Annotated in this window: 44 protein-coding genes (2 of these 44 cut by a window edge); 22 read left to right on the top strand and 22 right to left on the bottom strand. The window is 45.9% G+C overall.

Going from position 1 to position 57,671, the window contains the following annotated elements; all coding sequences use genetic code 11:
- The 8 genes from VIA_RS01650 to VIA_RS01615 all read left to right on the top strand — a co-directional run.
- Positions 1-948 carry the 3' portion of an ABC transporter permease gene (locus VIA_RS01650; RefSeq protein WP_004410112.1) on the top strand. 78 nt of this gene lie to the left of the window's left edge, so only the last 948 of its 1,026 coding nucleotides appear in the window; its start codon lies beyond the left edge, outside the window; it ends in the stop codon at positions 946-948.
- A 2-nt stretch (positions 949-950) separates the two neighbouring features.
- Complete coding sequence (locus tag VIA_RS01645) at positions 951-1,934, top strand: ABC transporter ATP-binding protein (RefSeq protein WP_004410110.1); 984 nt, start codon at positions 951-953, stop codon at positions 1,932-1,934.
- A 42-nt stretch (positions 1,935-1,976) separates the two neighbouring features.
- On the top strand, positions 1,977-2,972 hold the full coding sequence (locus tag VIA_RS01640; protein WP_004410109.1) for an ABC transporter ATP-binding protein: 996 nt from the start codon (positions 1,977-1,979) through the stop codon (positions 2,970-2,972).
- A gap of 71 nt (positions 2,973-3,043) precedes the next feature.
- On the top strand, positions 3,044-4,768 hold the full coding sequence (locus tag VIA_RS01635) for a glycoside hydrolase family 9 protein (RefSeq protein ID WP_004410108.1): 1,725 nt from the start codon (positions 3,044-3,046) through the stop codon (positions 4,766-4,768).
- Positions 4,765-5,640, top strand: a complete 876-nt coding sequence (locus VIA_RS01630; protein WP_004410106.1) for a glucosamine kinase nucleotide-binding domain-containing protein — start codon at positions 4,765-4,767, stop codon at positions 5,638-5,640. The genes VIA_RS01635 and VIA_RS01630 overlap by 4 nt, the downstream gene beginning before the upstream one ends.
- 11 nt (positions 5,641-5,651) lie before the next feature.
- Positions 5,652-7,562: a beta-N-acetylhexosaminidase gene (locus VIA_RS01625; RefSeq protein WP_004410104.1), complete on the top strand. Its 1,911-nt coding sequence runs from the start codon at positions 5,652-5,654 to the stop codon at positions 7,560-7,562.
- 87 nt (positions 7,563-7,649) lie between these two features.
- The gene (locus tag VIA_RS01620; protein WP_004410103.1) at positions 7,650-10,058 is read left to right on the top strand and encodes a glycoside hydrolase family 94 protein; all 2,409 of its coding nucleotides are present in this window, start codon (positions 7,650-7,652) and stop codon (positions 10,056-10,058) included.
- 53 nt (positions 10,059-10,111) lie between these two features.
- Positions 10,112-11,524: a phosphoglucomutase/phosphomannomutase family protein gene (locus VIA_RS01615; RefSeq protein WP_004410102.1), complete on the top strand. Its 1,413-nt coding sequence runs from the start codon at positions 10,112-10,114 to the stop codon at positions 11,522-11,524.
- 57 nt (positions 11,525-11,581) lie between these two features.
- Here VIA_RS01615 and VIA_RS01610 read toward each other — a convergent pair whose 3' ends face one another.
- From VIA_RS01610 to hrpB, 10 genes are all read right to left on the bottom strand, one after another.
- Entirely contained in the window at positions 11,582-12,613 is a 1,032-nt protein-coding gene (locus VIA_RS01610; protein WP_004410101.1) for an ABC transporter ATP-binding protein, read from the bottom strand.
- Positions 12,613-14,238, bottom strand: coding sequence for an ABC transporter permease (locus VIA_RS01605; RefSeq protein WP_004410100.1), 1,626 nt, complete (start codon positions 14,236-14,238; stop codon positions 12,613-12,615). The genes VIA_RS01610 and VIA_RS01605 overlap by 1 nt, the downstream gene beginning before the upstream one ends.
- Positions 14,239-14,468: 230 nt before the next feature.
- Entirely contained in the window at positions 14,469-15,485 is a 1,017-nt protein-coding gene (locus VIA_RS01600; RefSeq protein ID WP_004410099.1) for a Fe(3+) ABC transporter substrate-binding protein, read from the bottom strand.
- Between the two features lie 145 nt (positions 15,486-15,630).
- The gene (locus tag VIA_RS01595) at positions 15,631-16,860 is read right to left on the bottom strand and encodes an ammonium transporter (protein WP_004417567.1); all 1,230 of its coding nucleotides are present in this window, start codon (positions 16,858-16,860) and stop codon (positions 15,631-15,633) included.
- 26 nt (positions 16,861-16,886) lie between these two features.
- Positions 16,887-17,225 (bottom strand): P-II family nitrogen regulator, encoded by a 339-nt coding sequence (locus tag VIA_RS01590; protein WP_004410096.1) that lies wholly within the window; start codon positions 17,223-17,225, stop codon positions 16,887-16,889.
- 188 nt (positions 17,226-17,413) lie between these two features.
- Positions 17,414-17,785 (bottom strand): YacL family protein, encoded by a 372-nt coding sequence (locus tag VIA_RS01585; protein ID WP_004410094.1) that lies wholly within the window; start codon positions 17,783-17,785, stop codon positions 17,414-17,416.
- Between the two features lie 307 nt (positions 17,786-18,092).
- The gene (acnB, locus tag VIA_RS01580; protein WP_004410092.1) at positions 18,093-20,681 is read right to left on the bottom strand and encodes a bifunctional aconitate hydratase 2/2-methylisocitrate dehydratase; all 2,589 of its coding nucleotides are present in this window, start codon (positions 20,679-20,681) and stop codon (positions 18,093-18,095) included.
- Between the two features lie 298 nt (positions 20,682-20,979).
- Complete coding sequence (locus tag VIA_RS01575; protein ID WP_004410089.1) at positions 20,980-23,229, bottom strand: patatin-like phospholipase family protein; 2,250 nt, start codon at positions 23,227-23,229, stop codon at positions 20,980-20,982.
- Between the two features lie 135 nt (positions 23,230-23,364).
- Positions 23,365-25,740, bottom strand: a complete 2,376-nt coding sequence (gene mrcB, locus VIA_RS01570) for a penicillin-binding protein 1B (RefSeq protein WP_004410088.1) — start codon at positions 25,738-25,740, stop codon at positions 23,365-23,367.
- Complete coding sequence (gene hrpB, locus VIA_RS01565; RefSeq protein WP_004410087.1) at positions 25,737-28,190, bottom strand: ATP-dependent helicase HrpB; 2,454 nt, start codon at positions 28,188-28,190, stop codon at positions 25,737-25,739. Before hrpB ends, mrcB begins: the two co-directional genes overlap by 4 nt.
- Positions 28,191-28,252: 62 nt before the next feature.
- On the opposite strand from hrpB, the gene sfsA reads away from it, so the two are divergent.
- From sfsA to panC, 7 genes are all read left to right on the top strand, one after another.
- A complete protein-coding gene (gene sfsA / locus VIA_RS01560; protein ID WP_004417564.1) occupies positions 28,253-28,966 on the top strand; it encodes a DNA/RNA nuclease SfsA in 714 nt (237 codons plus the stop codon).
- A 138-nt stretch (positions 28,967-29,104) separates the two neighbouring features.
- Positions 29,105-29,551, top strand: a complete 447-nt coding sequence (dksA, locus tag VIA_RS01555; RefSeq protein ID WP_004410083.1) for an RNA polymerase-binding protein DksA — start codon at positions 29,105-29,107, stop codon at positions 29,549-29,551.
- Positions 29,552-29,621: 70 nt separating this feature from the next.
- Complete coding sequence (gene gluQRS, locus VIA_RS01550) at positions 29,622-30,512, top strand: tRNA glutamyl-Q(34) synthetase GluQRS (RefSeq protein WP_004410077.1); 891 nt, start codon at positions 29,622-29,624, stop codon at positions 30,510-30,512.
- Between the two features lie 81 nt (positions 30,513-30,593).
- Positions 30,594-31,961 (top strand): polynucleotide adenylyltransferase PcnB, encoded by a 1,368-nt coding sequence (gene pcnB / locus VIA_RS01545; RefSeq protein ID WP_004417562.1) that lies wholly within the window; start codon positions 30,594-30,596, stop codon positions 31,959-31,961.
- Complete coding sequence (gene folK / locus VIA_RS01540; RefSeq protein ID WP_004410075.1) at positions 31,958-32,443, top strand: 2-amino-4-hydroxy-6-hydroxymethyldihydropteridine diphosphokinase; 486 nt, start codon at positions 31,958-31,960, stop codon at positions 32,441-32,443. The genes pcnB and folK overlap by 4 nt, the downstream gene beginning before the upstream one ends.
- A 22-nt stretch (positions 32,444-32,465) precedes the next feature.
- The gene (gene panB, locus VIA_RS01535; RefSeq protein ID WP_004410074.1) at positions 32,466-33,260 is read left to right on the top strand and encodes a 3-methyl-2-oxobutanoate hydroxymethyltransferase; all 795 of its coding nucleotides are present in this window, start codon (positions 32,466-32,468) and stop codon (positions 33,258-33,260) included.
- 10 nt (positions 33,261-33,270) lie between these two features.
- Positions 33,271-34,173: a pantoate--beta-alanine ligase gene (gene panC, locus VIA_RS01530; RefSeq protein WP_004410073.1), complete on the top strand. Its 903-nt coding sequence runs from the start codon at positions 33,271-33,273 to the stop codon at positions 34,171-34,173.
- Positions 34,174-34,475: 302 nt separating this feature from the next.
- On the opposite strand, the gene VIA_RS01525 is transcribed toward panC, so the two are convergent.
- The 3 genes from VIA_RS01525 to VIA_RS01515 all read right to left on the bottom strand — a co-directional run bounded on the left by VIA_RS01525 (position 34,476) and on the right by VIA_RS01515 (position 38,006).
- Positions 34,476-35,246: an ABC transporter permease gene (locus VIA_RS01525; protein ID WP_004410069.1), complete on the bottom strand. Its 771-nt coding sequence runs from the start codon at positions 35,244-35,246 to the stop codon at positions 34,476-34,478.
- Position 35,247: 1 nt separating this feature from the next.
- Complete coding sequence (locus tag VIA_RS01520; protein WP_004410068.1) at positions 35,248-36,165, bottom strand: ABC transporter ATP-binding protein; 918 nt, start codon at positions 36,163-36,165, stop codon at positions 35,248-35,250.
- Between the two features lie 170 nt (positions 36,166-36,335).
- The gene (locus VIA_RS01515; RefSeq protein WP_004410067.1) at positions 36,336-38,006 is read right to left on the bottom strand and encodes a SulP family inorganic anion transporter; all 1,671 of its coding nucleotides are present in this window, start codon (positions 38,004-38,006) and stop codon (positions 36,336-36,338) included.
- A 414-nt stretch (positions 38,007-38,420) separates the two neighbouring features.
- Here VIA_RS01515 and can point away from each other — a divergent pair, with 414 nt between their 5' ends.
- A complete protein-coding gene (gene can, locus VIA_RS01510) occupies positions 38,421-39,089 on the top strand; it encodes a carbonate dehydratase (protein ID WP_004410066.1) in 669 nt (222 codons plus the stop codon).
- 78 nt (positions 39,090-39,167) lie between these two features.
- On the opposite strand, the gene hpt is transcribed toward can, so the two are convergent.
- Positions 39,168-39,698: a hypoxanthine phosphoribosyltransferase gene (gene hpt, locus VIA_RS01505; protein WP_004410065.1), complete on the bottom strand. Its 531-nt coding sequence runs from the start codon at positions 39,696-39,698 to the stop codon at positions 39,168-39,170.
- A 317-nt stretch (positions 39,699-40,015) separates the two neighbouring features.
- On the opposite strand from hpt, the gene VIA_RS01500 reads away from it, so the two are divergent.
- Positions 40,016-40,630: a LuxR/HapR/OpaR family quorum-sensing transcriptional regulator gene (locus VIA_RS01500; RefSeq protein WP_004410064.1), complete on the top strand. Its 615-nt coding sequence runs from the start codon at positions 40,016-40,018 to the stop codon at positions 40,628-40,630.
- 171 nt (positions 40,631-40,801) lie between these two features.
- On the opposite strand, the gene lpdA is transcribed toward VIA_RS01500, so the two are convergent.
- The 7 genes from lpdA to xerD all read right to left on the bottom strand — a co-directional run bounded on the left by lpdA (position 40,802) and on the right by xerD (position 52,558).
- Positions 40,802-42,232: a dihydrolipoyl dehydrogenase gene (gene lpdA / locus VIA_RS01495; RefSeq protein ID WP_004410063.1), complete on the bottom strand. Its 1,431-nt coding sequence runs from the start codon at positions 42,230-42,232 to the stop codon at positions 40,802-40,804.
- A 242-nt stretch (positions 42,233-42,474) separates the two neighbouring features.
- The gene (gene aceF, locus VIA_RS01490) at positions 42,475-44,379 is read right to left on the bottom strand and encodes a pyruvate dehydrogenase complex dihydrolipoyllysine-residue acetyltransferase (RefSeq protein WP_004410062.1); all 1,905 of its coding nucleotides are present in this window, start codon (positions 44,377-44,379) and stop codon (positions 42,475-42,477) included.
- A 30-nt stretch (positions 44,380-44,409) separates the two neighbouring features.
- Positions 44,410-47,073 (bottom strand): pyruvate dehydrogenase (acetyl-transferring), homodimeric type, encoded by a 2,664-nt coding sequence (gene aceE, locus VIA_RS01485; RefSeq protein ID WP_004410061.1) that lies wholly within the window; start codon positions 47,071-47,073, stop codon positions 44,410-44,412.
- A 50-nt stretch (positions 47,074-47,123) separates the two neighbouring features.
- The gene (pdhR, locus tag VIA_RS01480) at positions 47,124-47,891 is read right to left on the bottom strand and encodes a pyruvate dehydrogenase complex transcriptional repressor PdhR (RefSeq protein ID WP_004410059.1); all 768 of its coding nucleotides are present in this window, start codon (positions 47,889-47,891) and stop codon (positions 47,124-47,126) included.
- Positions 47,892-49,103: 1,212 nt separating this feature from the next.
- Positions 49,104-50,837 carry a single-stranded-DNA-specific exonuclease RecJ gene (recJ, locus tag VIA_RS01475; protein ID WP_004410057.1) on the bottom strand — a complete coding sequence of 578 codons (1,734 nt, stop codon included), beginning with the start codon at positions 50,835-50,837 and terminating at the stop codon, positions 49,104-49,106.
- Between the two features lie 37 nt (positions 50,838-50,874).
- Complete coding sequence (locus tag VIA_RS01470) at positions 50,875-51,621, bottom strand: thioredoxin fold domain-containing protein (protein WP_004410055.1); 747 nt, start codon at positions 51,619-51,621, stop codon at positions 50,875-50,877.
- A gap of 40 nt (positions 51,622-51,661) precedes the next feature.
- Positions 51,662-52,558, bottom strand: a complete 897-nt coding sequence (xerD, locus tag VIA_RS01465) for a site-specific tyrosine recombinase XerD (RefSeq protein WP_004416737.1) — start codon at positions 52,556-52,558, stop codon at positions 51,662-51,664.
- Positions 52,559-52,722: 164 nt separating this feature from the next.
- Between xerD and fldB the strand changes: the two genes are divergently transcribed.
- Complete coding sequence (gene fldB / locus VIA_RS01460) at positions 52,723-53,244, top strand: flavodoxin FldB (protein WP_004410052.1); 522 nt, start codon at positions 52,723-52,725, stop codon at positions 53,242-53,244.
- 231 nt (positions 53,245-53,475) lie between these two features.
- On the opposite strand, the gene ampD is transcribed toward fldB, so the two are convergent.
- Positions 53,476-54,021 carry a 1,6-anhydro-N-acetylmuramyl-L-alanine amidase AmpD gene (ampD, locus tag VIA_RS01455; RefSeq protein WP_004410051.1) on the bottom strand — a complete coding sequence of 182 codons (546 nt, stop codon included), beginning with the start codon at positions 54,019-54,021 and terminating at the stop codon, positions 53,476-53,478.
- A 132-nt stretch (positions 54,022-54,153) separates the two neighbouring features.
- Between ampD and nadC the strand changes: the two genes are divergently transcribed.
- The 4 genes from nadC to VIA_RS01435 form a co-directional block, all read left to right on the top strand.
- On the top strand, positions 54,154-55,041 hold the full coding sequence (nadC, locus tag VIA_RS01450; RefSeq protein WP_004410050.1) for a carboxylating nicotinate-nucleotide diphosphorylase: 888 nt from the start codon (positions 54,154-54,156) through the stop codon (positions 55,039-55,041).
- Between the two features lie 249 nt (positions 55,042-55,290).
- Entirely contained in the window at positions 55,291-55,716 is a 426-nt protein-coding gene (locus VIA_RS01445; protein WP_004410049.1) for a pilin, read from the top strand.
- 10 nt (positions 55,717-55,726) lie between these two features.
- Complete coding sequence (gene pilB, locus VIA_RS01440; RefSeq protein ID WP_004410047.1) at positions 55,727-57,418, top strand: type IV-A pilus assembly ATPase PilB; 1,692 nt, start codon at positions 55,727-55,729, stop codon at positions 57,416-57,418.
- 12 nt (positions 57,419-57,430) lie between these two features.
- A protein-coding gene (locus VIA_RS01435) for a type II secretion system F family protein (RefSeq protein ID WP_004410045.1) crosses the window boundary here: on the top strand, positions 57,431-57,671 show its beginning. It continues 986 nt past the right edge of the window; only the first 241 of its 1,227 coding nucleotides appear in the window; its start codon is at positions 57,431-57,433; the stop codon falls past the right edge of the window.

The raw sequence follows: 57,671 nt of genomic DNA, 5'->3' as shown, positions 1-57,671 counted from the left end.
ATGGCTGTGGCTGCGCCGCTTATCACTAAGCACGCTCCAGATAAACGTACGGGTAACCCACATGAATACCCAAGCTATATCGTAAAATCAGCGCAAGCTAACCCTGATGGTTGGATCGCTGAAAACCTAGCAACTGACCGCCGCACTATGATCATGTCTAAGAAAGCGGACCACGTTTTAGGTACAAGCCGTATGGGCCGCGATATTTGGTCTCAGCTAGTACACGGTGCGCGTATCTCTCTAGGTGTCGGCTTTGGTGCAGGTCTAACAGTATGTTTCCTAGCAACCATCATCGGTATCTCTGCGGGTTACTTTGGCGGTCGTGTCGATGACGTGCTCACTGCTGCGATGAACATCATGTTGGTAATTCCTCAATACCCACTGCTGTTTGTTCTTGCCGCCTTCATTGGTGAAGCAGGCCCACTAACCATTGCCATCATCATTGGCTGTACCTCCTGGGCTTGGGGTGCGAGGGTAATACGCTCTCAGACTCTAGCGTTACGTGAGAAAGAGTTCGTGAAAGCCGCTGAAGTATTAGGCGAGTCTTCATTCCGAATCATCTTTGTTGAGATTCTACCGAACCTAATCCCAATCGTAGGCGCAAGCTTCATCGGTTCAGTAATGTACGCAATTGGTATGGAGTCGATTATTTCATTCCTAGGCCTAGGTGACCCAAGCACTATCAGTTGGGGCATCATGCTGTACAACGTACAAACATCATCCGCAATGCTGATTGGCGCATGGTGGGAAGTTGTTGCACCTTGTATCGCACTGACAATTCTAGTAACGGGCCTAGCTCTCCTTAACTTCGCAGTCGATGAAATTGCTAACCCTCAACTTCGTTCACACAAAGGGATGAAGCGTTGGAAAAAGCTAGCAGCACAAGACCAAAAAGAGCGTGAGCCAGAACTACCACCTCAAAATGCACTTTGGAGCGGAGATAAATAATCATGACAGCACCACTCATTTCTATCCGCAACTTATGCGTTGACTATATTACAGAAGCGGGCGATGTCCGTGCCTGTAACAATGTGAGCTTTGATATTGCCCCAGGTGAAGTTTTCGGCCTAGCAGGCGAATCAGGCTGTGGTAAATCAACCGTCGCATTCTCGCTAATGCGTCTTCACAAGCCGCCAGCATTTATTACTGGTGGCGAGGTAATCTTCAATGGCGAAGATATCCTTAAATACAGTGATGAACGTATGCAATCATTCCGTTGGAGTGAGATGTCTATGGTGTTCCAAAGTGCGATGAACGCACTGAACCCAGTACTGACAATGGAAGATCAATTCTGCGACGTGATCATGCGCCACACCAATATGACTCGTGAACAAGCACGGAAGCGCGCTGAAGGGCTATTGGAAATCGTTGATATTCACCCTAGCCGTCTTAATGACTACCCTCACCAGTTCTCTGGCGGTATGCGTCAGCGCCTAGTTATTGCAATTGCACTCGCGCTTAACCCGAAAATGATCATCATGGATGAGCCAACAACTGCACTAGATGTGGTTGTACAGCGTGAAATCTTACAGAAGATTTATGCGCTTAAAGAAGAGTTTGGCTTCTCTATCCTATTCATTACTCACGATCTTTCATTGATGGTCGAATTCTCAGACCGCATCGGCATTATGTACTCCGGTGAACTGATTGAAGTTGCTCCATCAAAAGAGATCTTGGAAAGTCCTTTCCACCCATACACGAAAGGTTTGGGTAGTTCTTTCCCTCCATTAACAGGCCCTAAAACTAAGCTAACGGGTATTCCTGGTAACCCTCTAAACCTTTTAGAGATACCTCAAGGCTGTCGTTTCCAAGCTCGCTGTGACCGCGTTCATGAAGCTTGTACTCGCATCCCTACCCAGCTAAGACAAATTGAGCCAAATCGTTTCTCAAACTGCCACCTATATGGTGAGCCAATCGCTCAGGCGAAGCTCTAGAAAGCGATTGAGAAATAATAAGAAAGATTACTGGAGACAATCATGAGCAAAGAATTTGGTGAACTACTAGTCGAAGGGAAAAACCTAATTAAGGATTTCCCGATCAATAGTAATTCCTTACAACAACCTATGATGCGTGCAATCAATGACGTGTCATTCAAAATGTATAAAAGTCGTGGCTTGGCTGTGGTCGGTGAGTCAGGTTCAGGTAAATCAACCACTGCGAAGATGATCGCGAAAATGTACGCTCCGACATCAGGTACCATCGAATACAAAGGGCGTGATATTCAAAAAATCACTTCGCGTTCTGATGTTATGAACTACCGTGAAGGTGTACAGATGGTATGGCAGGACCCGTTTGGTTCGCTCAACCCAACTCATAACATCTTTCACCATATTTTACGTCCATTGCTGATCCACAAAAAAGTCGATCCACGCAATAAGAAAGAGCAAGAAGAGCGAGTTTACGACCTGCTTGAGCAAGTCGGTTTGATCCCACCAAAAGAGACTGCGCAAAAGTTCCCGCACCAGTTATCGGGCGGTCAACGTCAGCGTGTAAACCTAGCTCGTAACATTGCTGTTGGCGCAGAAGTGGTATTAGCGGATGAACCGACATCCATGCTTGATGTATCGATTCGTGCAGGTGTTTTAAACCTGATGGAAGAGATGAAGTTTGAAAAGCAGATGTCTCTACTTTACATCACTCACGATATTGCGACGGCACGTTACATCGCTGAAGATCTTTCAGTTATGTATGTGGGCCATATGGTGGAATGGGGTGACACAGATGAGATCATTCATAACCCTCAACACCCATACACCCAACTATTGGTTTCTGCGGTACCGGATCCAAGCAAATCGATTCATCAGAAGCTGAAAGGTAACAAAGGGGAGATCCCTCTTTGGACTCCTGCTTCTGCTGGCTGTCCATTTGCCGGCCGTTGCCAACATGCCTCAGACAAATGTCGTGAACAATTACCAGCAGTAACTCAACTGTCTGATAACCACTTTGTCCGTTGTTACCTATACGAAAATTAATGACCTACGCCAAGATCTTCGGTTCTTGGCGCTTTAACTAGACCTATAACATATTAATTTCGGAGATTTTGATGCTGCTACTTACTAACCATATTGGTTATGAAGCCCTTGGGCCTAAGCAGGCCGTTTTGATGACGCGTAAGCCACGACTTTCTTCTACCACTGCGCTGTTAGTCTGTGCTGACAGTCATCAAACTGTAGCGTCTTTTAGTATCAATAAGGGTACTAAGGTCGCCAACTGGCACCAAGGGAATTTTTTTCGCATCGAGTTCTCCCACTTTGAACAAGTTGGTCGTTACTACCTGAGAGTCGACAATTTACGTTCTGAAATCTTTCAGGTAGCTGAAGGCTTACTGCTAAAAAATACCTTTTCTGATGTTTTGCACTACTTTAAATCACAACGCTGTGGTGGCCGTTTTGATCAGCAAGATCACCACGCTCCGATCCTGGGCTCAGATAAAACTGCTGATGTCCATGGCGGTTGGTATGATGCCTCAGGTGACGTGAGTAAATACCTAAGCCACCTTTCTTACGCGAACCACCTTAACCCACAACAAATTCCAATGGTTGTGTGGAATATGTTTAAAGGTGCTGAGCTCATTAGCGATAATGACAATGTCCCGCTATTTTCTAAAGTTCGCCTGACCGAAGAAGCGCTATTTGGGGCTGATTTCTTAGTCCGAATGCAAGATGAAGCTGGCTTCTTCTATATGACAGTATTCGACAAGTGGTCGAAAGATATCAAACAGCGAGAAATCTGTGCCTACGCGACTCAAGAAGGTGTTAAGTCAGAAGATTATCAAGCGGCCTACCGACAAGGTGGTGGCATCGCAATCGCAGCGTTAGCGTTAGCGGCGCGCCAAGATGAGCACGGCGAATACCAATCATCTGATTACTTAGATGCTGCTACGCGCGGTTACTGGCACTTAAAAGAGCACAATCATCAATACCTAAACGATGGTGAAGAGAACATCATTGATGAGTATTGCGCCCTACTCGCGGCGATTGAACTGTTTAAGAGCAGCAACAACCCTGAATTTTTAACTGAATGTCGCCTGTGGAGTGAGAAACTACAGCAGCGTCAACGTTGTGATGAGCAGTTTAATCATTTTTGGTCAGCCAATAGTGATGGCAGCCGTCCATATTATCACGCGGCTGAAGCTGGCTTACCAGTCATCGCCCTATGTGAATACCTTGCGATTGAGTCTGATGAGACGCTTTCCGCAGCCGCTCTAAACACCGTCATTCAAGCGCTGAAATTTGAACTTACGATAACTTCCCATGTAGCTAACCCATTTGGCTATCCACGCCAATATGTCAAAGCGGTTGATAGTGACAAACGTGATGCCTTCTTCGTCGCACACAACAACGAAACTGGTTACTGGTGGCAAGGTGAAAATGCGCGCTTAGGCTCTCTGAGCAGCATGGTTTTCTTTGCCTTGCCATACCTTCAAGATCCTGCGCTGAAACAGCAACTGATGACTTTCTCCCAAGATTGCCTCAACTGGATCTTAGGCTTGAATCCATACGACATGTGCATGCTTGATGGTCACGGTCATAACAACCCAGACTACCTACCTGACCTTGGTTTTTTCAATGCAAAAGGCGGAGTTTGTAACGGCATTACTGGTGGATTTGAAGATGAAGAAGATATCGCCTTTAACCCACCGAAACAAAAAGATGACATGCTGCAGAACTGGCGTTGGGGTGAGCAATGGATCCCTCATGGGGCTTGGTATCTGCTAGCGATTCTTAACCACTCTACTTACTTCACTGCTCAAGGAGATAAGTCATGACGCTGTATTATGTCGGCATTGATGGCGGTGGCACTTCTTGTCGCGCACGTATTCGCACTGAAAATGGCGAGTTTATCGGTGAAGCTAAAAGTGGTAGCGCTAATATTTTATTAGGTGTCGATGTCGCCATGGCATCAATTATCGACGCCATTACTCAAGCGGCTAAGCAAGGCGACTTAAGCGAATCTGATTTTGGCTCCATGCATGTAGGCCTGGCTTTAGCAGGTGCAGAGCAAAAATCAGCTTGGCAGCAATTTATGGCTCTGGCGCACCCATTTGCCTCTATGGTTCTTAATACCGACGCTTACGGTGCATGTGTTGGCGCCCATAACGGTGACGATGGTGCAATCATGATTGCGGGTACTGGTTCGTGTGGTATTTACCTAGCAGGTGACACTCAACACGTTGTTGGTGGCCGAGAGTTCCCAATTTCTGATCAAGGTGGCGGCGCTGTCATGGGCCTTCATCTGATCCAGCAAGTTCTACTCGCACAAGACGATATCATTGAGAAAACACCTCTTTCTCAACATGTTATGGCTCATTTCAATCACGATGTCGATCAAATCGTAGCCTGGTCTAAAAGTGCTCTACCACGCGATTACGGTCAATTTTCGCCAGCGATTTTTCAACATGCCCATCAAGGCGATCCATTAGCGATCAAAATGCTGCAACAAACTGCTGCTGATATAGAGATGTTTCTTGTCGCACTGAACCGTAAAGGCGCAACGCGTATCTGTTTGATGGGCAGTATCGCTGAACGCATCAAAGCGTGGTTATCACCACCCGTACAAACTTGGATCGTAGATCCTCAATTTGATGCTATTGAAGGCGCACTTATGTTTGCAGGTAAGCCTGAACATAATTTGTATTAAGGACGACAACTATGAGCTACCGCGTTGAACTTGCAGTGCTATCCGAGCAAAAACAATTTTGCCGCTTCGGTTTGACTATTCATAACCTAAGTGACAAGGATTTAACGGATTGGCGCCTGCAATTCATTATTGATCGCTTTATTTTGCCTGACAGTTTTACTCATGGTGAAGTGGTACAAATTGGTAGCTTCTGCACCGTACAGCCTGACGTCAACTGCCTAGCCGCGAACCAACATTACTACTGTGAATTTAGCATTAATACTGCACCACTGCGTTTTTATACCGATGGCTTTAAAGATGCTCTGATCCTAGCTGACGGTGGTGCCAATAAATACCCTGTTACCCTAACACCGATTGCTCTAGCCTCACCTTTCCGTGAGCGCAGCGAAGTCGCACAGGTGAAACCAAGTGAGTTAGCCCTGATTCCAAAGCCGAATCATATCGAAGTTCAAGGTGGCTATTTCTCCCTTACTCACTCAAGCCAGATCACTCTAAAGGCATCGTTGGCTGAAAAAGCGGCGACTTGGCTGCAACAAGAGCTGACGCAACTTTATGGCTTTACAGCACCCGCGATTGGTCAAAGTGACATTGTTTATCGCAACAATCCAACACTCGATGAAGGGGAATACCAACTAACGGTCAATAGCTCAGGTGCTCGCCTAGAGTCAGGCTCTCGCTCAGGTTTTGTTCATGCAAGTGCAACGCTGATTCAGTTAATTCAAGTCGATGAGCACAACAATCTCTCGATTCCTTACTTAAAGATCGTTGATCGACCACGCTTTAAATATCGTGGCATGATGCTAGATTGCGCTCGTCACTTCCATTCACTAGAGATGGTTAAGCGACTGATCAACCAACTTGCTCACTACAAATTCAATACTTTTCATTGGCACCTCACTGATGATGAAGGTTGGCGCATTGAAATCAAATCACTGCCAGAGCTGACGTCTGTCGGTGCTTACCGTGGTACTCAAACAGCACTCGAACCACAATATAGCCATTTAGCGGATCTGTATGGTGGCTATTACAGCCAAGAAGAGATCAAAGAAGTGATCGCCTATGCGGAAGAGCGAGGCATTAACGTCATCCCTGAAATCGATATCCCCGGTCACTGCCGTGCAGCAATCAAATCATTACCTGAATTACTCGCGGATCCAGACGATCGTTCTCAATATCGCAGCATTCAACACTACAACGACAATGTGCTCTCTCCTGCATTGCCAGGCACATACCTGTTCTTAGATAAAGTACTCGAAGAAGTCGCTGAGTTATTCCCTTCAACTTGGGTTCATATCGGCGCAGATGAAGTGCCTGATGGCGTTTGGCTTGAAAGCCCTGCCTGCCAAGCCTTAATGAAACAAGAGGGCTACCAAAGTACCAAAGAACTTCAGGGTCACCTACTTCGCTATGCAGAGAAAAAGCTTCGCTCACTTGGCAAACGCATGGTCGGCTGGGAAGAAGCACAACATGGCGACAAGGTCAGTAAAGATACCGTGATTTATTCATGGCTTAGCGAAGAAGCGGCGCTTAACTGTGCCAAACAAGGATTCGATGTAATCTTGCAGCCGGGTCAGTCAACTTATCTAGATATGACTCAAGACTATAGTCCGGAAGAGCCTGGTGTCGATTGGGCCGCTGTTATTCCGTTAGAAAGTGCATATCGCTACGAACCGCTGGCTCAGGTTCCTGAACATGACCCAATTCGTAAACGAATTTTAGGCATTCAATGTGCCTTATGGAGTGAGATTGTCACCACCCAATCTCGCATGGATTACATGGTTTTCCCAAGATTAACTGCCATGGCAGAAGCCTGCTGGACCGAAAAGCCAGCTCGAGATTGGGAAGATTATCTATCACGGTTGAAGAGTCATTTAGCTCTGCTTGACAAACAAGAAATTGAATACCGCCAACCGTGGAAATAACAACTGCGCGAATGATGTCCATTCGCAGTTTTCACTAGCTTAAAATTTTGGCTACCCCACTGGTAGCTTGGTAAAAAGGAAATTAACATGAAATACGGCTATTTCGATAACGACAATCGCGAATACGTCATTACTCGCCCTGACGTCCCTGCGCCATGGACTAACTACTTAGGCACAGAAAAGTTCTGTACCGTTATCTCACACAATGCTGGAGGTTACTCTTTCTACAACTCTCCAGAGTATAACCGTGTTACTAAGTTCCGTCCGAACGCAACATTTGACCGCCCTGGACACTATGTCTACCTACGTGATGATGAAACTGGTGATTACTGGTCAATCTCTTGGCAACCAGTAGCAAAAAGCCTAGACGAAGCAAGCTACGAAGTTCGCCATGGTCTTTCTTACTCAAAGTTCAAATGTGAATACAGCGGTATCACCGCTACGAAAACACTGTTCGTACCTAAAGGTGAAGACGCAGAAGTATGGGATGTCGTGATTAAAAACACTTCCGATAAACCACGTACCATCAGTGCGTTCTCATTTGTTGAGTTCTCATTTAGTCACATTCAATCTGATAACCAAAACCATCAGATGTCACTGTACTCAGCGGGTACCGAGTACCGTGAAGGCGTGATCGAATACGACCTTTACTACAACACCAATGACTTTGAAGGTTTCTACTACCTAGCTTCAACATTTAGCCCAGACTCATACGACGGCCAGCGCGATAGCTTCTTAGGTCTATACCGCGATGAAGCAAATCCAATTGCAGTCGAGCAAGGCAAGTGTTCAAACACAGCGCAAACTTGTTACAACCACTGTGGTTCACTCCACAAGCAGTTCACTATCCAGCCGGGTGAAGAAGTACGCTTTGCTTACATTCTAGGTATCGGTAAAGGCAACGGTGAGCGTCTACGTGAGAAGTACCAAGATCTTGCTAATGTTGATGCCGCATTCGCTGGCATTAAACAGCACTGGAACGAACGTTGTGAGAAATTCCAAGTGAAGTCTCCAAACGAAGGCCTAGACACCATGATCAACGCTTGGACACTTTACCAAGCAGAAACCTGTGTCGTATGGTCTCGTTTCGCGTCATTTATCGAAGTCGGTGGACGTACAGGTCTTGGCTATCGCGACACCGCTCAAGACGCAATTTCTGTCCCTCATGCTAACCCTGAAATGACACGCAAACGCCTTGTTGATCTACTTCGAGGCCAGGTGAAAGCAGGTTACGGTCTGCATCTATTTGATCCAGATTGGTTCGATCCAGAAAAAGCCGATGTTGCCCCATCAAAGTCACCAACGGTTGTTCCAACACCATCGGATGACGACAAGATCCACGGTATTGAAGATACCTGTTCTGATGACCACCTATGGCTAGTGCCTACTATCTGTAAGTACGTAATGGAAACGGGTGAGCACGGCTTCTTTGATGAGATGATTCCATACGCAGACGGCGGTGACGCCTCTGTCTATGACCATATGAAAGCGGCACTGGATTTCTCTGCTGAATACGTTGGTCAAACGGGTATCTGTAAAGGTCTTCGCGCCGACTGGAATGACTGTCTAAACCTAGGTGGTGGTGAATCATCAATGGTTTCATTCCTACATTTCTGGGCTCTACAAGAGTTTATCGACCTAGCTAAGTTCCTTGGTAAAGACCAAGATGTAGCTAAGTACACTGAAATGGCGGCGAACGTGCGTGAAGCATGTGAAAGTCACCTTTGGGATGACGAAGGTGGTTGGTACATCCGCGGTCTGACTAAAGATGGCGATAAGATTGGTACAGCGCAACAAGCAGAAGGTCGTGTACACCTAGAATCAAACACACTAGCAGTTCTTTCTGGTGCGGTTTCTCAAGAGCGTGGCGAGAAGGCGATGGATGCGGTAGATGAGAACCTATTCTCTGAATACGGTCTGCACCTAAACTCTCCTTCATTCGCAACGCCAAACGATGACATCGGCTTCGTAACACGCGTATACCAAGGCGTTAAAGAAAATGGCGCGATCTTCTCTCACCCTAACCCATGGGCATGGGTTGCAGAGGCGAAGCTTGGTCGTGGTGACCGTGCAATGAAGTTCTACGATGCACTAAACCCATACAACCAAAATGACATCATCGAAAAACGTATCGCAGAACCATACTCGTACGTTCAGTTCATCATGGGTCGTGACCACCAAGACCACGGTCGTGCAAACCACCCTTGGTTAACAGGTACCTCTGGCTGGGCATACTTCGCCGTAACCAACTTTATCCTTGGTGTACGAACTGGCTTCGATGGTCTAACGATTGATCCATGTATCCCAACCGATTGGCCTGGCTTCGAGGTAACTCGTCAATGGCTAGGCGCGACTTACAACATCAAGGTTGAGAACCCAAGCTCAGTGAGCAAAGGCGTTAAATCAATCACTGTGAACGGTGAACTTATCACTGGCCACGCTGTTCCGGTTCAGGCTGATGGCAGCATCAACGACGTTGTTGTTGTACTCGGTTAATTGTCAGCAGAGCCTCTTCACAGAGGCTCTTTGTTTACTTAAAGGATTAAACCATGATTAAGTTCGGAACAGGTGGCTGGCGCGCATTTATCGGCGAAGAGTTTACCAAAGACAATGTCCAGCTTGTTGCCCAAGCACTGGCCAACATCATTAACAATGAACAAGTGGCAGATAAAGGCTTCGTGGTCGGTTATGACCGCCGCTTTTTATCAGACAAAGCAGGCCGCTGGTTTACTGAAGTACTCGCAGCAAACGCCATCAAAGTTAGCTTTATTGATAAGTTTGTCCCAACTCCTATTGTAATGTTCAAAGCCAAAGAGATGGGCTGTGCCTACTCTGCGTGTATTACCGCTTCTCATAACCCGGCCGACTACAACGGTATTAAAGTGTTTATTGAGGGCGGACGTGATGCGGATGAAATCATTACTGAAAAGATCGAAACTCAAATCGCTCAACTAACACTCGCAAAAGTAAAGTCAGTCGAATTTGATCAAGCGGTTGAAGATAAACTAGTTGAAGTCATTAACCCAATGAACGAGTTTGTTGACTCGATCATTAACTTCATTGATATCGAATCAATCAAAAAGGCTAACCTACGCGTACTGATCGACCCAATGTTTGGTGTGGCGAAAAACGCGCTACAGACAGTATTGATCAATGGTCGCTGTGATGTTGACGTAATCAATGATGGTAAAAACCCTGACTTTGGCGGCTTAATGCCATCACCAAGCGCAGCAACCCTATACCGCTTGAAACATCTTGTTGCGGCTGAAGGCTACGATATTGGTATTGGTACTGATGGTGACGCTGACCGCCTGGGTATCATCGACGAAAAAGGTAACTTTATTCACCCGAATGAAGTGCTGATGCTGCTTTACTACTACCTATTGGAATACAAGGGCTGGAAAGGCTCTGTGGTACGTAATATTGCCACAACACATATTCTCGATAAGATCGCTGAAGGTCATGGCGAGAAGTCTTTCGAAGTACCTGTAGGCTTTAAGCACATCAGCTCACAAATGGAAGCGGACGATTCACTGATTGGTGGAGAGAGCTCCGGTGGTTTAACGATTCGCGGTCATATCAAAGGTAAAGATGGTGTGTTTGCTTCTAGCCTACTGGTAGAAATGCTATCAGTAACGGGTAAAAAGCTATCTGAACTGCTAGATGAGATCTACGGTAAATATGGTTACGCCTACACCGCAGAAGGTGACTGTACCTTTAAGCCGGCGCAGAAAGAAACGCTTTACAACCGTATCTATGTTGAGAAGCAGTTACCTGAGTTTGAGTATGAGATCGATAAGGTGAGCTACGACGACGGTGCCAAAGTGTACTTTAAAAATGGTGGCTGGGTGATCGCTCGCTTCTCTGGTACTGAGCCACTGCTGCGTATCTTTGCTGAAATGGCTGATAAAGAGACGGCTGAGAAAGTCGTTCAGCAAGTGAAAGAGTTCTTGCAGTTATAGTTGTCACTCGACTTCGCACTAAAAAGCCCGGTAGTAATACCGGGCTTTTTCAATACTTTAAAAGGCGAGAACCCCTTGAGTTTCGACCTTGACTGACACTTGCTGGCCAATCGTCAATGGCTCTGCTGAGCTTGCGAGTAGACGACTGCCACTAGCATCAATCACGTAGCGGCAATGATCACCCATAAACTGCTGCTCAAGCACTGTCACTGCGCTCTCTTCAGCAGCACTAATCTGCACATGCTGTGGACGCAATAGTAACTCACACTGTTCGCCAATCTGAATATGCTGCTGGGCTGTTGCCTCAACCAAGCCAAGCTCAGTTTCAAACTCTGACTCCGATGAACGGGTCGCGCTTAAATAACTACCGCCACCTAAGAAGTCAGCGACAAACTTACTGGATGGCTGGTAGTAAAGCTCACTTGCGGTACCATATTGCTCGATGACACCGTGGTTCATCACTGCCATCTTATCGGCAAAGGCAAACGCCTCTTCGCGGCTGTGAGTAACAAAAATCGCGGTCACACCTTGTTTCTTGAAGATCTTGCGGATCTCACCAATCAGCTCATGGCGTACCTGAGTATCGATATTCGAAAACGGCTCATCAAGCAGCAATAAATCTGGCTTATAGGCGAGTGAGCGAGCAATCGCGACACGTTGCTGTTGACCACCAGAAAGCTGATGGGGGTAACGCTCCGCATAACCAGATAAATGAACCAGCTCCAGCATCTCGGCAACTTTAGCGTGTTTCTCTGCCGAAGAAACATCACGCAGACCGAAAGCGACGTTTTCCGCGACAGTCAGGTGAGGGAACAGCGCATAATCTTGAAAGATCATGCCGATATTACGTTGTTCCGGCGGTAGCCAATTCGCACCATCATCGATCATCATGCAGTTCAAGCTCATCGTGCCTGAACTCAACGGCAATAAACCGGCAATCGCTTTAAGTAAGGTTGTTTTACCACAACCACTCGCCCCTAGCAGACAAACAATCTCACCTTGAACTACTTCGAGTGACAAAGACTCTAGAACCGTTGTCTGCTCGTCGTATTTACACGTTAAGTTATTAATGGATAGTGCACAGCTCATTAGTGGGAATGCTCCAAAGAACGGTTAACAATGACTAAAGGAACTAAACCAACCAGAACAAGCAACACCGCTGGCATCGCTGCCAGTTCCAAGTGCTCATCAGAGGCAAAGTTATAAACATACGTAGCCAAGGTTTCAAAGTTAAAAGGTCTTAACAGTAGCGCTGCATTAAGCTCTTTCATTGACTCGATAAAGACAAGTAAGCCAGCAATCAAAGCACCACGACGAACCAATGGAAAGTGGATGCGCCATAGCATGGAATTAGCGTTACAGCCCATGGTGCGTGAAGCCATATCGAGTGAAGGAGAGACTTTACTCAAGCTACTTTCAATGCTACCAATCGCTACCGCAGAAAAGCGTACTACCATGGCAAAAATCAGTGCGAACATTGAGCCGGAGAAAATCAGCCCCGGTCTGCCCCACTCCATCCACTTGGCAATATCATTCACCAAATGATCCATAAACAAAACTGGAACCATGACACCTATCGCTAGGACGGTTCCCGGTACAGCATAGCCCATCGATGAGATACGCATAAATGCCAAACTTCTTCGGCCCGGATTTACTCGTTGGCAGAAGTTAACCACCAGCGCAACGAAGACACCAATAATCGCCGCAGTGAACGAAACATATAAGCTATTCAGTGCGTACTCGCGAAACTCTGCGGTCCAGCTTTGGGCAAAATATTTGTAAGCATAGATAATTAGCTGGCCAAGAGGGAAAATAAAGGCGATACAAACCAATCCCCAGCACCAGAAAACAGCCAACCACTTTTTCCACCCTACCAGTACATAACGAAAGTCTTCACGACTACTGAACTGATTTTGGAATAGCTTCTGTTTACGGCGACTGTATCTTTCAGAGCTCAGCAGCAAGATAACGACCACCAGCATAATCGCTGAGATCTTAGCCGCGGCGGTCAAACTTGAGTAACCAAGCCAAGTATCATAAACCGCGGTGGTTAAGGTGTTCACCGCGAAGTAACTAACGGTACCAAAATCACCTATTGTCTCCATAGCAACCAGAGAAAGGCCAACCGCTATTGAAGGGCGAACTAAAGGTAATGAGATGCGGCGAAAACTCTCCCAAGGAGAACACTTCAATAGACGTGCAGACTGGAGTAACGAGACGTTTTGCTCCATAAACGCAGCACGACATAATAAATACACGTACGGATACAATACTAGCGACAGAACAATGATCGCGCCGCTAATGGTACGAATATCTGGGAACCAATACTCACCTGGGCCCCAGCCAGTCAAATCACGTAATAAGATTTGAATCGGCCCTGCAAAATCGAACCAGTCAGTGAATATATAACCAACGATATACCCAGGCATTGCTAGGGGAAGCACTAATGCCCATTGCAATACTTTCTCTCCTGGGATACGGCACATCGCCATAATCCATGCAGAAGGAATACCTAGTACAAGAGAAAGCGTCATGGTACCCAATACAAGAACAACCGTATTGTAGGCATAGGTGGGCATAACTGTGGACATCAAATGAGTGAAGAGCTCATTTGTTTCGCCAACAGCTGTGGTAAATATTGCTAAGATCGGCAAAACCAATAGCAAAGCTAGTACTCCGCTACTGGTTTTCCATAAGTAATTCTTTTCTTTCATCGCCTAATTACAACGAGGCTATATGAAATATAAATGCGTTTGCAAATACATCTCATATCCCTTTGATAGTCTAGGGGTATTTATACCGATATACGTAAGTGACTTCAAGGTACACTGTGCATTAGCGTGCAATGGAAGTGTTTCGATATAAAACAAACAACCCCAAGTGTCTAAAAACCAGACAGCTTGAGGTTGCGCTCTAATGGGTCAAAGACCCACTATTAAGACTATTATAGGTCGAATTTAACTTCGTCTAGAAGTTTAATTGCTGCTTCATGATGGTCAGCAATCGCATCTAGAGAAAGTGTGTCTGCTTTGAACTCACCCCAAGACGCTACTAGCTCTGAAGGTTTAACGTCAGCTTTCACTGGGTATTCGTAGTTAACTTCTGCGTACATGCTCTGAGCTGTGTTACCAGCTAAGAATTCCATTAGCTTAACTGCGTTCTCTTTATTAGGAGAGTACTTAGCCATCGCCATACCAGAGATGTTTACGTGAGTACCTGTTGTCTCTTGGTTAGGGAAGTTAATGTATACCGCGTCAGCCCAAGCTTTCTGCTCTTTATCGTTAACCATCTTACCTAGGTAGTAGCTGTTACCAAGAGAAACGTCACATAGACCTTCTTTAATCGCTTTAACCTGTGCGCGGTCATTACCTTGTGGCTTACGAGCTAGGTTAGCTTTAACGCCTTCTAGCCACTGCTTAGTTTCCGCTTCGCCTTTGTGAGCGATCATCGCTGATACTAGCGATACGTTGTATGGGTGCTTACCGCTACGTGTACAAATTTTGCCTTTAAACTCAGGCTTAGCAAGATCTGCGTATGTGAAGTCTTCACCTAAACGACCAACACGGTCACGTGAAGAGTAAACGCTACGAGTACGAGTTGTTAGAGCGAACCACTCATTGTTAGTATCTTGGTACTGTGCCGGAATGTTTTTCTCAAGAACATCACTTTCTACTGCTTGAACAAGATCTTTCTTAGTCAGCTCAGATAGACGGCTGATATCTACCGTTAGAACAACGTCAGCAGGGCTGTATTCGCCTTCTTGAGCTAGCTTCTCTGCTAGACCTTTCTTTGCAAACTTAACGTTTACTTTGATGCCCGTTTCTTTAGTGAACTCGTTGAACATAGGCTCAACTAGGAAAGGTTGACGGTAAGAGTATACGTTCACTTCTTCTGCAGCGATTGCCGCTGTTGGTGCAATTGTCGCACAAGCTAATGCAGAAAGAGTCAGCAGTTTTTTCATTGGTTCAGTCCTTTAACTATCGTAATGATAACGTTTATCAGTTGCGTTATTATATTCATCATGATTTAGAAAACAATGACCAAGAACAAAAAAACCTGCTCATCTGAGCAGGTTTTTGCCTTGAAAATATGTAACAGCTTGTAAATCACTTCACTGTAACAAACTCTGGATATGCGCCAACACCACAGTCATGCATATCCATACCTTCTAGTTCTTCGTCTTCTGAAACTCGAATACCTACAGTCGCTTTAAGGATAGCCCATACCACTATACTTGCACCAAATACCCACGCAAAGATCACTGCCGCACCAAGAAGCTGAGCACCAAATGTTGCATCACCGTTGCTAAGTGGCACAACCATCAGACCGAAGAAGCCACACACACCGTGCACTGAAATCGCACCGACTGGATCATCAATCTTAAGCTTATCTAAGCCAACAATACTGAATACTACAATCGCACCAGATACTGCACCAATAGCCACTGCGTATAGCGGTGATGGTGAAAGTGGGTCTGCTGTGATTGCGACTAGACCAGCTAATGCACCGTTAAGAATCATGGTTAAATCAGCTTTGCCCCAAGTGGTTTTACATACAAATAGTGCAGCAATTGCACCTGCTGCTGCTGCTGCATTGGTATTAAGGAAGATTTGACCAACCGCTGTAGCATTTTCAAAATCTGATACCATCAACTGTGAACCGCCGTTGAAGCCGAACCAACCGAACCACAAGATAAATGTACCTAATGTTGCAAGAGGCATATTTGAACCAGGAATTGGGTAGATTTCACCGTTCTTACCATATTTACCTTTACGAGCACCTAGTAGTAGTACACCTGCTAGCGCCGCCGCAGCACCTGCCATGTGAACGATACCTGAACCAGCGAAGTCACTAAAACCTGCTTGGGATAGGAAACCACCGCCCCAAGTCCAGTAACCTTCCATTGGGTAAATGAATGCGGTAAGCACGACAGAGAAGATTAAGAATGACCAAAGCTTCATACGTTCAGCTACCGCACCTGATACCACTGACATTGCGGTTGCAACGAATACCACTTGGAAGAAGAAGTCAGATTCAAGTGAGTGGTCTGCGCCCTCTCCTTGAGTACCGATCAGTGCACCAAACGATGGTAGCCAGCTGCTGTCACCATTATCGACATACATGATGTTGTAGCCAACAATCAGGTACATGGTACAAGCAATTGCATATAGGCAGATGTTTTTAGTTAAGATCTCGGTAGTGTTTTTTGAGCGAACGAGGCCTGCTTCTAACATTGCAAAACCCGCTGCCATCCACATTACTAACGCACCTGAAATGAGGAAGAAAAAAGTGTCTAGTGCGTAACGTAACTCAGTTACTGTTGTTGATAATTCCATCTTATTGTCTCCAGTCCTTTGAATTCTTAAAGCGCTTCTGCGTCCATTTCATTAGTACGAATACGCACAGCTTGAGTCAGGTCGTAAACAAATATCTTACCGTCACCGATCTTACCGGTATGTGCCGCCTTAGTTATCGCTTCAATTACACGGTCAACGTTTTCTTCTTGCGTGGCTATTTCTAGTTTTACTTTTGGCAAGAAATCAACTTGGTACTCAGCGCCACGATAAAGCTCCGTGTGACCTTTCTGTCGGCCAAAGCCTTTCACTTCTGATACAGTCATCCCTTCAATACCAACATCGGCTAGGGCTTCACGTACATCGTCTAATTTGAACGGTTTAATAATCGCATTAATAAGTTTCATCGCATCCTCTCTGCAAACTGTCATCCTTTTGTCTTATACAATCCAAGGTGCGTGCCAAGTTTCTATCTAATTGATTTAAATAAAGAACCACTTTATAGAGCAACATAAAAACAAAAAAGGCGCACCAACTCGGTGCGCCCTTTTCACAACATTAAAGCAAGACAACTGCAGTTCACCAATCAGGTGCACTACTTGGTCGTTAGAAACGTTTTCCACTGTTCAATAAGATCTTCGAAATCATCAATACCGCAACTCGCGGTACTTTCACTGTCGTAAAAATCAAACTCGCTGCCTTCATCCATCTCTTGGCCGTGGCCAAGCACATTTTCTTGGACAACAATCTCGTCACCTTGAGCATTAAGTGAAATCTCCGCGCCGACAAGCGTGTGTTCAAGTTGAGGCGCTTGACGAACTTGCTCAAGCAGATTTTCTACTTGTTCGATTTTTTGCCAATCTTTACCGATTTCTTCTTGCAGCCAGCGACCTACAATCTCATGTCCCATGCTCGATTTAACATAGTATTCGCCCATTAATGTGTTTCTAATAAACTCGAATTCCATAAGACACCTCTAAACTTTATGGGCGGGAGTATACAAGGACTAAAGATGAGAGGCGAGGCATAGACGACAAAGTCCATTCTTATGATTGATAACAACTCCCCCTTGTCACCCTCAAGAATGAGTAACGAGTCAGTTAGAGAGCTTTTAAAGCAACCACATACCGGAAGAGATTCCCTACTCCTTCCTTCGTCAGTCTATGGAATGACAGGTAGCCTTGTACTTGACATATATTCTCTTGGTGCACAAAAAAAGCGCCTACCGAAGTAGACGCTCTCAATTCTATGCCTCAATCAAATATGACGAGGGATTATGCTGGCTCTTGGAAAATAACCGTATCCGCTTTTTCCGTGTACTGACCCATTTTATGGAAGTTCAGGTAACGGTAAGTATCCGCTGCCGTCGCATCAATCTTCTGAGCGTACTCTAGGTACTCTTCTTTCGTCGGGATACGACCTAGAATCGCACCAACTGCAGAAAGTTCTGCAGACGCTAGATAAACGTTGGCACCTGTACCTAGACGGTTCGGGAAGTTACGCGTTGATGTAGACATTACTGTTGCTTTGTCTGCTACGCGTGCCTGGTTACCCATACATAGAGAACAGCCCGGAGTTTCAATACGAACCCCTGCACGGCCAAAGATACCGTAGTAGCCTTCTTCCGTTAGCTGGTCTTTATCCATCTTAGTTGGTGGCGCAACCCATAGGCGAGTGCTCAGAGAACCATTGAACTCTTCTAGCATCTTACCCGCTGCACGGAAGTGACCGATGTTGGTCATACAAGAACCGATGAACACTTCTTGAATCTCAGTACCTTGAACGTCAGAAAGAAGACGAGCATCATCTGGATCGTTTGGTGCACATAAGATTGGCTGATCGATGTCAGCAAGGTCGATTTCGATAACGTGAGCGTATTCGGCATCTGAATCAGCAGACAGCAACTCTGGGTTCGCTAGCCACTCTTCCATCGCCGTAATACGACGTTCGATAGTACGCACATCCCCGTAGCCTTCAGCGATCATCCACTTAAGCATAACGATGTTTGAGTTTAGGTACTCTTCGATAGACTCTTGAGATAGCTTAACGGTACAACCCGCAGCAGAGCGCTCTGCCGATGCATCTGACAGCTCAAATGCTTGCTCAACAGATAGATGCTCAACACCTTCAATCTCTAGAACACGGCCAGAGAATTCGTTGATCTTACCGGCTTTCTCTACTGTTAGTAGACCTTGCTTGATACCGTATAGTGGAATTGCATGTACTAGGTCACGTAGCGTGATACCAGGCTGCATTTCACCTTTGAAGCGCACCAAGATTGATTCTGGCATATCAAGTGGCATAACACCTGTCGCAGCAGCAAATGCCACCAGACCAGAACCAGCAGGGAACGAAATACCTAGAGGGAAACGAGTATGCGAGTCACCACCTGTACCAACAGTATCAGGTAGAAGCATACGGTTTAGCCATGAGTGAATAACACCATCACCCGGACGTAGAGAAACACCTGCACGGTTCATGATGAAATCAGGTAGCGTATGGTGAGTATTCACGTCAACTGGTTTCGGGTATGCAGAAGTGTGACAGAATGACTGCATGACTAGGTCAGCAGAGAAGCCAAGACACGCAAGGTCTTTCAGCTCATCACGCGTCATAGGACCGGTTGTATCTTGAGAACCTACTGTTGTCATCTTCGGCTCACAGTACTGACCTGCACGCACGCCTTCAACGCCACACGCTTTACCAACCATCTTCTGAGCTAGTGTGTAGCCTTTATCTGAAGCTGATGGGTCAATTGGCTTAGCAAATAGATCAGTTTCTTCTAGACCAAGAGCGGTACGAGCACGGCTTGTTAATCCACGACCGATGATCAGTGGAATACGACCACCAGCACGTACTTCATCAAGCAGTACTTTGCTCAGTTCAAAGTTAGAAATTTCTGCGCCATCTTTACGTACAACACCTTCATACGGGAAGATATCAATCACATCGCCCATGTTCATGTCTTGAACATTAAGCTCGATTGGCAGTGCGCCTGAGTCTTCCATCGTGTTGTAGAAGATTGGTGCAATTTTGCCACCTAGACACACACCACCAGTACGCTTGTTTGGTACGTACGGGATATCATCACCCATGAACCAAAGCACTGAGTTAGTTGCCGATTTACGTGAAGAACCGGTACCAACAACATCACCTACATACGCAAGTGGAATACCGTCTTTTTGTAGCTCTTCGATTTGTTTAATTGGACCAACATTGCCTGCATCATCAGGGTTGATGCCATCACGTTCCATCTTCAGCATCGCTTTTGCGTGTACTGGGATATCAGGACGTGACCATGCATCTGGAGCTGGAGATAGGTCATCGGTGTTGGTTTCACCAGTGACTTTGAAAACTTTTACAGTGATCTTTTCAGCGACTTTTTCTTTTGCAGTGAACCACTCAGCATCAGCCCATGACTGAAGAACTTGCTGCGCAGAGGCATTGCCTGCTTTCGCTTTCTCTTCTACATCGTAGAAAGCATCAAACATCAGTAGAGTATGAGACAGAGCTTTAACTGCGATAGGCGCTAATTGTGCATCATCGAGTAGAGACACAAGTGATTCGATATTGTAACCACCTTGCATTGTACCTAGCAATTCAGCCGCTTTTTCTTTGCTGACCAGTGGCGATTCAACTTCACCTTTAGTGATGGCAGTTAAGAAACCCGCTTTTACATAGGCAGCTTCATCAACACCCGGTGGAATGCGGTTCTCTAGAAGGTCAAGAATAAACGCTTCTTCACCTTGAGGGGGATTTTTAAGAAGTTCCACAAGGCCTGCAACTTGCTCGGCATCTAGTGGTTTAGGAACAACTCCTTCGGCAGCACGCTCTTCGACGTGTTTACGGTAGGCTTCAAGCACGACTTTTTCCTCTCATTGCGGTTCCTCCCTCTTATTGCTATTTATTCAAAGAATAAGGGAGTGAACATCCTTGGAAACTTGGCTCTCCTTGCCATATTTTTCATTCAATGCTGACTGAGAAACAGTGCCAGAGAGGCCAAACTGTGGGCGGTAGGATAGCAAATTTAACCTTAAATTAAAATCTCATCATTTTGACCAACATAGCAACTTAAGACTAAAGTTTTATGATTTTTACTCACTTATCATGACTATTCCCACCTCATAAGAAATGGGAATAGCCCATAGATACAACGAAACACTACTTAAATGTTGTACCGATAATCAGGTAGACAGAGTCATAGTTTTGTTCTGTTCGGCCATAACCAAGCATAATCGGGCCGATCGGCGAATCGACCCCGGCAAAGACCGAACCTGCAACATATAATGGCGCATCGCCCAGATCAGTATCCTGACCAGACCAGACCCCACCATACTCTAACGAGGTGCCGACATAGAAAGGCGAGGTGAACAAACCAAAGTCATTATCAAACCAGCGATAACGATATATCAGACTACCAAACGCCTTGTTCTCACCAATTAGGCTATTGCGCGGAATACCCGACAGATTCAAAAAGCCGCCAATCTCTTTCGGATCAATAGGCACCGATGAGTTCTTACTGGTCACAAACCCAAGCTCCGCATTTGCGACCAAAGTATGGCGAGAAAAAGTATGAGCGGCGATTAGCTTAGCACCAAATTCGTAAGACGTATCTTCGTCTCTCTGCTGCTCAACAAGTTGGGTATCACCAACACTCTTATCATGTGACACCATGTAATCAAGATCTAAGTAGACCCCTTTAGTCGGTAAACTGTAGTTATCTAAGGTATCAATTCGGTAGCTAGCAAAAGCCCCTAAACGGGTAAAAGAGACATCTCCGTAGAGTGGTAAGGTCGATAACTCTCCTTCACCATCCACATAACGAGCACCAAGCATAAAACGGCGCCACAAGGTATCTTGATAGCCTATCGCCCACTCGGCTGCCCACTCATGGTATGAAACCGGAAGATAATTTTCTGTCGCCTCAAGTGACGTATCTTCAAAACCAGTAACAGGCGCATTACGCTTTTCGTTGCTGTAAGACACACCAAATGTCGTAAAGCTCTTTTGCGTGGATAAGAACGGTGAGTAAAACTCGAACTCGATCAGTTTGTCGGTACCAATTTCAAAGTTAGTTCGCAGCTCTGCGCCATGAGCATTTAAGTTAGTAAAATTGGCAGAAGTGCCAAGAGAGTATTGACTATCTGTAGAGAAATCATCTTCTAAGAAAAAGCGGAAATTGACGTAATTGGGCCCCCAGGACTTCTCGTTCACATCGAATATTAAGCTATCTTGACCATCGACTTCATCATAGCGATAGGTCACGAGCTCAAAACGATCTAATGCATACAGAGCCTGAACACTATCCTCCACTTGAGCAATTTTGTACTGCTCCCCTTCTTCAAGACCTAAGCGCTTCTCAAGCAAGTCGTCAGAATAGTGGGTGTGGTTATTGATCACGATATTTTCAACCGTAATATCATCACCATAACGTAGCGTGCGCCGCGCATCTTGTTTCTGCTCAACATACTCTTGGTAGTCTGCAGTAGACAAACTCAACTTGCTCAATTCATCCTTGAACGTCATCGCTTCTTGATAGCCCTTCTCGAATGCCTCTGGCATTCGATCAAACTCAGTGGTTTCCATCTTGCCAACTTTAGGACGAAGGAAGTAGTCATCCTCAGTTAATGTCTCAGCCTGATGATTCGTTGTACTGCGAACTAAGTAGTTTGAAAGCTGATCAGCAACACTGAATAAGTTGGTAAAATCTTCTTCATTCTTATATTCAGTACTGATATCAACCGCAATAACGATATCAGCACCCAGCTCACGAGCAACATCAACCGGCATATTGTTGGTCACCCCACCGTCGACTAACAACTTGCCATCTAACTTATACGGAGGCAAAGCACCGGGAACCGACATGCTCGCCATCATCGCATCGACAAGATAGCCATCACCAATAACCACTGGCTCTAAGTTAACAATATCAGTTGCAACAGATCGGTAAGGGATCGCGAGTTGATCAAACGACTGGAAAGGAGGAAGGTTACCCGCGGTTTCACGTAATAACTTAAGCATGCCCTGTCCTTGAACAATGCCCTTAGTACCGCGAATTTCTCCCCAGCGCAGCCCAAGATCGGTCGTCAATTGATACCTATCTTCGTACTCCTTGTCTTGCACTTTACGCTGACTACGATCGACACGATCACGATAACCGCTATTCCAATCGACCGTTTCGATAAAAGCTTCGATCTCTTCGGCGCTCATCCCTGTCGCGTATAAACCACCAACAAAGGAGCCCATACTGGTCCCGGTAATGTAATCAACAGGAACTCTTAACTCTTCGAGCGCTTTTAGCACGCCGATATGAGCCGCACCTTTGGCACCTCCACCAGCTAGTACCAAAGCAACTTTAGGTCTTGGCGCTTGCTTTTCTGTCGATTGCGCCATCACACCAAATGTCATCATGCTGAATATGCTTATGATGAGATAAGTCATCGTTCTCACAGTGCGAGTTCCTTTCTAAGTTCGTTCCTACGTTTATACTGGGTGCGTAAAATGGCGTAAAGACCTAATTCTCTTAATTTTTCATCAAATTGATCGCTACCAGCTAAATAGTTTTTTGATCCACTGCTTCGGTTGGTTGTCACACTGGCTCTTAAACGCCCCTTGGGCATCCCAGATTGGTAACTTAAATTCATTGCTGCAATCGAGAGCCAAATTGCCCTGGGCGGTTTTTGCAAAGCCATAAGTTGAGATCCCTTGTGGCCAAGGCAGTGCCAGCTTTTGTGGAATACGATGTTTTAGGTACTCAGCGTAAACTCGCAGCGCACCACTCGAACCCGTTAGCTTAGTCGACTTATTATCATCACGCCCTAACCAAATGGTGGTCACCTCACGGCCATCAACACCGACAAACCAACTATCTTTGGTGTCATTACTGGTACCGGTTTTACCTGCTAGTGCCGCCCAAGAGAATTGACTATTGAGGTAGCGTCCAGTGCCTTCTAATACCCCACGCTTCATGGCGTAAGTCGTCAACCATGCCGCTTGTTGGTCAACCGTTTGAGAAACTCGCGGCAACGATTGGAATAGTACGTTGCCATCGAGATCAATCACTGAACGTAGCGCGGACAATTTCGCTTGTTTGCCAGAATTGGTCAGCGTTTGGTACATCTGCGCAACCTGAAATGGCGTTAAGGTAAACGAGCCTAAGAACATTGATGGCACGGGGCGTATTTCACTCTTATCCACCCCAAGCTTCTCTAATGTTTTCACCACGCTTGGTATACCGACCTGCATGCCAAGCTCAACCGTGGGTACGTTGAGTGATTTTGCCAATGCGGTATAGAGCGGCACATCGCCACGAAACTTACGGTCATAGTTTCTTGGCGACCAAACATTACCTTTACTGCCCTTTAAGCTAATCGGCTTATCATGCAAGGTGGTTGCTAAGTTATATTTCTCTGGCTGCTCTAACGCGGCAAGATAAACAGCTGGTTTAGCTAACGAGCCAATTTGACGACTGGCATTTAGCGCACGGTTAAAGCCATCATAACCAGTGCGTTTGCCGCCAACCATGGCGCGGATTTCACCCGTATGACGGTCAACCGCAACCGCTGCACCTTCCAATGATTTGCCCGCCACACTCGCTAACTGAGGGATCTTACGTGCGATCGCTTGCTCTAGTTTTTGCTGTGAAACCGGATCAAGTGAGGTAAATACTCGTAAGCCCACATCCGACTGGAACGCTTCACCGACTTTTTCCTTCAGCTCAATCTTGAGTTGTTGGAAGTAAGCAGGCTGTCTGCTCGCAATGCGCGGATTGTCTTGAATATCCAGCGGTCGACTCGCCGCCATATCAAATTGATTGGCGGTTAAAATATCTTGCTGCATCATCAAGCGCAGCACGAGATCACGGCGCTTTTTAGCACGTTCAGGAAAACGAATCGGGTTGTAATAAGATGGGCCTTTCACCATACCCACCAGCAAAGCCAATTGATCGATGCGCAGTTCTTGAATTGGCTGACCGAAGTAAAGGCGAGAAGCAAGACCAAAACCATGTACCGCCTCACCACCGCTTTGACCTAAATAAACTTCGTTTAAATACGCTTCTAAGATGCGATCTTTACTGTAACGGTAGTCGAGGATCAGTGCGATATAGGCTTCACGCACTTTTCGCCACAAGGTTCGATCACTAGAAAGGAAGATGTTTTTTGCTAACTGCTGAGTCAAGGTACTACCGCCTTGAACCGTGCGGCCCGCTTTAACGTTGGCAACCAAAGCACGAGCAATCGCCAACGGTGAAACACCATCATGCTGATAGAAGTCGCGATCTTCTGTGACTAGCAGTGCATCAACCATCACTTCAGGAAATTGGTCTCGACGCAAGAACAGACGTTGTTGATCGTTATTCTTTTCCAACATCCCCAACATTTTTGGCTCGATACGTAAGTAACCCATATCCCCTTTTTGCTCTAGAGATTGAATACGGGTTACGCTGCTAGAATCGAAATGCAGCATCACATGACGATCAGGCTCTGGGCCATCGCTAAACTCAAATGGTCGGCGAATCAGCTCAATTTTTGTTGATGATGACGAGTACTCACCGGGATAACGGGGCTGACGCACCTTACGGTAGTTCAGTACATCCAACTCGTTACGTACTTCTTGAATGGTAATCGAATCACCAGGCGCCAAGTTCAGGATTCGCGCATACACTACCGTAGGCAAGTCAAACAGTTGCCCCTCAAAGCGCTGTTTGACGACGCTATCAAGGTAGATACCAACGAACAGCAACACGGCAAACACAGCCACGCCGAGCTTCCAACCAATTCCCCACAATATTTTTAGCCAACGATGCTTTGCCGAGGTATTCGGTTTGCGCTTGGGCGACTTTCGACTTGGCTTTCGAGCGGCACTCTTCGTCGTTTTACTTGTTTTGCTCTTCGTCGTCGCCGTGGTGTTTTTCTTAGTCATGAATTTAGCTGTCGTTTGGTTTTAGTTGTCGCTACATGCGTTGCTGGATTATCCGGCCATACATGTTTTGGATAGCGCCCTTTCATCTCTTTTTGTACTTCTTTGTAAGCGCCCGCCCAAAAACTTGCTAAGTCTCGGGTCACCTGCAGCGGCCTTTGCGCCGGAGAGAGTAACTCCAATACCAGTCGCTTTCTACCTTGAGCAATTTCTGGTGACGCTTGTTCACCAAACACTTCTTGCATGCGCACCGATAACACCGGCTCTTGCCCCTGTTGGTAACGAATTTTCTTTCTGCTTCCAGTTGGCACTTGGTAGTGGGTTGGCAGCAGTTGCTCTATGTCTTGATTCAATGGCCAGCCCAAATAAGCTAACAGCGCAGCTTCAAGATCCACTTTAGCCAATGCTTTGACTGAGTTAACGCCATTCAAATAAGGCGCTAACCACGCATCTAAATTCGCCAACAGGCTCGCATCATCAAGCTCTGGCCAGGACTGTTCTGGTAACCACTCCTGCCCACAACGAATCCGCTCTAATAGCTCTTGGCTAGCTGGGTTCCAATTTAATACCGATAGCCCTTTACGCTGAATAAAAGTAAGTAAAGCTTCGGTCATTTTTTCGCTAGACGGCTCAGGTAGCGCTTTACTCTCAATCACCAGTCGGCCTAATTTTGTTTGCTGCTCTGCAACTAAGCGTCCTTTCTGTTCATCCCAATCAACGCTGTCCTGCACAATAAATAAATCTGGGCAGTGGGACTGCAACTGAACAATATCCAGCTCAAGCGCAGAATAGATCATCGATGAATCGGACTGGCTACGCATCAGGTCGATGACAACAAGATAATCACTACCTGCAAGACGCTCACTCTCTTGAACTTGCGCGCCATGACCATTGGCAAGAACAAATCGGCCCAATTGATTACGTCGCAACTGCGCAATTCGGTCTGGAAAGGCTATTGCCAGTAACCAAGCGACATGAGATTCATCGACCTGTGAGAGTTCAAAGCGATGCTTCATTTTTGCCGCAAGTGTTTTTGCTCGTTGAGTCACTAGTTTTTGCTTACTGTGTTTCGCTATTTTTAAGCGGTGAACACTATGCATAAAGTCCAGCACGTTTCGCTCAGGCTCTTCGAGTAAAGCGATAATCGCCAGCGCGGTATTCAATTCACCCTTCGCATTCGCCAGCATCGCGCTACTTCTCGGTTCTAATCCAAGCTCACCCGCGAGTATGCCCGTTTCTGTAAGCTGCCCCTTGTTATCGAGTAAGCCAAGCTGCAGCAATAACGACTTGGCTTGATTGACCGCCGCGGCAGGAGGAGTATCTAACCAGCCTAAGTCATCTGGGTTTTGTGCCCCCCATTGCGCTAACTCTAAAACTAAGTTTGCTAAGTCACTGTGGACAATTTCTGGCTGAGGAACATAAGGTTGCTGATTGAGTTGCCCTTCGCTGTACAGACGCACACAAATTCCAGGCTCGATACGACCGGCCCGTCCTGCCCGTTGCTCGGCAGAAGATTGCGCAATCCTTACCTGCTCTAGACGGGTGACACCACTTTTCAAATCAAACTTAGCGACACGTTCTAAACCTGAATCGACCACCAAACGGATGCCTTCAATCGTCAATGACGTTTCTGCGATGTTGGTTGCCAAGACCACTTTACGTAACCCGCTACTAGCAGGTTGAATCGCTGCCTGCTGCTGAGCAAAATCCAACTGTCCATACAAGGGACACACTTGAATATCTGAGGAGAGAGTTTGCAATCTTTCTTCGACGCGTTTGATTGCTGCCACACCGGGTAAAAATGCTAATAATGAGCCGCTTTCGCTACTCATCAGGCTAGTGATCTGCTTGGTCATCAGATCTTCTAAGCGATCATTGGCTTTGGCGTTGATATAACGAAACTCGACTGGGTAACTGCGCCCGTGAGACTCAATAAAAACCGCCTCAGGAAGCAACTTGCCCAAAGCATTCTGATCAAGTGTCGCCGACATCACTACCAATTTAAGATCGTCACGCAGCGCTTCTTGAATTTCTAAACAAAAAGCTAACGCGGTGTCGGCATGAATGCTGCGCTCATGGAACTCATCAAAGATCACTAGGTCAACACCTGACAATTCAGGATCCGATTGGATCATGCGAGTCAGAACCCCTTCCGTCACCACTTCAAGCTGAGTACGCGCACTGGTTTTTTTCTCCCCACGGACACGGTAACCAATGCGTTCACCGACATTTTCGCCAAGCTGACTAGCAAGGTAGCGGGCAATGTTTCTCGCCGCTAAGCGTCTTGGTTCAAGCATAATGATTTTGCCATCCACCACCTTTTCCAATAGCAATTGCAAAGGAAAGTAGGTCGATTTACCTGCACCAGGAGCCGCTTTTAAAATCAGCTGAGAGCTTTCGCGCACACCAGAGAGTAGCTCTGGCATCACGCCTTGAATAGGCAATTGTGACAATGGGGGAACCTTGTGGTGTAATGTTGGCAAGTATTGTACATAAAAACAGTAGCCAGTCCCAAATGAAGTTCGAACCAGCATTAGAACAAGCCACATTAATCAAACGCTACAAACGCTTTCTGACTGACATTAGTTTGCCAGACGGCAGTGAGCGCACCATTCATTGCGCCAACACAGGGGCAATGACAGGTTGTGCGACTCAAGGTAACAAAGTGTGGTATTCCACCTCTGATAACCCGAAAAGAAAATACCCTAACAGTTGGGAACTGACTGAAACGGCCTTAGGCCATCGCATCTGTATTAACACCGCGAGAGCCAATCAATTAGCCGTCGAAGCTATCGAGTCTGGTGTCATTAAAGAGCTGCAAGGATACGACCTACTTCAAACTGAGGTGAAGTATGGCAAAGAAAATAGCCGGATTGATATCTTGCTCAATTCAGAAAATGCACCAAAATGCTATATAGAGGTTAAAAGCGTCACCTTATTGGATGAAGAAAAACCGGGGCAAGGGTATTTCCCAGATGCCGTCACAACACGCGGTCAGAAACATCTGAGAGAACTCACAGAAATGGCGCAAAGTGGAAGCAGAGCGGTACTTTTGTTTACTGTTTTACATTCAGGTATTGAAAAAGTTTCTCCTGCAACCCATATAGACGCCAAATATTCACAATTACTAAAAGACGCACAAGAGCAAGGAGTGGAAGTCCTGTGCTACAAAGCACAACTTTCCAACAGTGAGATAAAATTAGTCGAAGCGCTCAATTTCAGTCATTAACGGCTAAAAGTGATGACGCCTTCACATTGACAATAACTTTACTCACCAGTATTTGCCTCTGATGACTCTTTTTGCTATAGATACCCGCCTTAAATTAACTGCGAGCGCAGTTGACTAGGTGTTAGTAGGAGATGCTGCATGCCAGAATCAAAGAAAAAAGCGCTAGGCATCCTAGCCATTGCAGGGGTTGAGCCATACCAAGAGAAAGCAGGTGAAGAATACATGTCACCTGAGCAAATGGCTCATTTTACAAAAATTTTATCAGCTTGGCGCAACCAGCTCATGGAAGAAGTTGATCGCACTGTGCACCATATGCAGGACGAAGCAGCAAACTTTCCAGATCCCGTTGACCGTGCTTCTCAAGAAGAAGAGTTTAGCTTAGAGCTTCGTAACCGTGATCGTGAACGTCGCCTAATCAAAAAGATTGAAAAGACGCTAAATAAAATCGAAGAAGATGATTTTGGCTTCTGTGAATCTTGTGGCGTTGAGATTGGTATTCGCCGTCTTGAAGCTCGACCAACTGCAGACCTTTGTATTGACTGTAAAACACTTGCAGAAATCAAAGAGAAGCAGATGCAAGGCTAGTGATTGCTTTGTCTGACTATTGAAGGGAGCCTTGGCTCCCTTTTTGGTTTATTAAAAACAGTATTCATCTATGAGTTATATTGGCCGTTTCGCCCCCTCACCTTCAGGTCCATTACACTTTGGTTCGCTCATTGCTGCACTCGGCAGTTACTTCCAAGCTAAGTCGCAACAAGGTGAGTGGTTAGTTCGTATTGAAGATCTTGATCCGCCGAGAGAAATGCCAGGCGCGAGTTCGCTTATTCTAGAAACCTTAGAAGCGTATAAACTCTACTGGGATGGCGAAGTAGTTTACCAAAGCCAGCGCCACGAACTCTATCAAGAGCAAATCAATCGTTGGCTTGAATCTGGTCAAGCGTATTACTGCCAATGTACCCGTAAACAAATCAAAGCCTCAGGTGGGTTCTATACCGGGACCTGTCGCGATTTAGCACTGCAAAATCATCAGCAATGCGCAATTCGCCTGCGGATGACGCATCCGGTATACCAATTTGAAGATCAGCGTCATGGCACCTTAAGCATCCCCACCGCTTTGGCAGATGAAGATTTTATTATAAAGCGCCGAGATGGGTTATTTGCTTACAACCTTGCCGTAGTATTAGATGATATCGAGCAAGGCATCACCGAAGTGGTGAGAGGTGCTGACCTTATCGAGCCGACTGGACGCCAGATTAGTCTCTATCAAATGCTCGATGCAGAGCCAGTCAGCTACTTACATCTGCCATTAGCGCTGGATGAAAGTGGACATAAATTGTCCAAACAAAATCATGCAAAAGCGATCGATAATTGCAATCCTAAGCCGGCTTTATTAGATGCAATGAGTTTCTTAGGCTTTGATATTGATAAAGAAATTCAGTTTAGCAACGTGGAAGAGATCATTGCGTGGGGCGTCAAAAATTGGCGTATAAGTCAGTTGCCAAAAGCGACTGAAATCACACCAAGATTCTCAAACCGCTCGCTGTAAGCTATTATTAGCCGCAAATTCGCCCCTGATGGGCCCAAAATATTAAACTCAAGCAAGGTTGGCTTGACCAATTATTGCCAGATGCACATGAACAAAAACGATTATACAGCTAGCGAAACAGAAACATTTTCTGAGCTCGCTTTAAACATTATTACTCGCCAAGAACATAACATCTCGCGCAAACAGATCAGTGATAATGCATTGAAGGTGTTATACCGTCTTAATGGTGCTGGCTTTGATGCGTACCTAGTCGGTGGTGGCGTCCGCGATTTATTACTGGGCCAGCAGCCTAAAGATTTTGATATTGCGACGAATGCAACACCAGAGCAGATCCGACAACTGTTTAAGAACTGTCGCCTAATTGGTCGTCGCTTCCGTCTTGCGCACATTATGTTTGGTCGCGACATCATTGAGGTCGCCACTTTCCGTGGTCACCACCAAGAGCCAAACAAAAACGTTTCTCAGCAGTCAAAAGAAGGCATGCTATTACGTGATAACGTTTATGGCACAATCGATGAAGATGCTGAGCGTCGTGATTTCACTGTTAATGCGATGTATTACAACATTGGCGACTACTCGATTCACGATTACGCTGGCGGCCATGAAGATCTAGAAGATAAGCTTATCCGCTTACTCGGCGACCCTGAGACGCGCTACCGCGAAGATCCTGTGCGTATGCTGCGTGCTATTCGCTTCGCAGTGAAACTCGATTTTGATATCGAGGAAGATACCGCTGCGCCAATCGAAGAGATGGCGACCTTACTGCAAGATATTCCAGCTGCTCGTCTGTACGAAGAATCACTGAAAATGCTGCAGTCTGGTCATGGCCTAGAGACGTACCACTTAATGCGTGAGTACAATCTGTTCCAGCAGCTATTCCCAACGATTGCCGAGTTCTTTACTGAAGAGTATGACTCACCGACTGAGCAAATGTTGGATCTAGTACTCGATTCGACCGACCAACGTATCGAAGAAGGTAAACGCATTAATCCAGCCTTCATGTTCGCAGCTATGCTTTGGTACCCACTTCAAGAGAAAGCGAAGCAGTTGATGGAGACGCGCAAGCTCTCTTCTTACGATGCGATCATGGAAGCAAGTAACTACATTCTTGATGATCAAGTACGTACGATTGCGATTCCGCGCCGTCATACCGCGACAATTCGCGAAATCTGGCAGCTACAACTGCGTATGCCTCGCCGCAATGGTAAACGTGCATTCCGCCTGATGGAGCTTAACAAGTTCCGTGCTGGTTTCGATTTCTTGGAAATGCGCGGTGAAATCGAGCAAGGTGAAATCAAAGAGCTCGCTAAGTGGTGGGAAACCTTCCAAAACGCTGGCCGCAACATGCGCCAAGCGATGGCAGCAGACCTTGATGCGAGCGGCGACGGTCAACCCCGTCAGCGTCGCCGTAAAAACTACCGCAAGAAAAAGCCGAAGGCATCATCATGACCACCGTATTTATTGCTGTCGGCAGTAATCTTGGTGATCCTGTTTCTCAAGCCAACGTAGCTATTGATGCTTTAAAACAAGTGCCTAAAACGCAATTTGTACAAACTTCGTCGCTCTACAGCAGCACCCCGATGGGGCCTCAGGATCAACCTGACTACATCAATGCGGTTGTTGAGCTGACAACAGAATTAACGCCACTTGAACTACTCAATTGCACTCAAACGATTGAACTAGAGCAAGGGCGCGTCCGTAAAGAAGAACGCTGGGGCCCAAGAACCTTAGATCTCGATATTCTTCTTTATGGCAATGAGGTGATGGATTCCGAGCGTTTGACGGTTCCACATTATGGAATGAAAGAGCGTGAGTTTGTGCTCTATCCGCTCGCAGAGATCGCACCAAATTTAACCCTCCCATGTGGGACTAGACTGGATGACTTACTCAAAGTCGTTGCCCAAAACGGTCTGCGTGTTTGGCAACCTTAGCCAAATTCTGTAAGGAAAAATCATGAAAAAAATTTCCATCAATGATCTGATGAAGTGGAAGCAAGAAGGCCGTAAATTTGCGACTTCTACCGCTTACGATGCAAGCTTTGCCCAGCTATTTGAAAGCCAAGAGATGCCCGTACTGCTGGTCGGTGACTCTCTAGGCATGGTTCTTCAAGGCGAATCCTCTACTCTACCTGTCACTGTAGAAGAGATTGCGTACCACACGCGTTGTGTGCGCGCTGGTAGCCCAAACTGCCTACTTATGGCTGATATGCCATTTATGAGCTATGCAACGCCTGAGCAAGCGTGTGAGAGCGCTGCTGCGCTAATGCGTGCTGGAGCAAACATGGTTAAGATCGAAGGCGGCGATTGGTTAGTTGATACCGTTAAGACTCTTACAGAACGTGCAGTACCCGTTTGTGCACACCTCGGCTTAACACCTCAATCGGTTAATATCTTTGGTGGTTTTAAAGTTCAAGGCCGCGAGCAAGATAAAGCTGACCGTATGGTCCGTGATGCTCTTGCACTGCAAGAAGCTGGCGCACAAATCATCTTAATTGAGTGTGTACCAAAAGAGCTTGCTGCGCGTATTACCGAAGTTTGTGACGTACCTGTCATTGGTATCGGCGCAGGCAACGTAACTGATGGTCAGATCTTAGTTATGCACGATATGTTTGGAATTGCAGCGAACTACATGCCAAAATTCTCGAAAAATTTCCTTGCTGAAACAGGTGACATGCGTAAAGCAGTAGCCAAATACAAGGAAGATGTAGAAAGTGGTGCCTTCCCTAGCGAAGCGCATACCATCGCGTAAGGATTTAGCCATGCAAACTTTTGCTGAAATTGCCGCGCTTCGCGAGCAAATCAAACAGTACAAACGAGATGGCCGTAAAGTGGCATTTGTCCCTACCATGGGCAATTTACACGAAGGTCACCTGACTTTAGTACGTAAAGCTCGTGAACATGCAGATATCGTTGTGGTTAGCATTTTTGTTAACCCAATGCAGTTTGACCGTGCTGATGATTTAAATAGTTACCCACGCACATTAGAAGACGACCTAAGCAAGTTAACCACTGAAGGTGTGGAGCTAGTATTCACGCCAACCGCAGAGATTATCTACCCGAATGGTGTAGAAACTCAGAGCTCTGTGGAAGTTCCTGGATTGTCTAACATCCTCGAAGGTGCCTCACGTCCAGGCCACTTCCGTGGTGTTGCGACTGTGGTGACCAAGCTATTCAATATCGTTCAACCTGACGTAGCTTGCTTTGGCGAGAAAGACTTTCAACAACTTGCGATCATTCGCAAGATGACGGAAGACTTGGCAATGGATATCGAAATCATCGGTGTAACAACGGTGCGTGAGATGGATGGCCTAGCCATGAGCTCTCGCAATGGCTTGCTAACGATTGATGAACGTCAACGCGCTCCTGTGCTTGCACGCACCATGCGTTGGATCAGCAGTGCTATGCGTGGCGGTCGTGACGATTACGCTTCTGTGATTGAAGATGCGAGCGATCAACTGCGCGCAGCAGGCTTACATCCAGATGAGATCTTCATTCGTGATGCACGCACACTGCTAGCGGTGACCGAAGAGACGACTCAAGCTGTCATTCTAATGTCAGCATTCCTTGGCAAAGCTCGCTTGATCGATAACCAAGTGGTTGAGATGGTTGTAGAGCAGAAGGAAGAAGAGGCGCCTGAGACTCCATCAGCAAGCGCTGAATAGATCTCAGTGAAAAGCTAAAAAGGGTTGATGCGAAAGCATCAACCCTTTTTTATTGCTGTCACCAACGAATGAGTTAGAGAACTCTTCTAAAAAGTCGAAAACGTAAGGAGATTCCCTACTCTCTCCTGCGTCGCTCTATGGAATGACTCGCTCTGTGCTAGCGTCTCTCCACACAACATTTTCTATCACTGTCATCCTCAAGAGTGAGGAACGAACGAATTGGGGATCTCTTCTAGCAAGTCGAAAACTTATGGAGATTCCCTACTCTCTCCTGCGTCGCTCTATGGAATGACCGTAGGCTATTAACTGCGTAAGCCAATTCCGCGCGTCACTAAGTAATGCGCCACCGCGTAAAGTGCCACAACAAATACGCCGAGCACACTGAACGAAGTCACAATGCCCACATCAGACACACCTAAGAAGCCATAACGGAACGCATTGACCATATAGACGATAGGGTTGACCTTAGACACACCTTGCCAAAATTCAGGCAATAGACTGATCGAATAGAACACACCACCAAGGTAAGTCAGAGGCGTCAAAACAAACGTAGGAATGATCGAAATATCATCAAATGTTTTTGCGTAAACAGCATTGATCAAACCGCCGAGAGCAAACACCACCGAGGTCATAAATACCGTGGCAATAATGATCCCCCAATGTTCAACTTGAAGATCAACAAACAACAAGGAGACAAAAGTAACGATCGTCCCGACCAGCAAGCCTCGAGTTACTCCTCCCATGACATAACCAGCAATGATCACATAGTTTGGCACCGGTGCAACCAACAACTCTTCGATGTTCTTTTGCAGTTTTGCACTAAAGAATGACGAGGCAACATTCGAGTAAGAGTTGGTGATCACCGACATCATGATAAGGCCAGGGACAATATACTCCATATAGCTAAAGCCGTTCATCTCGCCAATACGTGACCCAATCAGGTTACCGAAGATAATGAAATACAATGTCATCGTGATCGCTGGTGGAACCAGAGTCTGAACCCAAATACGGGTAAAACGATTCACTTCTTTAGTCAGCAAGCTGCAAAACGCAGTCCAATACAAACGGTACATATTATTGGCTCCCTTCTCGTACAATACTGACGAACAGCTCTTCAAGGCGATTGGCTTTATTACGCATCGACAGCACTTTAATGCCTTGCTCTGACAGTTGAGCAAAGATGTCGTTTAACCCTTGGCTCTTATCAATCTCAAGCTCTAAAGAGCCATTAATATAGGTTTGACTGTTTACACCAATCAATTTCGGTTCAGCACTGCCCTCTTCAAGATCAAGAATAAACGTCTCAACATGCAGCTTACCGAGTAAGGCTTTCATGGTGGTATTCTCTATCAACTCACCCTTATTGATGATGCCGATATTGCGACACAACATTTCTGCTTCTTCAAGGTAGTGAGTCGTCAGAATAATCGTAATGCCTAGCTCAGAGTTTATCTCTTTGAGAAACTCCCACATCGATCGACGCAGTTCGATATCAACACCAGCGGTTGGCTCATCAAGAATCAGTAACTGAGGTTCATGCATCAAGGCACGAGCAATCATTAAACGTCGCTTCATACCACCGGATAAGTTACGTGCACGTTCGCTGCGTTTTTCCCACAGATCGAGCTTAGTCAGGTATTTTTGTGCTCGCTCTTTAGCTACTGACTTTGGGACACCGTAATAACCCGCTTGCTGCAGCACGATCTGCTCAACGGTCTCAAACTGGTTAAAGTTAAACTCTTGAGGGACTAAACCAAGGTTTTGCTTCGCCAGTTCAAGGTCCTTATCAATATCAAAGCCAAACACCTTCACCTTGCCAGAAGTCTTATTCACCAATGAGGAAATCACACCAATTGTCGTCGATTTACCCGCGCCATTCGGCCCGAGTAACGCGTAGAAGTCGCCCTTTTTCACGTTAAGGCTGATACCTTTTAGCGCTTCGAAGCCTCCAGCATAGGTCTTACGAAGCTGCTCAATTTCAAGTGCATACATAGAATATTTTTTGCCATTGCTTGTCCAATCGTAAATCAGTTTATCGTTGAATAACGATGATTACAATTAGACCTTTCGAATAATTTGGAAATATTATAATGATTGCAGATCAGAAATAAAAAACGCCGCAGATTTTTACTGCAGCGTTTATTTTTAAAACAGCGAGTTACTTAAATAACCGCTGTCTGGTGTTCATCGCTCTCGACATGCTTAATTGCCGCTTTAAGGGCTTCATAACGGAACTTAAATGTATTGTCGTCTGGCACTAAGTCGATCACATGGAACTTCTCAAGTTGTTGACGCGTTTTATCATTTGGACAGAGTAAGTAAACTTGGCAATTGGTATCTAACGCATCTTTAATCGCATTCTCTAGTGCCAGCCCCACCGTCACGTCGATCATAGGAACATCAGTAAGATCGAGGATCATCACTTCATAGTCTGAAATACTGGTGTGTTGACGAGATATCGCCTTTGATACACTGAAGATCATTGGGCCTGACAGATAGAAAAACAGCACTTTGCCATTAGCCATATCAAGCAAACCGCGCTCACTATCACTCAGTGGCACATCATCTTCATCAGCATCACTGATCGCCTTCACTTGGCGTGCTTGCTCACGGCTCAAGCGCTCAATGATAATAATGTTCGAGATAAACACCCCAAGACCAACCGCAACAATCAGATCGACAAACACCGTCAGCAGCATCACGCCATACATGATCGCCATACCCGCAAAACTGACTCTGTGGGCGCGCTGAATAAAACTCCAATCGAGGATGTTAAAGCCGACATACACCGCAATACCCGCCAGCACTGCCATAGGGATAGGTTCAGTTAGCCCACCAGCGACAAGTACCACGAGCGCAAGCATCAATGCACGAATCACTCCAGAGAGCGGAGAGCGGGCACCAACCTGAATATTGGTTACCGTGCCCATCGTTGCACCTGCACCTGGCAGCGCGCCAAACAAGCCTGAAATCATATTGGCGAGACCTTGGCCACGCAGCTCTTTATCTGAATCGTGCTCTTTACGTGTTAATGAATCGCCGATTACCGCGGTTAACAGAGTATCAATACAACCCAGCGTACCTAGCACCAAAGCATCGATCACCATTTCAGTGAACATCGAAGCATCAATATGTGGGACAACCAAAGAAGGTAAACCGGCAGGGATTTCACCAATTCGGCGAATTGAATCGGTATCAAAAAGAATAACGGACAGCAATGTTACCGCAACCAACGCAACCAACTGGGCTGGTACGTACTTTCGATAACGTCGAGGAAAACAAAACAGAATACCTAATGTCAGTAAACCCAAGAACAGCTCACTGAACTTCATGTTTGCGACAGTATCAGGCAGTGCAGAAAGGGTTCCCATCACCCCGCCGGAGGGAGCGGCATGACCAAGTAATGGTGAGAGTTGCAGAATAATAAGAATAACGCCAATACCCGACATAAAGCCCGATATCACGCTATATGGCATCAAAGTAACGTATTTTCCTAACTTCAAGGTACCGAGAAGTATCTGGAATGCCCCTGCCATCATGACCACGGTGAAGGTCATGGCCATGCCCGTTTCGGGGTATTTCGCCATCATACTGGTTAATACCGCGGTCATGATCACGGTCATTGGACCGGTTGGCTCGGAGATTAAGGTATTAGAACCACCAAACAGTGAGGCAAATAAACCCACTAGAATAGCGCCCCATAAGCCCGCTTCTGCGCCCGCACCGGATGCAACACCAAAGGCAAGCGCTAAAGGTAAAGAGATAATAGCGGTGGTCACGCCACCAAACAGATCTCCTTTGAGATTCATGTCTTCAAAACGACTAGCGAACACAATGCTACTCCCTGCTAACTGTGCGCACCTTAAACGCAAAACATGCGTTCAATCACCAAGTGTTCAAACTGAGTGAGGTGCAATAATGACATCTTACTTTTAGGCTAGGCTGCTATACACTAGAGGTAAGCGAGAATAACCCTAAACTTTGTAGCTAGATCTTGCAGAAAATGTAATCAAAACGCTGCGAAATGTAGCTAATTTCATCATATTAACAAATGTTACTTAGGAGAGATAAGTGTTAATCACATCTCATCACTCATACGTTATAACCGTTAGTTAGGATGAGTGCTAAGTTTATGATTTTTAGCGCTCAAACACGTCAGATGAGTGCCTTTTCGCACAATATTCACGGGAACGAAATTGTAACATTGTGTATAGTGATGCAAGAATTTTTTAAGGATTGCGAACGAGATGCCGGAAATTAAACAGCTATTTGAAAACAACTCAAAGTGGTCTGAATCAATTAAAGCTGAGCGCCCAGAATACTTTGCCAAGCTCGAAGAAGGTCAGAGCCCTGGCTTTCTCTGGATTGGCTGTTCAGACAGCCGAGTACCCGCAGAACGCCTAACCGGTCTTTATTCCGGTGAGCTGTTTGTACACCGTAATGTAGCTAACCAAGTTATCCATACCGATTTAAACTGCTTATCCGTGGTGCAATACGCTGTAGACGTATTAAAGGTGAAGCATGTCATCGTATGTGGTCACTATGGCTGTGGTGGGGTAAAAGCGGCGATTGATAATCCGCAGCTTGGTCTTATCAACAACTGGCTACTGCACATCCGCGACCTCTACTTCAAACACCGAAACTACTTAGAGGCGATGCCAGAGCACGATCGCGCTGACAAGCTAGGTGAAATCAATGTCGCAGAGCAAGTCTATAACCTTGCTAATTCCACCATCATGCAAAATGCTTGGGAGCGCGGCCAAGATATTGAAATACATGGTGTTGTCTATGGTATCGGTGATGGTAAGTTAGAATATTTAGGTGTTCGCTCAAACTCTCGAGAAAGTGTTGATACCTCTTATCGAGTCGCGATGGAGTCGATTCTCAACCCAGAGCACAAACTTCTTTGTCGCTAAGCTAACATCTCTAACCTGTCCAAACAAAAACGCCCGCTAAGTTAGCGGGCGTTTGTTTATTCTAGGACCTGAGTGTGATTACTCTTGAGGTACAACCTTACCAATGTACGGTAAGTGACGGTATTTCTGAGCATAGTCGATACCCACACCCACGACGAACTCGTCAGGGATCTCAAAACCAATCCACTTAACATCAACATCAACTTCACGGCGAGAAGGCTTATCAAGTAGTGTACAGATCTCAATAGACTTTGGCTCACGTAGAGAAAGGATCTCTTTTACTTTATTTAGTGTGTTACCCGTGTCGATAATGTCTTCAACAAGTAGAACGTCTTTACCTTTAATGTCATCGTCTAGGTCTTTGAGAATACGCACGTCACGTGAGCTTTCCATCGTATTGCCATAGCTCGATGCTGTCATGAAATCAACGCAGTGAGTAATATCAATCACACGTGCCAAATCAGCCATAAATACAAATGAACCACGTAGCAAGCCAACCATGACTAGATCTTCGCTGCCTTTGTAGTGCTCAGTAATCTGTTTACCTAGCTCTTGTACTCGTTTGCTGACTTCTTGCTCAGAAATCATCACTTCTACTGTATGCTTCATACCAATCTCGTTTTTCGCGTTAGTCGTGTTGAGGGTGATTATAGCCACTCAAATACGGTCTGATTTTGCAGGCGGGTAGTTTAACACCAGCTCGCCAAGAGGAAAAACGTTTGCCTCAAATTAACCGAATTGTTTGGAGTATGGCATGTTGATCATTAGCACGATATTAACAAAGATGCCTACAAAATAGCCCGAAATCGTTGACCTTGCCTATATGCACCATTACACTCATAAAGCGTCATAGCAAAATTAATAAAATACTAAATAGGGCGAAAAGCCCAATAAATATAAACAACTCTTTTGGCAAGGAAATAATTATGGACTCTATAGAGAAACGACCGCGTACGCGTCTATCTCCACAAAAGCGAAAGCAACAGCTGATGGAAATCTCACTGGAAGTGTTTGCCCGTCGTGGCATTGGCCGTGGTGGTCACGCTGACATTGCTGAGATTGCTCAGGTATCCGTTGCAACGGTATTTAACTACTTCCCTACTCGCGAAGATCTTGTCGATGACGTATTGAATTACGTTGTACGCCAATTTTCGAACTTCCTTTCGGACAACATCGACTTAGACCTTCACGCGAAAGATAACCTCACAAACATCACAACCGCTATGGTTAAGCTGGTTGTTGAAGACTGCCACTGGCTTAAGGTGTGGTTTGAGTGGAGTGCATCAACCCGCGATGAAGTATGGCCTTTGTTTGTCACAACCAACCGCACCAATCAGCTCTTGGTACAAAATATGTTTATCAAGGCAATTGAGCGTGGCGAAGTGTGTGATAGCCATGATCCATCCGATCTTGCAACACTATTCCATGGCATCTGCTACTCGCTGTTCGTACAAGCAAACCGTGTCCGAGATGAGCAAGCCGTGGTTCGCCTGACACAGAGCTACTTAGATATGCTATGTATCTACAAGGGCGCTGAGTAAATCAGAGCGAAGTTAACAGCCAAAAGCCGACGTCATTACGTCGGCTTTTTATTTGCTGATAACTGAGCACTGCGCTTGTTGGTCGCAACTTTCTATCGGCAACAAAAAAGCCGCTGATCACTCAGCGGCTTTTACTATTCAGTCTTCAAGACTTTTGCTCTTCAAGAGGAGTTACTTCTTCTTTTTCACAGCTTTCTTATTTGGAAGGTCAGTGATTGAGCCTTCAAATACTTCAGCAGCTAGACCCACTGACTCATGCAGAGTTGGGTGAGCATGGATAGTTAGTGCGATATCTTCTGCATCACAACCCATTTCAATTGCTAGACCGATTTCACCTAGTAGTTCGCCACCGTTAGTACCAACGATTGCACCACCAATTACACGGTGAGTATCTTTGTCGAAGATCATCTTCGTCATACCGTCTGCACAGTCAGATGCGATTGCACGACCAGAAGCCGCCCAAGGGAAAGTAGCCACTTCGTAGTTGATACCTTCTGCTTTCGCTTCTTTCTCAGTCTTACCAACCCATGCAACTTCTGGCTCAGTGTACGCAATTGAAGGAATAACTTTAGGGTCGAAGTAGTGCTTCTTACCAGAAATAACTTCTGCCGCTACGTGGCCTTCATGCACACCTTTGTGAGCAAGCATTGGTTGACCAACGATGTCGCCGATAGCGAAGATATGAGGAACGTTAGTACGCATCTGCTTATCAACGTTAATGAAACCGCGCTCGTCGATTTCTAGACCCGCTTTTTCACCCTCGATGAGTAGACCGTTTGGTACACGACCGATAGCAACTAGAACCGCATCGTAACGCTCAGCTTCTGCTGGCGCTTTCTTGCCTTCCATTGAAACGTAGATACCGTCTTCTTTCGCTTCAACTGCTGTCACTTTAGTCTCAAGCATTAGCTTGAACTTATCTTTAATACGCTTAGTGAAGACTTTAACGATGTCTTTGTCTGCCGCAGGAATTACCTGGTCAAACATCTCAACAACTTCTACTTTAGAACCTAGAGAGTGGTAAACCGTACCCATTTCTAGACCGATGATACCACCACCCATGATAAGCAGTTTTTCAGGAACTTCTTTCAGCTCTAGCGCATCAGTAGAATCCCAAATACGTGGGTCTTCATGAGGGATGAATGGTAGCTTGATTGGGCGAGAACCTGCAGCAACGATCGCGTTATCGAAGTTGATAGTTGTCGATTCGCCTTCACCTTCTACAAGGATAGAGTTAGGGCCAGTGAATTTACCGTAACCGTTAACCACTGTAACGTTACGCATCTTAGCCATACCGCCAAGACCACCAGTCAGTTGGTTAACAACTTTCTCTTTCCAGATACGGATCTTGTTGATGTCTGTTTGTGGTTCGCCAAACACGACACCGTGATCAGCCATAGCTTTTGCTTCTTCAATTACTTTAGACACGTGAAGAAGTGCTTTAGATGGAATACAACCAACGTTTAGACATACACCACCAAGAGTGCTGTAACGTTCAACTAGTACTGTTTCTAGACCTAAGTCTGCACAACGGAATGCAGCTGAGTAACCAGCAGGACCAGAACCAAGTACAACAACTTGGGCTTTAATTTCTTTGCTCATTGTGACCTCTTGTAGTCATTATCCCTAACAGGCTGAGTAGATGTTCTTAAATTATTAGGCTTTCAAACGGTCAACATTTTACAGAGTTGTTAACAGTGTGAAAGTAGCTTTAAGTTAGCCTGTGAGCTAGACAACAATTCACCTTTCAGTTTCTGAAAGAGGATTGAAAATGCTGTCTAAAATTATTCTTTGTATAAAGAATTAAGGTGACTCGAAAGCCACCTTAATTGCTACTTTCTCAATTACAGTACTAAACGACGAATGTCAGATAGTGCACCGTTTAGGAAAGTGATAAAGCGTGCACCTTCTGCACCATCGATCACACGGTGGTCGTATGATAGCGATAGTGGAAGCTGTAGGCGTGGTTCGAACTCTTTGCCGTTCCACACTGGCTTCATTTCAGACTTAGATACACCTAGGATACCTACTTCTGGCGCGTTTACGATTGGCGTAAACGCAGTACCGCCGATGCCACCAAGGCTTGAGATTGTGAAACAACCGCCTTGCATGTCAGCTGCCGTCAGCTTACCAGCACGTGCTTTCTTAGAAATCGCCATTAGCTCTTCAGATAGCTCGTAGATGCCTTTCTTGTTCACGTCTTTGAAGACAGGAACAACGAGACCGTTTGGCGTATCAACAGCAATACCTACGTTTACGTACTTCTTAAGAATGATGCTTTCGCCATCTTCCGATAGAGAAGAGTTAAACGCTGGGAACGCTTCTAGTGCTTTCGCAACCGCTTTCATGATGAACACTAGTGGCGTGATCTTCATACCAGTATCTTTCTTCGCTTCGATAGCATTCTGCTCTTTACGGAATGCTTCTAGCTCAGTGATATCCGCGTTGTCCCACTGTGTAACGTGAGGGATCATTACCCAGTTACGGTGTAGGTTAGCACCTGAGATCTTCTTGATCTTAGAAAGCTTCTGAACTTCAGTCTCACCAAACTTGCTGAAATCAACTTTTGGCCAAGGTAGTAGGCCAAGCGCTGCGCCGTCGCCTTTACCAGATGCTGCTGCACCTGCGCCAGACTCAAGACGCTTAAGTGCATCTTTAACGTAAGCTTGAACGTCTTCTTTTAGTACGCGGCTCTTACGGCCAGTACCTTTAACCTTAGATAGGTTAACGCCAAATTCACGAGCTAGACGACGAACAACTGGAGACGCGTGTGCGTACTCGTTGTTCTCTTCGAAATCACTAGTTGATGCTGCTGGAGCCGCTACTGGAGCTTCTGCTTTAGGAGCTGCTGCCGGAGCCGCCGCTTGAGCTGGAGCCGCTGCTGCAACTGGAGCTGCTGGAGCCGCACCTGCTACCTCAAATACCATGATTAGAGAGCCAGTAGTTACTGAATCGCCTTCAGCAATCTTGATCTCTTTAACCGTACCTGCGAATGGTGCTGGTACTTCCATTGAAGCTTTGTCGCCTTCTACAGTGATTAGAGATTGCTCTTCTTCTACTGTATCGCCAACTTTAACCATGATCTCAGTAACTTCTACTTCGTCACCGCCGATGTCAGGAACGTTTACTTCTTTCTCAGCAGATGCTGCTGGAGCCGCTGCAACTGGTGCTGCCGCCGCAGGAGCCGGAGCTGCTGCAGGAGCTGAACCAGCTACTTCGAATACCATCACAAGAGAGCCAGTTGTTACTGAATCGCCTTCAGCAATCTTGATCTCTTTAACCGTACCTGCAAATGGTGCTGGTACTTCCATAGAAGCTTTGTCGCCTTCTACAGTTAGAAGTGATTGCTCTTCTTCTACTGTATCGCCAACTTTAACCATGATTTCAGTAACTTCTACTTCGTCGCCACCGATATCAGGAACGTGAACTTCTTTAAGCTCTGCCGCTGCTACTGGAGCTGGAGCCGCTGCTGCTGGAGCTGCTTCTGCTGCAGGAGCAGGTGCAGCATCAGCTGCACCCTCGGCTTCGAAAATCATGATAAGAGAACCAGTCGTCACAGAATCACCTTCCGCAACTTTGATTTCTTTTACGATACCTGCTTGAGACGCTGGAACTTCCATAGAAGCTTTGTCGCCTTCAACAGTGATCAGAGACTGTTCTTCTTCAACCTTGTCGCCAACGCTTACAAGAATCTCAGTAACTTCAACCTCATCCGCACCGATGTCAGGTACATTAATTTCGATTGCCATTGCTTATTTACCTTCTAGTTAAGCGCTGTATTAAGCGTAAAGTGGGTTTGTTTTTTCAGTGTCGATGTTGAATTTAGCAATTGCTTCAGCAACAACAGATTTCTCAACATCACCACGTTTCGCTAGTTCAGTTAGTGCTGCAACTACTACGTAGCCCGCGTTAACTTCGAAGTGACGACGTAGGTTTTCACGGCTGTCAGAACGACCGAAGCCATCCGTACCAAGTACTTTGTAAGACTCAGTCGGCATAAATGCACGAACTTGCTCAGCGTAGTTCTTCATGTAATCCGTCGCAGCGATTGCTGGTTCGTTACCAAGAACAGTCGTGATGTACGGTACTTTCGCTTCTGCTTCTGGGTGAAGCATGTTGTAGCGCTCTGCATTTTGACCATCACGAGTTAGCTCGTTGAATGAAGTTACAGAGAACACGTCAGATGCTACGCCGTACTCTTCACTTAGGATAGTCGCTGCTTTACGCACTTCGTTCATGATGGTACCAGAGCTCATTAGCTGAACTTTACCCTTAGCACCTTCGTGAGACTCAAGCTTGTAGATACCTTTACGGATGCCTTCTTCAGCGCCTTCAGGCATTGCTGGCATTGCGTAGTTTTCATTCATTACTGTTAGGTAGTAGTAAATGTTTTCTTGCTCAGGACCGTACATACGACGGATACCATCTTGCATGATTACTGCTAGCTCGTAAGCGAATGTTGGGTCGTAAGAGATACAGTTCGGGATAGTGTTCGCTTGAATGTGCGAGTGACCATCTTCGTGCTGTAGACCTTCACCGTTTAGTGTTGTACGACCTGCTGTAGCACCTAGTAGGAAGCCACGAGCTTGTTGGTCACCTGCTAGCCATGCCATATCACCAATACGTTGGAAACCGAACATTGAGTAGTAGATGTAGAACGGGATCATTGGCAGATCGTTTGTGCTGTAAGAAGTAGCAGCAGCAACCCAAGATGCCATTGAACCTAGTTCGTTGATACCTTCTTGAAGAACTTGGCCTGATGTTGCTTCTTTGTAGTAAGAAACGATGCCTTTATCTTCAGGTGTGTATTCTTGACCGTCTGGGTTGTAGATACCCACTTGACGGAATAGACCTTCCATACCGAACGTACGAGCTTCATCACAGATGATAGGAACGATGTTCTTACCGATGTTCTTGTCTTTCAGCAGGATGTTCAACGTACGAACGTAAGCCATAGTCGTTGAAATTTCACGCTTCTGAGCACCCAGTAGAGGAGCAAACTCTTCTAGTTCTGGTACTTTGAATTCTTGCGTGAAGTTAGGTAGACGCTGTGGCGTGTAACCTTTCAATGCTTTACGACGAGCGTGCAGGTATTCGTACTCAGCAGAACCTTCTTCCAGTTTTAGGTAAGGAAGTTCAGACACTTTCTCATCAGAAAGAATGTCTTGTAGACCTAGACGATCACGTAGGTATTGTACGTGAGTCATGTCCATCTTCTTAACACCGTGAGCGATGTTCTTACCTTCTGCCGCTTCACCCATGCCGTAACCTTTAACAGTCTTAGCTAGGATTACTGTTGGCTTACCGCCAGTTTCTTTTGCATTGTTAAACGCAGCAAACAGTTTAGAAGAATCGTGACCACCACGCTTCAATTCGAAGATTTGGTCGTCAGTCATGTCTGCAACTAGTGCAGCTGTTTCTGGGTACTTACCAAAGAAGTGCTCACGTACGTATGCGCCATCTTTAGATTTGAATGTTTGGTAGTCGCCATCGATCGTTTCGTTCATAAGCTGTAGTAGCTTACCCGTTGTATCTTTAGCTAGTAGTGCATCCCAGTTGTTACCCCAGATAACTTTAACTACGTTCCAACCTGCACCTTTGAATAGACCTTCAAGTTCTTGAATGATCTTACCGTTACCCATTACAGGACCATCTAGGCGCTGTAGGTTACAGTTGATTAGGAAACATAGGTTGTCTAGCTTCTCACGCGCAGCGAAAGAAATCGCACCACGTGATTCTGGCTCATCCATCTCACCGTCGCCTAGGAAAGCGTATACACGTTGAGCAGAAGTATCTTTAAGGCCACGGCCATTTAGGTACTTAAGGAAACGCGCTTGGTAAATCGCAGAGATTGGACCAAGACCCATAGATACTGTTGGGAATTGCCAGAACTCAGGCATCAGTTTAGGGTGCGGGTATGAAGGAACACCTTTACCGTCTACTTCTTGACGGAAGTTGTCTAGCTGCTCTTCAGTTAGACGGCCTTCAACGAATGCACGAGAGTAGATACCTGGTGAAATATGACCTTGGTAGTAAACTAGATCGCCACCGTCCGTCTCATTTGGAGCACGGAAGAAATGGTTGAAACAAACTTCATAGAACGCTGCTGCCGACTGGTAAGAAGCCATGTGACCACCAAGGTCTAGGTCTTTCTTAGAAGCACGCAATACGATCATGATTGCGTTCCAGCGAATGATTGAGCGAATACGACGTTCAAGAGTCACATCACCTGGGTATGCTGGCTCTTGTGCTGCCGGAATCGTGTTGATGTAGTTGGTGTTGATACCAGTTGGCATATCAACGCCGTCTAGACGTGCTTTTTCTAGAACGGTTTCTAGTAGAAACTGTGCACGTTCTACACCTTCTTCACGTACAACTGACTCAAGAGCTTCTAGCCAATCTTGAGTTTCCAGTGCGTCTACGTCATGCTTCATGTCAGACATGGCGATCTATCCTTCTGTTGGTTGGATCTAGTTATTTAAGTAACGCTTCACTAAGAATCGTTACCTTGCTGAATTCGACGCAAAGAGCGCTCTCTGCGCGACTCTTCACGAGTCAAATCCAACAATGTTTCTTCGATATAAGCTAAGTGTGAGTGACACATTTCACGTGCCTTTTCAGGCTGACCAGAAACGATCGCATCCACAATATTAGCTCGATGTTTACTTACTTTTTCGACCACTTCATCGCGGCGATGTAAGAGCTTTAAATTCTGTAAGACATTTTGCTCAAGCAAAGGAGCCAGACTGCGAACAATATGCAAAAGCACGACATTGTGAGCGGCTTCGGTTAAAGCAATCAGAAACTGCATAACGGCAGCGGCTTCTGCTTCAACATTCTTCTTCGTCTGTTCTTCGCTGATATTTTTCAGGCAAGCCTGAATTCGCTCAAAGTCTTCGTCGGTACCACGAACCGCTGCAAAATAAGCAGAAATACCTTCCATCGCATGACGCGTTTCCAGTAAATCCAGTTGTGTCTCAGAGTGACTAGACAATAAATTTAGCAGAGGATCTGAAAAACTGGTCCAGATGTTCTCGCTAACGAATGTGCCGCCGCCCTGACGACGAGTAAGAAGACGTTTAGCTTCAAGGCGTTGTATTGCCTCACGGATTGATGGACGGGATACATCGAACTGCTTTGCCAGCTCACGCTCTGGTGGCAACTGCTGCCCCGGAGACAATGTTCCTTCCACAATCAGCCTTTCTAATTCTTGTTCAATAACATCAGAAAGTTTTGGCTGACGAATCCTTTGATAAGCCATAGTTATTGTTCTTCTACTCTTTGCAGGTAATTGGTAATACCAATTTTAAGTTGGCAGGAAAATTAACATAATTAAAACGCAAGTTCCAGTCAAAAATTGACCCAAATCATAGAACGAGTCATGTATAAACACTTTGATAACAATAGTCGATTAAAACAGCAATTAAATTGGTCTGACCAATTACAAAATATAAACAGATGGGAAAAAATCGTGCTAGCCATCACAGTTTGATTGGTTAGTTTTAAATAAATATGAAAGGTTATTAGGGAATGAGAAGAAAAGTGCGGATTGAGGACCTATTGAAGCAAGCAGAAAACCTTTAGAGATTCCCTACTCGCTCCTTCGTCACTCTATGGAATGACAGTTCAGATATCAAACCATGCGAAACAACGTCATCCTCAAGAGTGAGGTACGAACGAGTTGGGGATCTCTTAAAGCGAGTAGAAAACCTTTAGAGATTCCCTACTCGCTCCTTCGTCACTCTATGGAATGACAGTTCAGATATCAAACCATGCGAAACAACGTCATCCTCAAGAGTAAGGTACAAACGAGTTGAGGATCTCTTGAAGCAAGCAGGAAACCTTAGAGGTTCCCTACTCACTCCTTCGTCGTTCTATGGAATGACAATTCAGATATCAAACCATACGAAACAACGTCATCCTCAAGAGTAAGGTACGAACGAGTTGGGGATCTCTTGAAGCAAGCAGAAAACCTTAGAGATTCCCTACTTACTCCTTCGTCGCTCTATGGAATGACAATTCAGATATCAAACCATACGAAACAACGTCATCCTCAAGAGTGAGGCACGAACGAATTGGGGATCTCTTGAAGCAAGCAGGAAACCTTAGAGATTTCCTACTCACTCCTTCGTCGCTCTATGGCATGACAATTCAGATATCAAACCATACGAAACAACGTCATCTTCAAGAGTAAGGTACGAACGAATTGGGGATCTCTTAAAGCGAGTAGAAAACCTTTAGGGATTCCCTACTCTCTCCTTCGTCACTTTATGGAATGACAATTCAGATATCAAACCATGCGAAACAACGTCATCCTCAAGAGTGAGGCACGAACGAATTGGGGATCTCTTAAAGCGAGTAGAAAACCTTTAGGGATTCCCTACTCTCTCCTTCGTCACTCTATGGAATGACTACTTATATGTATCAAGCCATACTGGAGTGACTACTTTTAGCTATGAAGCATTTGTATCGATTAGCTAGCCTCCAGGTGATCAATCATTAACTGTAATGACTGATTGCCACGAAACTCGTTGATATCAAGCTTGTAAGCTAGACGAACGGTTTTAGCAGACGCATCTGGCCAGCGACGTAAGTCGACATTAAACGCGATGCCATCAATCATAATATTGGTCGGGTGACCTTTATGCAGTGGTTCAAGCATCAACTTTAAGTGTTTCTCACCGACTAGCTTCTGGTGCAGAACTTTAAACTCGCCATCGAACATCGGCTCTGGGAAGGCTTGCCCCCAAGGTCCACCAGCACGCAGCATTTCAGCGGTATGCATCGAGAACTCTTCAGGCGTTAGCTCACCATCAGACAAAATAACGCCTTTAAGTGCCGCTTCATCGAGGTCCTGCTTAACCGCTTCGTCAAACAAGTTAGAAAAACGCTCAAAGTTGCTTTCCATGATCGTCAAACCAGCCGCCATCGCATGGCCACCAAACTTAACAATCAAACCTGGATTTTGCGTATCAATGCGATCCAGTACGTCACGCATATGCAACCCAGGGATAGAACGACAGGAGCCTTTGATGCTGCCTTCTCCACCATCAGCGAATGCGATCACTGGGCGATGGAACTTTTCTTTAATGCGTGAGGCCAAAATACCGATAACACCTTGGTGCCAATCTCGCTGAAACATAACCAAACCATGAGGCATGTTCTCACCAAATTGAAGACGCTCACAAATGGCCATCGCTTCTTGCTTCATGCCCTCTTCAATCTCTTTGCGAGTTTGGTTAAGGCCATCTAATTCACTGGCCATGCGGCGCGCTGCATGAATGTTGTTACTCAGCAGCAGCTCAACACCGAATGACATATCATCCAGTCGCCCCGCAGCGTTGATACGTGGCCCTAACGCAAAGCCAAAATCAGAAGCGACTAGCCTTTTCGCGTCACGTTTCGCAACTTCAATCAGCGCTTGAATACCGGGACGTGCTTTGCCTGCTCGAATGCGTTGCAGTCCTTGATGAACCAAAATACGATTATTTTCATCAAGTGGTACCACGTCCGCAACAGTGCCCAACGCGACCAGATCAATGAGCTCCATAAGCTTTGGCTCAGCCATACCTTGTTGGGTAAACCAGCCAGTTTTACGCATATGAACACACAGCGCCATCATTAGATAGAAAGCGACACCAACACCCGCCAGTGCTTTGGATGGGAACGCGCACTCTTGTAGGTTCGGGTTAACCATGGCATCGACAATAGGTAACTCATGTCCCGGCAAGTGATGATCAGTCACCAGTACTTGTAGCCCCTTCTCTTTGGCGTAGCGAACACCATCAATGGAGGAAACGCCATTATCAACCGTCATAATGACTTGTGCGCCAAGTTCGATCGCTTGATCGACAACCTCTGGGCTTAAACCATAACCATCTTCAAAGCGGTTCGGTACCAGATAATCGACATTACTTGACCCCAACATGCGCAGAGCCAATACCGACAGCGCCGAGCTAGTGGCTCCATCTGCATCAAAATCTCCGACGATAATAATACGCTTGTTGTCTCGGATAGCATTGAAGAGCAGCTCAACAGCGAGCTCTATACCATGAAGTTTTTGATAAGAATGCAGAGAACGCACAGTGGTTTCTAACTGCTCAAGATTATGGATACCACGTGAAATGTAAATGCGCTTCAGCAAGGCAGGAATCGTATCAGGAAGTACGTTTAGGTCGATCTCAGGTCTACGTTGGATTTCTATCATAAAAATATTAGAGCCTCATGAAGAGGCTCTTTTCTGATTATTTAATTTGCTCTAAGCGCTTAACAAGTTGTGCTGGCGGTAAATAACCACCAACCATTTCACCATTCGGCAGGAAGATAGCAGGCGTACCACTAATACCTAGCTCACGACCTAGCGTGTATTGCTGCTTGATAATATCTTGGTATTTAGCAAAGTCTTTACCCTGCTCAGGGATCTCACGATTTACTTTACCGTTGTGCATTGCGCGATGAGGATCTTCTGCGCCCCAAATAGCGGCCATTTGATCTGCAACCTCACCGGTTGCACCTTGGCGTGGGTAAGCCATGTAACGAACGGTGATGCCTAAATCGTTATAACCTTGCATTTGGCTATGCAGACGAACACAATAACCACAGGTAATGTCGGTAAAGACAGTCACAACGTACTTTTCGTTGTCCGCCTTAAACTCAATCATGCTGTCTTTAAACGCTTCAATCTTAGCGGCATTGATCGGTGCTTGGCGTTTAGCCAATACATCTTCATATTGACCGTTTTCATCTAACTTATACAAAGTACCGGCTAAGAAATACTCCCCGTCTGGAGAGGCAAATAAGATGCCGCCGCTAGTCTGAACTTCTACCAATCCATCAATATCAGCAGGGGCAACCTCTTTAACTTCGAGACCGAGTTTTGCAAATCGCTCTTCTAGCTGACTTTTATCAAATTTTACTTCGTTTGCTGACACGCTCTGCACCGCCAGTAACAATGGCAACGCAAGTAGAGTCATTCGGCGTAATACGCTCATTTAATTCACCTTAAATCAATTTAAGCTTAACTTTGTGCCGTTAGGCTCTTGGATGATGTTCACTATGTAGCTGTTTTAATCTCTCTGTCGCTACATGAGTATAAATTTGTGTAGTAGACAAGTCACTATGACCTAACAACATTTGCACAACACGTAAATCCGCACCGTAATTGAGTAAATGTGTTGCAAACGCATGGCGTAATACGTGTGGAGATAGCTGTTCAGTATCAATCCCCGCAACCACTGCGTAGTGCTTAATTCGATGCCAAAAGGTCTGTCTGGTCATTTGCCGAGCTCGTTTACTCGGAAAAACCACGTCGGAAGTTGTCTCCCCAAGTAACTCAGACCGCCCTTGTTGCAAAAAAGTTTCAATCCAATCGACAGCATTTTCGCCCATTGGAACCAAGCGCTCTTTACCACCCTTACCCGTTACCCGTACAACCCCTTGGCGCAAACTGACATTTTCCATCGTCAAGCTAACCAGCTCAGTCACACGTAAACCGGTAGCGTATAGCAGTTCAAGCATGGCTTTGTCGCGCAGTTCCATCGCATCATTGGGATCTGGCGCATCAAGTAGAGCGTCAACTTGTTCTTCACTGAGATCTTTCGGCAATCGCTTAGGTAATTTCGGACTTACTAACAAGGCACTCGGATCATCGCCACGCACTTTCTCGCGGTGGAGATATTGAAACAGACGGCGAATAGCAGAGAGCATTCTTGCGCGAGATGTTTGCTTATAGCCCTCATCCACCAACCACGCTTGGTACTCTTGCAAGCCTGAGAGACTGATAAAGTCCAACTTATAGTTGTTTGTCGACATCCAGCGTAGCAGTTTGACTAAATCGGTGCGATAGGAAGCGAGCGTATTTTCGGATAATCCGCGCTCCATCCACATCGCATCAAGAAACTGTTCCACAATGCCTTGATCGGGTGACATTTGTTCTGACACAGCACACCTCTAATTTTCGTTATGCGCTCAAATGTAAGTGCCCAATACAAATAAAGCTATAAAAAATCACACCTGAGGTCGATATTCGCTGCAAAGCTCGCCAATTTGTGGTTAGAATTCACCATCAATTTTTCACAATAATAAAGAATACTATGAAAATCGGTCTATTTTACGGCTCAACCACATGCTACACAGAAATGGCGGCAGAGAAGATCCGCGATATCATTGGTGCAGATATTGTTGATATTCATAATGTTAAAGAGTCTCCTCTTTCATTAATGGCAGAGTATGATTTTCTAATTTTAGGTATCTCAACGTGGGACTTTGGTGAAATCCAAGAAGACTGGAACGAATTATGGGATCAAATCGAGGGCGTAGCGCTCGCTGGCAAAACCGTCGCTCTGTTCGGCTTAGGCGATCAAGAAGGTTATGGCGAATGGTACCTCGATGCGATGGGCCTACTGCACGACGAGATTAAAAAGACCAGTGCAAACATCGTTGGTTACTGGCCAAATGACGACAGTTACGAGTTTGAAGCGTCGAAAGCGCTTATTGAAGGTGACAGCAAGTTTGTCGGTCTCGCTCTAGATGAAGACTCACAATATGAACTCAGCGATGAGCGTATCGCAAACTGGGTTGAACAAATTCTAGTTGAGTACCAAGAGTCGCTTTAGAAGCGAAAATATTTTCGAGGGTTGGCGTCGTGTGCCAACCCTTTTTATTTCAATAAATTAAGCTGTCATCCTCAAGAACGAAGAATGAGTGAATTGGGGATCTCTTAAAGCGAGTAGATAACTTAATGAGATTCCCTACTCCTTCCTTCGTCAGTCTAGGGAATGACGGTATATAACGACGCTCTCCTCTCGCAGGGGAAGTCCGTTCCCAATTCTCGGAGCGCAGCGTTCCTAAGAGCCTAGCCCGCTTCTATATCTCACCCAATCAAACACCAAACCCGGATCGGTTTTGCGCAGTGGGGCAATGTATTGATGGCCGGTAATTCTCGGCAAAGTAATCTGCGAATATGTAGTTTGTATCTGTTTGGTAAGTTCAGTTAAGGCAGCGTATTGCTCATCGGTATAGGCGACAAAATCGCTCCCTTCGAGCTCAATACCAATCGAATAGTCGTTACACTTCTCTCGGCCAGCAAAACTGGAAGCGCCTGCATGCCATGCGCGGGCGGTAAAAGGGACGAACTGCACCACTTCCCCATCACGTCGAATTAAGCAATGTGCCGACACACCCATTTGGTAAATAACTTTAAAAAACGGGTGCTGATTAGGGTCCAAATTACCCGTAAAAAACTGTTCAATGTAAGGCCCGCCAAACTGACCCGGTGGTAGGCTAATATTGTGCACCACTAGCAGTGATATATCTGACTCATCGCTTCTTTGGTCATAAAACGGTGAAGGGACATGCCTTGCTTCACTGTACCAGCCTTGGTTATCAATCATTTCTCAGCTCTTTTTATCCTAATCAATTGTGATTTTATCCCTTTGACCATGAAATGCGAGATTAATGGCTGAATTTCACGCTGAGTCATCGTATCATGCCCACCTCTTGTTCAACTGCGTATTAGATTTGCGATGAAAAACACACACAATAGCCAAGAACGCCTCGAATATTTGAAACAGCAACTGCCTTTAGAGATCGCCCGCACGGTTGCGGATACGATCAGAGAAGATCTCGGTGGCACTTTAGATCCTGCTGCTGATATTACCGCAAGTCTAATTCCTGCTAATGCCCATAATGAAGCGACTCTCATTACTCGTGAGCATGGCGTTTTCTGTGGTAAAGCTTGGGCAGATGAAGTGTTCAAACAGCTAGGTGGTGAAGTCACGATTGAGTGGAATGTCGAAGATGGCGATCGCGTCGAACCAAACCAAGTTATTTGTACACTATCAGGCCCGGCGCGTGCATTGTTAACCGGTGAACGCAACGCGATGAACTTTATTCAAACCCTGTCAGGCTGCGCAACCATCACTGCGCAATACGCGGCAGAGCTTGAAGGGACTGACTGTCGCCTGCTTGATACACGTAAAACCATTCCAGGCCTGCGCAGCGCATTAAAGTATGCAGTGGCATGTGGCGGCGGTTTTAACCATCGTATTGGCGTGTTTGATGCGTACCTAATTAAAGAAAACCACATCATCGCCAATGGCGGGATCACTCAGACGATCAAAACGGCTAAAGATCTTAACCCAGGTAAGCCTGTAGAAGTTGAAACAGAAAGCCTTGAAGAGCTACAAGAAGCGATTGAAGCAGGCGCAGATATCATCATGCTGGATAACTTCACCACCGACATGATGCGCGAAGCAGTCAAAATTAATGCGGGTCGCGCGGCATTAGAGAACTCTGGGAACGTAACTCTTGAGACACTGCGTGAGTACGCTGAAACGGGTGTTGACTATATCTCGGTTGGCGCGCTAACCAAGCACCTAAAAGCAATGGATCTTTCGATGCGCTTTAAGTAATCAAGCCCTCAAGGCAATCATTGATTACTGAAGTTTAAAAGCAGAGGCCATAGCGCCTCTGTTTTTGTATCTACGCCAACGCCCCTCGAATAAACTTTGCTCCCGCTCAAATGAATGTGCAAAGTAAAAACAAATAACGTAGCAAGTTTTCACAATCGACTCGGAAAGCCCTACGCCAACGTTATCTTCACCTAAATATACCGACTATTCTCTCTGCTACTTTTCGCATTTCGTCTATGGAGAGAAATAATGCAAACAAAACAATGCCACCAGCAGTCTGGCTTTACCCTGATTGAACTGATGATTGTCGTGGCGATTATTGGTGTTCTGGCAACCGTCGCTATTCCTGCCTATAGCAACTACGTCAAGAAATCGGAAGCGGCATCAGCCTTGGCCACACTCAAAGCGCTCATTACCCCTGCCGAGCTTTTCTACCAAGAAAATGGCACCGCCTCCGCAGCTGCACTGACTAACTTAGGGACAGCAAGCGACATCAATAACTTAGGCACTCTCGTCTCAGAACTGGCCAGCTCCGGTTCAGCCCCGACACTCAAATTCACATTCGGCTCAAATAGCACCATGACTAGTTCAGAGATTATCACTTACTCTCGCGATAATGATACGGGATGGATCTGCAGCGCGACTAGCTCAGTTCCAACTTTAACCGGGTGTTAGTAAGCAAACGATGCTAACCAACCTCCCTTCGATCTTACGCCAAGCGAAGCTCATCGACACGACGCAAGAAAACCAACTGGTTGAGTATGTTAAAGCTTCAGGCGTATCTGTGCCTGAAGCTTTACTTGAATTGGACTTTATTGCACATCGTGAACTCACTAAGCAACTCTCGCGACTGTTCGGTCTAGCCGAAATTTCGCTGTGCCAATTTAACTACCAGTCTCTGTGTCACACTCTTGGCTTAAGGGAGCTTATCACCCGCTTTAGTGCCTTACCTATCAATCAAACACCGCAACTGTTAACCATAGCGGTCGCCGATCCAACCAATTTAGAGATTGAAGATGAGTTCCGCTTTGCCACTGGGTTGCAAGTCGAGCTTGTCTTAGCCGATGTAAAGCAGTTGCACGGTGCGATTCGTCAGGTTTATGGTCAAGCTATTGCCGGAGAAACCCTTGTCCACGACAAAGAGATCACTGAACAAGAACTCGCCTCTCTGGTCCAAGTGTCTACCGAAGAACTGTCAAATATTGAAAACCTAAGTACAGATGAAGCGCCAATCAGCCGCTTCATCAATCAAGTCCTGCTTGATGCTGTACGAAAGCGGGCATCTGATATTCATTTTGAACCCTATGAACACATTTACCGGATTCGACTGCGTTGCGATGGCATTCTGGTTGAAACTCAGCAGCCTAAACAACACCTCAACCGACGCCTCTCGGCACGACTAAAAATACTCGCCAAACTCGATATCACCGAGAAACGCTTACCTCAAGATGGACGGATTAAACTTAGACTGAATTCAGAGATCGCTATTGATATGCGAGTCTCGACTTTGCCGACACTGTGGGGAGAAAAAATTGTTCTGCGAATTCTCGACAGCAGTTGTGCAAGCCTCAATATAGATAGTCTCGGCTACAACGCGCAACAACAAGCTCTGTACTTATCCGCCTTGAGTAAGCCACAAGGTATGATCTTGATGACTGGGCCAACTGGCAGCGGCAAAACAACCTCGCTCTACACTGGGCTACAAATTCTCAATACCAGCGAAGTGAACATAGCCAGCGCTGAAGACCCAATCGAAATCAACTTAGCTGGTATCAACCAAGTGCAAGTCCAGCCACAAATCGGCTTTGACTTTGCACAAGCACTGCGTGCTTTTCTTCGCCAAGATCCTGATGTGGTGATGGTTGGAGAAATTCGTGACTTGGAAACAGCTGAAGTCGCGGTTAAAGCGGCTCAAACCGGTCATTTGGTGCTATCAACCCTTCATACTAATTCCGCTGCAGAGAGCGTGTTGAGATTGCGTAACATGGGCATAGAACCATTTAATATCGCCTCGTCCTTAAGCTTAATCATTGCTCAGCGCCTTGCGAGAAAACTCTGCCACCATTGTAAACAGCAAACCGCCCTGCCTGGGCCAATAGAACAACAGCTTAACCTTACTGCAAAGAGCGTGATTTATCAGGCAAGCAAAAGTGGTTGTAGCGAATGCAACAAAGGCTACTCTGGACGGACTGGTATCTACGAAGTGATGGCATTTGACCACTGCCTTGCACAAGCCATCAGTGAAGGAGCAAATGTGGAACAAATAGAAATGCTCGCTAGACAGCAAGGTATGCAGACCTTGAAAGAGTCTGGTATTGAAAAGCTCCTTGGCGGAATAACCAGTTATCAAGAGTTGCAACGAGTACTCTATATTTAACGAGAAATGAAGATGACAAAGCGCTCTGCGGCTCAATTAAAAAATTATCGTTGGAAAGGTCTTCATCGCTCTGGCAAGCGTGTCTCTGGACAACTTCTGGCAATAAATGAAGCCGAAGTGAGAGATAAACTCAAGCAACAACAGATACGAATCAGAAAACTAAAGGTAAAGAGGGTCTCAGCCTTTACTCGTTTAGCCCAGCGGGTAAAAACTAAAGACATCACTCTTCTAACTCGGCAGCTTGCAACTATGC

This window comes from Vibrio orientalis CIP 102891 = ATCC 33934 (assembly GCF_000176235.1).
Lineage (GTDB): Bacteria > Pseudomonadota > Gammaproteobacteria > Enterobacterales > Vibrionaceae > Vibrio > Vibrio orientalis.
The sequence above is the reverse complement of the archived record's forward strand: the minus strand, read 5'-3'. Positions and strand labels throughout refer to the sequence as shown.

What these genes read in the sequence shown, in the direction of transcription:
- VIA_RS01645 (WP_004410110.1), top strand. Translation starts at nt 951, where the DNA reads ATGACAGCACCACTCATTTCTATCCGCAACTTATGCGTTGACTATATT.
- nadC (WP_004410050.1), top strand. Translation starts at nt 54,154, where the DNA reads ATGAAAAACACACACAATAGCCAAGAACGCCTCGAATATTTGAAACAG.
- fldB (WP_004410052.1), top strand. Translation starts at nt 52,723, where the DNA reads ATGAAAATCGGTCTATTTTACGGCTCAACCACATGCTACACAGAAATG.
- recJ (WP_004410057.1), bottom strand. Translation starts at nt 50,837, where the DNA reads ATGATAGAAATCCAACGTAGACCTGAGATCGACCTAAACGTACTTCCT.
- VIA_RS01620 (WP_004410103.1), top strand. Translation starts at nt 7,650, where the DNA reads ATGAAATACGGCTATTTCGATAACGACAATCGCGAATACGTCATTACT.
- ampD (WP_004410051.1), bottom strand. Translation starts at nt 54,021, where the DNA reads ATGATTGATAACCAAGGCTGGTACAGTGAAGCAAGGCATGTCCCTTCA.
- VIA_RS01640 (WP_004410109.1), top strand. Translation starts at nt 1,977, where the DNA reads ATGAGCAAAGAATTTGGTGAACTACTAGTCGAAGGGAAAAACCTAATT.
- hpt (WP_004410065.1), bottom strand. Translation starts at nt 39,698, where the DNA reads ATGAAGCATACAGTAGAAGTGATGATTTCTGAGCAAGAAGTCAGCAAA.
- VIA_RS01470 (WP_004410055.1), bottom strand. Translation starts at nt 51,621, where the DNA reads ATGAGCGTATTACGCCGAATGACTCTACTTGCGTTGCCATTGTTACTG.
- xerD (WP_004416737.1), bottom strand. Translation starts at nt 52,558, where the DNA reads ATGTCACCCGATCAAGGCATTGTGGAACAGTTTCTTGATGCGATGTGG.
- can (WP_004410066.1), top strand. Translation starts at nt 38,421, where the DNA reads ATGCCGGAAATTAAACAGCTATTTGAAAACAACTCAAAGTGGTCTGAA.
- pilB (WP_004410047.1), top strand. Translation starts at nt 55,727, where the DNA reads ATGCTAACCAACCTCCCTTCGATCTTACGCCAAGCGAAGCTCATCGAC.
- gluQRS (WP_004410077.1), top strand. Translation starts at nt 29,622, where the DNA reads ATGAGTTATATTGGCCGTTTCGCCCCCTCACCTTCAGGTCCATTACAC.
- VIA_RS01630 (WP_004410106.1), top strand. Translation starts at nt 4,765, where the DNA reads ATGACGCTGTATTATGTCGGCATTGATGGCGGTGGCACTTCTTGTCGC.
- VIA_RS01610 (WP_004410101.1), bottom strand. Translation starts at nt 12,613, where the DNA reads ATGAGCTGTGCACTATCCATTAATAACTTAACGTGTAAATACGACGAG.
- VIA_RS01520 (WP_004410068.1), bottom strand. Translation starts at nt 36,165, where the DNA reads ATGTATGCACTTGAAATTGAGCAGCTTCGTAAGACCTATGCTGGAGGC.
- VIA_RS01500 (WP_004410064.1), top strand. Translation starts at nt 40,016, where the DNA reads ATGGACTCTATAGAGAAACGACCGCGTACGCGTCTATCTCCACAAAAG.
- VIA_RS01585 (WP_004410094.1), bottom strand. Translation starts at nt 17,785, where the DNA reads ATGGAATTCGAGTTTATTAGAAACACATTAATGGGCGAATACTATGTT.
- VIA_RS01525 (WP_004410069.1), bottom strand. Translation starts at nt 35,246, where the DNA reads ATGTACCGTTTGTATTGGACTGCGTTTTGCAGCTTGCTGACTAAAGAA.
- VIA_RS01605 (WP_004410100.1), bottom strand. Translation starts at nt 14,238, where the DNA reads ATGAAAGAAAAGAATTACTTATGGAAAACCAGTAGCGGAGTACTAGCT.
- mrcB (WP_004410088.1), bottom strand. Translation starts at nt 25,740, where the DNA reads ATGACTAAGAAAAACACCACGGCGACGACGAAGAGCAAAACAAGTAAA.
- panB (WP_004410074.1), top strand. Translation starts at nt 32,466, where the DNA reads ATGAAAAAAATTTCCATCAATGATCTGATGAAGTGGAAGCAAGAAGGC.
- pcnB (WP_004417562.1), top strand. Translation starts at nt 30,594, where the DNA reads ATGCACATGAACAAAAACGATTATACAGCTAGCGAAACAGAAACATTT.
- VIA_RS01635 (WP_004410108.1), top strand. Translation starts at nt 3,044, where the DNA reads ATGCTGCTACTTACTAACCATATTGGTTATGAAGCCCTTGGGCCTAAG.
- panC (WP_004410073.1), top strand. Translation starts at nt 33,271, where the DNA reads ATGCAAACTTTTGCTGAAATTGCCGCGCTTCGCGAGCAAATCAAACAG.
- dksA (WP_004410083.1), top strand. Translation starts at nt 29,105, where the DNA reads ATGCCAGAATCAAAGAAAAAAGCGCTAGGCATCCTAGCCATTGCAGGG.
- VIA_RS01625 (WP_004410104.1), top strand. Translation starts at nt 5,652, where the DNA reads ATGAGCTACCGCGTTGAACTTGCAGTGCTATCCGAGCAAAAACAATTT.
- aceE (WP_004410061.1), bottom strand. Translation starts at nt 47,073, where the DNA reads ATGTCTGACATGAAGCATGACGTAGACGCACTGGAAACTCAAGATTGG.
- VIA_RS01590 (WP_004410096.1), bottom strand. Translation starts at nt 17,225, where the DNA reads ATGAAACTTATTAATGCGATTATTAAACCGTTCAAATTAGACGATGTA.
- VIA_RS01445 (WP_004410049.1), top strand. Translation starts at nt 55,291, where the DNA reads ATGCAAACAAAACAATGCCACCAGCAGTCTGGCTTTACCCTGATTGAA.
- VIA_RS01615 (WP_004410102.1), top strand. Translation starts at nt 10,112, where the DNA reads ATGATTAAGTTCGGAACAGGTGGCTGGCGCGCATTTATCGGCGAAGAG.
- lpdA (WP_004410063.1), bottom strand. Translation starts at nt 42,232, where the DNA reads ATGAGCAAAGAAATTAAAGCCCAAGTTGTTGTACTTGGTTCTGGTCCT.
- folK (WP_004410075.1), top strand. Translation starts at nt 31,958, where the DNA reads ATGACCACCGTATTTATTGCTGTCGGCAGTAATCTTGGTGATCCTGTT.
- pdhR (WP_004410059.1), bottom strand. Translation starts at nt 47,891, where the DNA reads ATGGCTTATCAAAGGATTCGTCAGCCAAAACTTTCTGATGTTATTGAA.
- VIA_RS01575 (WP_004410089.1), bottom strand. Translation starts at nt 23,229, where the DNA reads ATGATGACATTTGGTGTGATGGCGCAATCGACAGAAAAGCAAGCGCCA.
- VIA_RS01595 (WP_004417567.1), bottom strand. Translation starts at nt 16,860, where the DNA reads ATGGAATTATCAACAACAGTAACTGAGTTACGTTACGCACTAGACACT.
- aceF (WP_004410062.1), bottom strand. Translation starts at nt 44,379, where the DNA reads ATGGCAATCGAAATTAATGTACCTGACATCGGTGCGGATGAGGTTGAA.
- sfsA (WP_004417564.1), top strand. Translation starts at nt 28,253, where the DNA reads ATGAAGTTCGAACCAGCATTAGAACAAGCCACATTAATCAAACGCTAC.
- VIA_RS01600 (WP_004410099.1), bottom strand. Translation starts at nt 15,485, where the DNA reads ATGAAAAAACTGCTGACTCTTTCTGCATTAGCTTGTGCGACAATTGCA.